Here is a 56,129-nt window from a genome sequence, read left to right as displayed (position 1 = left end):
GCTCGATCAGCCGCTGCCGAGGCCGGACGGACGGGCGGCCCGCCCCCGCCCCGTTCGGCGACAACGGCTCCAGTACCGTCCACTGTTCATCCGTGAGTGCTCCCCGTGGCATGCGTCACGATCACCACTGCTTGGGCATCCACCTTCGCTAAGCGCCCTGGGAGGGCCGCCGACATGCCGACGCATCAGCTTCTTGCCCGGGCCCGCGGGCTGTGGGAGGAACTCGCCGGGGTCCCGGTCACGTTCGCGCCGGAAGGCGGGGTACGGGTGGTGGTCTCCCCGGAATCGGGGCTGTGCCCCGCCGGGTGGACCGGGGTGGTGCTCCTCGGCGGCTCGGTCCTCGTGACCGTGCCGAGCGCGAGGACCGCCGAGCTGGTGCGCGACGCCCTGCGCGGGTGGACGCCGGAGACCGCCGCGACCGGTGCGATCCGTGACGTGCTGCCCGTGGCGGGAGTGCTCGGACCCGCGGCGCTGGCCTACCTCTCCGGGGACCGCTTCCGTCCGGCGGCGGCCGCACCGACGGGTGACCACCTGCCGGGCGGCCACCCGGCGTTGCGCGCCCTGGAGCTGGCGGCGGGTGACGACGACGCCGCGGAGGCCGCCCTGGACGAGATCACCTCGCCCGCGTTCGTGGTCCGCGAACGCGGTGAGGTCGTGGCGGCCGCCGGATACCGGATCTGGCCCCACCGGACCGCCCACCTCAGCGTGCTGACGGCGCCCGCCGCACGGGGGCGCGGACTCGCCCGCGCGGCGGCCTCGGCGGCCGTCGGCCACGCCCTCGCCGCCGGTCTGCTGCCCCAGTGGCGCGCACGGCCGCCGGCCTCCCGACGCGTGGCCGCCGCTCTGGGCTTCGAGGACATGGGCGCCCAGCTCTCCGTCGAACTCGCCCCGGGCGAACCTGGGACGACGTAGGGGGGTGTCTTGACGATCAGGCCGACAGGACACCTCCCAGGGGCACGGCCGGTGGGATTCCGCGTGCGGCCGCGCCCCGCCCGGCGGGGTCAGTGCGGGGTGACCCCGCCGTCGTAGACGTTGTCCGGGGTGATGATCCGGGTGATCGCGCGGGCGAGCAGCGTGGACGGCTCCTGGCCGGCCACGTGGCGGGCGTCGGTGTTGATCATGAGGACGAGGGTGGCCTTCTTGGACGGCAGGTAGACGGTGACGGTCTCGTACCCGGGGATCGAGCCGTTGTGGCCGATCCAGCCGCCGGTCTCGAGGATCCCGAGCCCGTAGCTCGTGCCGGGAAAGCCGGTCGGGAGCGTCTTGAGCCGCTGGGCCTGGGCCTCGGGGCTGAGCAGCTCGCCGGTGGCGACGATCTTGGCCCAGCGGTGCAGGTCCTCCAGGTCGGAGATCATCGCGCCGGCGGCCCAGGCCCAACTGGGGTTCCAGTCCGTGGCGTCGGCGATGCCGCCGCTCAGGGTCTGGTCCGTGTAGCCGCGCGGGTGCGGGGAGGGGAACTCGGCACCCGTCGGGAGGAGGGTGTGCCGCAGGCGCGCGGGGCGCAGCACCCGGCGGTGGATGAAGTCGGCGAGCCGGTGACCGCTGACCTTCTCGACCACGAGTCCGAGGAGGATGAGGTTGGAGTTGGAGTACTCGAACTTCTCGCCCGGCTTGAAGGTGTTCTTGTGCTTCATGCCGAACGCGAGCACCTCCTCCGGCGTGTAGGAACGCTCCGGGTCGCTCAGCAGGCCGTGGATGAAGTCCGGGTCGGAGGTGTACGGGAAGAGGCCGCTGCGCATCTCGGCGAGGTGGCGCAGGGTGATCCGGTGGCCGTTGCGCACGCCCTTGACGTACTGGGAGATCGGGTCGTCGAGTCGGATCCGGCCGTCGTCGAGGAGTTCGAGGAGCGCGGTGACCGTGAACGTCTTGGTCTCGCTGCCGATCCGCACGTACGTGTCGGCCCTCATCGGCTCGCCGGTCTCGGTGTCGGCGACACCGGTGGCCCGCACATAGCTGCCCTTCCCCGGCATCCACACGCCGACGACGACGCCGGGAATCTGCGCCTGCTCGCGGACCTCCGCGATCGCCTTGTCCAGACGGGCGTTCAGCTCGGGGCCGAGGCCGCCCGAAGGACAGTCGTCCGCGCCATGGCGGTCGGCGGCCACCACGTGGCCGTCCGCCGCGTGGACGGCCGGGGCGGGAACCACCGCCATCGGGGCCAGCACGGACGCCACGAGCAGCGTCGCGGCGAACAGGCGTCGGGTGGGGGTACGTCGCATGGGGAGCGCCTTTTCCGGGTGGGGGAGGGGAGGGCCACATCACCACTCCGCCCCTGGCTCGGACCGGTCCGGAGGACCCTCGTCACGGCGAGTCCACTCGTTCGGCGCCGCACGGTCCGCCGCGGCGAGCCGACGGACCGGCACACCGGCGGCGACACCTCCCGCCGCACGGGCCCCGGCACAGCTCCCGGTCCGTGCCGCGGCCGACTTGGCCGTACGTGTCCGTGCCGCGGTCGATCTGGCCGTACGTGTCCGTGTCGCGGCCGTCTTGGCCGTACGCGTCGGTGTCGCGGTCGACTTGGCCGTACGCGTGCGTGCCGCGGTCTACCTAGCCGTACGCGTCCGTGACGCAGTCGACCGCACACCGCCCGTGCTCGTACCGCCGGCGCAGCGCCGCCGCCGCGTGCCGCCGCTCCACCCCGTCGTACCCGTAGCGGTCGCGCGTCACCCGGACCACGGCCTCGACGGTGACGATCGCCGGTTCGCCCTCGCCGGCGCACCGGCGGGCCGTCGCGATCACCTGGTCGGCCGCGCGCTGGAGGTCACGCGCGTACTCGCGCTGGGCGACGGACTGCGCCCGTGAGGCGGCGAACGGCCGTACGGCCCGGCCCTTCCAGACGACCCCGGCCGTGACGAGCCCCGCGCCGACGAGGGCGACGAGCACCCCCACGACGGCATCGGCGTCCCACCCCATCGCTGGCGCCCTCCCCTGTGTTTCCGCCGGTCCGAAGGAGTCTAGGCGGCCGAAGGTCGCTCGCGCGGACGTGCCCAGGAGGGTGTCCAGATGTCGCCGCAGGGCCGGAAGGGGGTCGGCAGGGCGTCGGGTTCGGTGGTGGCGAGGTGTTCGCGGAGGGCGAGGAGCGCGGGATGCGGATTGTCGACGGCCCACAGGAGGGAGTGCGGATAGACGGGGGTCGGGCCGTGCACGGGGACCCGGCGCAGGCCATGGCCCTCCGGCCAGACGAGGCGGGTCTGCGCGCCGACGAAGGTGGCGAGTTCGGGGGAGTCCGCGACGGTGTCGAGGAGCGGTTCGGTGCCGAAGTCGGGGCCGGTCACCTCGATGGTGAGCCCGAACGCGTCGGCGAGGTCGGCGTAGTACGCGGCCCACTCGGTGCCGCTGACGATGCCGGGCACCCAGATCCGGTGTCCGACGAGCCGTGCCGGTGTCACGTCGCGGGCGCCGGCGAGCGTGTGCGCGGGTCCGGTCAGGAGCTGGATCGGCTCGTCGAGGACCGGGACGGCCTCGATGCCCTCGGGGAGCCGGCTGCCGGGTCTGGTGACGGCACGGAAGGACGCGTCGATCGTGCCGGCCCGGAGCGCGGCGACCGCCGTGTCGGCGTCGAAGAGCGTCACCACGTCGAGTTCCACGTCCGGGTGCGCCCGGTGGAAGCCCTGCAGCAGGGCCGCCGGGGCGAGCCTGCGCCCGAGCACGTCCACACGCAGGGCGCGGTGGCCGGGACGCACCGACGCGACCGCACGTGCCTCGGCCTGGAGCAGGGCGCGCGCGTGGGGCAGGAACGCCTGTCCGTCGATCGACAGCGAGGCCCCCCGCGCGGTACGGGTCAGCAGGCGCGCCCCGAGCTCCTTCTCCAGCGCGGCGACGCGTTTGGAGACGGCCTGCTGGGTGATCCCCAGCTCGTCGGCGGCCTGCCGGAACCGGCCCGAGTCCACGACGGCGAGGAACGTGCGCACGGCTTCGAGATCCACGACCTCACCCTAGGGCCTGCCCTAGGTCCTGTCGGGGCAGGAGCTCGGTGACAACCACTGGTTGTGTCCTGGTCGCCTCATGGTTGTTTGATCTCGCTCTTCCCGGCTCGCTTTGATGTCGGTGGTCGACACGGGGTTGTCGGGCCGGTCGACGAGAGGGGTACGGGCATGGCGGGCGGAACGTCGCTGGGGCGGGACTTCGGGTGGCTCTGGGCGGCGTACGCGGCGGGGAGCCTGGGCACCTGGGTCGCGTTCAACGCCTTCCCGCTCCTCGCGATCACCGTGCTGCACAAGGGGGCCGCCGAGGTCGCGGCGCTCGCCGCCGTGGGGGCCGCGGTGGGGGCGGCGGTGGCGGTGCCGCTCGGGCCGTGGGTGGAGTTCCGGCGCAAGCGGTCCGTGATGGTCACGATGGATCTCGTGCGGTGCGCGGCGCTGCTGAGCGTCGCCGGGGCGTTCGCGCTCGGCCGGCTGGGATTCACGCAGCTGCTGGTCGTCTCCGTCGTCGTCGCCGGGGCCGACATCACCTTCGGGGCCGCCTCCGGGGCCTGCCTGAAGGCACTCGTGCACCCGGAGGACCTGCTCCGCGCCAACGCCCGGCTCGAATCCACGACCTGGACCGCCACCGTCCTCGGTCCGCCGCTCGGCGGCGCCCTGTTCGCCCTGCTCGGCCCGGTGGCGACGGTGGTGGCCGACGCGGTGAGCTATCTGCTCTCGGCGGCCGGCATCCGTGCCATCGGGGGCGCGGAACCCGCTCCTCCTCGCGCGGGGGAGGAGCGGAGGCGCGTGCGTGCCGGTGACCTCGCCGCAGGGTGGCGCCACATCCTCGGCCACCCGCTGCTGCGTCCGCTCTTCCTCAACGCGGTGCTGGTCAACGGGCTGATCATGGCGACCGCGCCGCTGCTCGCCGTGCTCATGCTGGGGCCGCTGGGGTTCACCCCCTGGCAGTACGGTCTCGCCTTCGCCGTGCCCTGCCTCGGCGGTCTCGTGGGCTCGCGGCTGGCGCGTCCGCTGGCCGAGCGGTACGGCCGGCACCGGGTGCTGCGGGGCGCGGGCGTGCTGCGGGTGTGCTGGCCCGTCGGCCTCGCCTTCGTTCATCCGGGCGTCAGCGGGCTGCTGCTCGTGATGGGCGTGGAGTTCGCGCTGATCGCCTGTGCGGGGGTGTTCAACCCGCTGCTCGCCGCCCACCGCCTCGGCCTGACCGCCACCGACCGCGTCGCCCGCACCCTGACCGCCTGGTCGGTCACAGGCAAGGCGTCCGTGGCGGCTCTCACCGCACTGTGGGGCCTGCTCGGCGGTGTCATCGGGCCGCGGCCGGCGATCGCTCTCGCGGGCGTCCTGCTCCTGGCGACCCCGTTGCTGCTTCCGAGCGCGGAGCGCCTCCTCGCGGCGGAGGGTGACGGACAGGGATTGACACGTGTAAGCAAGCGGTGACACGCTCCTTTCCCGGCCCCCGGACCCTCCCGGCCCCGTGGCGCCCCGCGCAGAAGGAGCAGCACCCCATGAGCACCACCGTCACCACCGCCCGAGGACCCGTCCGCGGTGAGCGCCGTGCCGACGGCAGCCTCCGCTTCCTGGGCATCCCGTACGCCCAGCCGCCCGTGGGCGACCTGCGGTTCGCCGCGCCCGTACCGCCGGAGCCGTGGTCGGAGCCGCTGGACGCCACCGCGTACGGGCCGACGGCGCAGCGCCGCCCCTTCGCCGAGGTGACCACCATCCCCGAGCCCTCGATCCCGGGCGTCGGCGTCCTCAACCTCAACGTCTTCACCCCCGACACCGCCCCCGGGGCGGGCCTGCCCGTCCTCGTCTGGATCCACGGCGGCGGCTACGTCGCCGGCTCCGCCGCCAGCCCCTGGTACGACGGGGCCGCCTTCAACCGCGACGGCGTCGTCCTCGTCTCGATCGGCTACCGGCTCGGCATCGAGGGCTTCCTCCACCTGGAGGGCGCCCCCGACAACCGGGGCGTACGGGACTGGATCGCCGCCCTGGAGTGGGTCCGGGACAACATCGCGGCCTTCGGCGGCGACCCCGCCAAGGTCACCGTCGCGGGCCAGTCGGCGGGCGGGGGCGCCGTCCAGACGCTGCTGGCGGTGCCGTCGGCCAAGGGCCTGTTCCGGGGTGCGCTCTCCGTCTCCGGCGCGGTCCTGCGCCCCGACGGTCCCGAGGTGGCCCGCGCCGCGGCCCGGCTCTTCACCGCCCGCACCGGGGTGCCGGCCACCGCCGCGGCCCTGCGGGACCTGCCCGACGACGCACTCCTCGACTTCCAGGACCGCCTGGCGGAACCGGGACCGGACCGCGAGGGCCTGCCGCCGATGCTGGCCCTCGCCCCCTTCGCGGACGGCGAACTGATCCCCGTGGCCGTACGCGACGCCCTGACCGACGGCGACGCGGGCGCCGACGTCCCCCTCGTGCTCGGCTTCACCGAGCACGAGTTCACCATGTTCCCCGCGCCCGGTCCCGAGGGGCCGCCGCTGCCCGTCATGCTCGGCGGCCTCGGCCTCGACCCCGCCCGTACCGCCGCCTTCTCCGAGGCGTACGCGGAGGGCGGCGAGGCCCTCCTCTTCGGCCAGGCGCTGACCGACGCGACCTTCCGTGCCCCGAACCTCGCCGTCGCGGACGCCCGCGCCGCCCGTGGACGCCCCACCTGGCTCTACGAGTTCACCTGGCGCTCGCCGGTCGCGGGCATGGCCTTCCACTGCCTGGACCTCCCGTTCGCCTTCGACCTCCTGGACGCCGAAGGAGTACGGGCCGTCGCCGGCGACGCCCCGCCGCGCGCGCTCGCCGACGCCCTGCACCGCGCCTGGGTCGCCTTCGTCACCGACCAGGACCCCGGCGCCGACTGGCCGCGCTACACCGCCGACGAGCGCGCCACGATGATCTGGGACGCCGAGCCCCGGATCGCCGCGGACCCGGTGCGCCGCGTCCGCGAACTCTGGCTCGACTGACGGGGACAGCGCGGGTCCGACGGCGCGGGTCCGACAGCGCGGGTCCGACGGCGCGGGCGCGGGTCCGCGCGCAGGGGGAGGCGCGGGTCGGGGCACGCGGGCGGCGCAGGCCGGGTGACGGTCAGGCGCAGGCCGGGTGACGGCGCAGGCGCGGGACGGGTGACGGTCAGGCGCGGGTCCGGACGCAGGGGGACGCGCGGCTCCGGCGACGGTGGCGGCGCGGGTCCGGCCGCGGTCCGCCGCCCCGGGGCCGTGTCACACGTTCTTCATGCGCTGTGCATGGTCCGCCGGGGAGGGGGCCGCGATGATCGATCGTGCCCCCGGGACCGACCGGACCGTACGAAACGGCAGGCTCGGGGCGTCGCATGACGCACCGTCGACCGCGCCCGCCGCCCCGCCCCGAGGAGCCCCGCCATGTCCAGCCGCCGCAGCTTCCTCGCCGGGTCGGCCGCCACGATCGGCCTCGGCGCCCTGCCGGTCGCCGGCGCCGTCGGGGCGGCGGCCGCACCGGCCGGTGCGGCGGTCCCGCAGGACGCGACCCGGCCGCCCAACCTGGTCGTGGTGCTGGCCGACGACCTCGGGTACGGCGAGCTCGGCGCGTACGGGCAGAAGCTCATCACCACCCCGCGCATCGACCGGCTCGCCGCCGACGGCCTGCGGTTCACGGACGCGTACGCGACGGCCGCGGTCTGCGCCCCCTCCCGCTGCTCGCTCCTCACGGGTCTGCACACCGGCCACGCGACGGTGCGCGCCAACCCCTCCGGCGCGCAGGGCTCCCTCACCGCCGCCGACACCACCTTCGCCCAGCTGCTCAGGGCCCGCGGCTACCGCACCGGCGTGATCGGCAAATGGGGCTTCGGGCCGGAGAGCGCCGACCAGGACAGCCACCCCAACGCGCGCGGCTTCGAGGAGTTCCACGGGTACATCGACCACGGCCATGCCCACCAGTACTACCCGGCCTACCTCTGGCACAACGGCGTCAAGGAGCCCATCCCGGCGAACGAGGGCGGAGCCAAGGGCGTGTACGCGCCGGACCTGCTGCGGCAGCGGGCCCTCGACTTCCTCGACCGCCACGCCGCCGAACCGTTCCTCCTGCTGCTCACCCCGACCGTGCCGCACGCCCCCAGCGACATCCCCGACACCGGCGCCTACGCGTCGCGGACCTGGAGCGCCGCCAACAAGGGACACGCGGCACAGGTGAGTCTCTTCGACGCGCTCGTCGGCGACGTCGTCGACAGGCTCCGCGCCCTCGGCCTGGAGGACGACACCGTCGTCCTCGTCACCAGCGACAACGGCCCCCACGAGGAGGGCGGGGTCAACCCCGACCTGTTCGACGCCAACGGCCCGCTGCGCGGCTACAAGCGGAACCTGTACGAGGGCGGCGTCCGCGTCCCCCTCATCGCCTGGGGCCCCGGCCGCGTGCTGCCCGGCACGAGCGACCGGCCGACCCCGCTGACCGACCTCCTTCCCACCCTCGCCGAACTCGGCGGCGCCCCCGCGCCGTCCGACGTGGACGGTCTCTCGGCCGCGCCCCTCCTCACCGGCGGCGCGGCCACCGCCCACCACGACCACCTGTACTGGTACCGCGACGAGCGGGGCGTCACGAGCCGCGCCGACGCCCAGGACCGGCAACGCGCCACCTGGCTCGCCGAGGCGCTCCGCAAGGACCGCTGGAAGGCGGTCCGCTTCGCCCCCGTCCGCGACCACGCCCTCCCCGACGACCAGTGGCAGGTCGAGCTGTACGACCTGGCCACCGACCTCGGCGAGACCTCCGACCTGGCGGCCCGCCACCCCGCCCGCGTCACCGAACTGGTCGCGCTCATGCGGTCCTCCTGGCAGGAGCAGTACCCGCGCACCTCGTTCGGAGCGCACCTGACCGTCCCGCCGCTCGCCGTGCCCGACGAGCCGTTCGCGGTCACCACCGAGCTCGCCAACGGCTCCGCCCGGGCCTGGAGCTCCGCCGCCGTCACCCTCCGGGTCCCGGCAGGCTGGACCGTACGGGCCACCACCGCCACCACCGCGGCGCAACTCGCCCCCGGCGCCCGGCTCACCGCCGCCTGGCAGGTCACGGCGCCCCCCGGCACCACCGCGGCCACCCCGTGGACGCTCACCGCCGAGGGCACCGCCCTCGCCCCGGGCGGCCCCGTCCGGTACACCGCCGACGGCACCGTCACCACCCCGCCCCCGGCACCCACCCGGGACAGCTACCTCTCCGACCTGCCCTGGATCCGCGCCGTCAACGGCTGGGGTCCCGTCGAACGCGACACCTCCAACGGCAAGAACGCCGCCGGCGACGGCACCCCGATCGCCTTCGGCGGCACCACCTACGCCAAGGGCCTCGGCGTCCACGCGTACAGCGACGTCGCCTTCCACCTGGGCGGCGCGGGGAACCGGTTCACCGCCGTCGTCGGCATCGACGACTTCTCGGCCCGCCAGAGCTCCGCCGGGGCCACCCGCGCCACCGTCTACGGAGACGACCGGATCCTCCTCGCCACCCCCACCCTGACCGCCGCCACCGGCCCCGTCCCCGTGGACGTCGACGTCCGCGGCGTCCGCGTCCTGCGCCTGGAGGTCACGGACGCCAACGCCAGGACCTCCTTCGACCACACCTCCTGGGCCCTGGCCCGCGTCACGGTCCGGTAGCCGGGCCCGTCCGCCACGCGCAGGGCATCGGCGCCGTCCCGATTCCGCCATCGGGGCACTCGCCGCCTCGCGATGCGGTGAGGTGGGGGCGAGACGCATCCTCTCCCAGAGAACGGAACGCCCGATGCCGAACGACCTCACCGGCCTCGCCACCCCCCTGATCGCCGACGCCTGCGTACGGCTCGGCGAACCCCTGCGCGCCGCGCCCGCCGGGATCATGCCCGTCGTCGCGGGCCGGCGCGTCGCCGGACGGGTGCTGCCCGTCCGGCACTACGGAAGCGTCGACGTCTTCCTGGAGGCGTTCACCCACGCCGAACCGGGGGACGTCCTCGTCATCGACAACGGCGGACGCGACGACGAGGCGTGCATCGGCGACCTCGCCGTCCTGGAGGCCGAGGCGGCCGGTGTGTCCGGGGTCGTCGTCTGGGGCCTGCACCGGGACACCCCGGACCTGGTCGAGATCGGCCTGCCGGTCTTCTCGTACGGACGCCACGCGCCCGGACCCGTCCGCCTCGACCCCCGGGAACCGGACGCGCTCCGCACCGCCCGGTGCGGAGCCCACGAGGTGAGCACCGACGACCTCGTCTTCGGCGACGACGACGGGGTCCTGTTCGTGGCGGCCGCCCGCGCGGACGCCGTCCTGGAGACCGCCCGGAGCATCTTCCGCACCGAACGGGAACAGGCCCGCCGCATCAGGGCGGGGGAGACCCTCGCGAGCAGACCCGGTTCGACGCCTACCTGAAGAGCCGGGCCGAGGACCCCTCGTACACCTTCCGGCGGCATCTGCGCCGGATCGGCGGCGCGATCGAGGAGTGACACCGACCGCGCGCCGACGGCCTCCGAGGGCTCAGCCCTCGAAGCCGACCGAGCCGTCCGGCAGGATCGCCTCCACCCGCGCGCCGTGCTCGACGGTGCGGCTCACCGTGCAGAACTTCTCGTGCGTGAGGCGCACCCCGCGGGCGAACACCTCGGCCGCGCGCGGGTTGCTGTCCGGCAGCTCGAACTCGTAGCTGACCCTGATGCGCCCCACCCGGCCGTCGTCCTCGGGCCCCGACACCGACTCCACCACGATCCGCAGGTCGTCGTGGTCCACGGCCCGGGCCGTCCGGTCCACGACCAGCCCCCCGCAGCCGCCCATCGCCGCGAGCAGCAACTCGACCGGGGTGAACGAGGGCTGGGCGTCCGCGTCGTCCGCGGCGGCCATCCGCACCTCGGCGCCGCGGTCGTTGCGGGCGGTCCACTGGCGGTACCCGGTGCGGACGGTCTCGATCCGGTAGTCGGCCATGACGGCGGTGCTCCTCGTGCTCGTACGGTACGGTCGCCCGCCACGCGACCCCGGCGCCCCCGCCCCACCGAGCGGACGCCCCGGACGCACACGGCGGCCCCGTCAGTATCCGTGCCGCGGGCCGGCCACCGCACCGGCACGGGCCCGAACGACGGTGCCCCACGCCTCCGCCACCGTGCCCCAGACCGTGCGGAGTCCGGGCTCCGCACGCCGTACGGAGGCCACGGCGGCCTCCGGGGAGCCGCCCGCCCGGCGGACCTCGCCGCCGTCGACGGCCGCCCACTCGGCCACGGTCTCCGCGTCGACCTCGGGGTGGAACTGCAGGCCCCAGCCCACGCTCCCCACGCGGAACGCCTGGAACGGGCAGTCGTCGCCGGTCAGCAGCGGTACGGCGCCGGGCGGCAGCCGGTCGATCTCGTCCCAGTGCCACTGCGCGGCGAGCGCACCGTCCGGCACACCGCCCAGCACCCGATCCGCCGACACGGCGGGCAGCCGGCGCAGCGGTACGGCGCCCACCTCGGGCCCCCGGGTCCGCCGCGCCACCGAACCGCCGAGCGCGTGGGCGAGTATCTGGCCGCCGAGGCATATCCCGAGCAGCGGCACCTCGTCCGTCACGGCCTCGCGGACGAGCTCACGGACCCGGGGAAGCCACGGCGCGGCCCGGTCGTCCTCGCAGTTGGCCGCCCCGCCGAGGACCAGCACCCCGGCATGGCCGCGCAGCGAGTCCGGCAGCGCCTCGCCGCGCCAGGCCCGCACCACGTCGAGCCGGTGCCCGGTCGCCGCCAGGCGCTCGCCGACGAGACCGGGACCGGCCTCCCGCTCGTGCTCGACCACGAGGACGGCGGTGGCCCCGGCCGCCGCCTCCGCGGCCTCCGGCGCACCGGTGGCGCGGCGTGCCTCCGCCGCCCGGCCCGTCACGGGCGCCTCAAGCGCCCCTGGAGTGAAAGCCGTTGCGCTCGTCGTGGTCGTGCGGGTCGTCTCGGTCGTCATGGATGTTCCCCTCCGCGGTCGTCCCCCGGACTGTCCTCGTCTTTCCGCCCCGAGGATCTCCGAAGAAGCGCCGCAGCGGGACCCCCCGTCGTGCCCGTTGCCCCGCGGCGTCTGAGTAGCCCGCCGCGCGCGCCTGAGTACGTCGGCCGATACGCGGGCCGCCGCCCGCTGCTGGACTGGGGTCATGACTTCCGACGCCCGGCGCCCCCGCCCCCTCCAGCACGTCACCGCCACCGGTACGGCCCTCGCGGTGGCCCTCGGGCCGCTGGTGCTCGGCGCGTTGCTGGCCCGGTCGGTGGGCGGTGACCCGATGGCCTCCGTCAACGCCCTGATCGCGGGCGGCGGCCAGCGTGCCCGGATCTCCCGCGCGCAGCTCCGCTCCGGCACGCGGATCGGTTCGCGGCGCGGTTCCGGGCCGCGGCGCGCGGCCGGCCCTCTGCGCGGCCCCGGGACGCGGGCCGTGACCGGGTGGCCGTATCCCCGCCGTCCGGGTTCAGTCGCGCGGCTTGCGCGCCAGGAGGAAGCCCTGCGGCGTCTTCTCCTGGGGGTCCGGCTGCCGCACCAGGCGCGCCGACTCGACCAGGCCGGCGGCGGCCAGGTGCCGCGCGACCTGGTCGGGTGACCAGCGGTAGACGTCGAGGGCGACCTCGTGTCCGTAGGCGCTTGTGAGGCGCACGCGCTCGTCGCCGACCTTGAAGGCGATCAGGAGCAGCCCGCCGGGCGCCAGGACGCGGTGGAACTCGGCGAAGGACGCGGTGAGGTCCTCCTGCGGCATGTGCACGGTGGAGTACCAGGAGAGGACGCCGCCGAGGGAGGCGTCGGGCAGGTCGAGCGCCGTCATCGACCCCACCGCGAAGCGGAGACCCGGGTACGTGTCCCGGGCGACGGCGATCATGCCGGGCGACAGGTCCACCCCGAAGACGTCCGCGCCGAGGTCCCGCAGGTGGGCGGTGACCCGGCCGGTTCCGCACCCGAGATCGCCCACCGCACGGGGGCCGCCGGAGGCGTCCACCTCCGCCACGAACCCGGCCAGCATCGCCCGGTCGAGGGGCATGCCCGCCAACTGGTCGCCCAGCAGCCGCTCGTAGTCGGCCGCGACGGTGTCGTACGAACGGCGGGTGGCGGTGAGGTGCGCGGCGTCGGTCATCCCGGAACCCTACGACGGCCCCCACGACATCTCCACGCCTTCCGTCCCCGCCGAACGGTCCCGTGACATCCCCCGCATGAGCGATGATCATCCCCTCTGAGCGGGCCCGGCGGCAGAGGTCCGGGACATGTCGAAAGGGCACACCGAATGGCGCGGCGGCACCCCGGGCGGGACGACCACACGAGCGGCACCGGGGACGGGTCCCCGCACGGCACCGGAGACGGCACCCCAGGCCCGGCCGAGGCCGCACCGCCCGCCGGCGGCACCGGCATCGCCCGGCGCCGGTTCCTCGGCTACGTGCTCGCCGCGCCCACCCTCACCGTGGCCGCCCAGCTCGGCGCCGAGGCCCTCGTGCCCCGGCAGGCGGAAGCCGCCGTCCCGGCGCTCGTGCCGTCGCTGCCCGGCCCGGCCGAACTCCTCGACCTGAACGAGCTGCTGACCCTCGCGGCGCTGCCCACCGGCAACCTCATCACGATCCGGATCGACGCCGACGGCACGGCCCACTTCGCCCTGCCCCGCGCCGAGGTCGGCCAGGGCGTCACCACCTCCAGCGCCATGATCGTCGCCGAGGAGCTCGACCTCCCCCTCGACAGGGTGAAGGTCACCCTCGCCGACGCCCGGCCCGAACTCCTCTTCAACCAGCTGACCGGCGGCTCCAACACCACGTACTCCACCTACACCCCGATCCGCGTCGCCGCCGCCGTCGCCCGGGGCCGCCTCCTGCACGCCGCCTCCCTCGTCCTCGGCCAGGCCGTCACCACCCTCACCACGAAGGCGGGCGCCGTCGTCTCCCCGGCCGGCGCGGTGCTCGGCTACGGCGAACTCGCCGCCAAGGCCGCCGCCCTCACCGACACCGCGGTCGAGGTGACCCTCAAGGACCCGGCCCGGTTCCGGGTCGTCGGCACCGGGCAACGACGGGTGGACGCCCTCGAAGCCGTCACCGGCCGCAAGAAGTTCGCGATGGACCTCCAGGTCCCGGACGCCCTGCCGACCATGGTGTGCCGCCCGCCCACCATCAACGGCACGGTCCGCTCCGTGGCCAACCTCGCCGCGGTCCGGGCCATGCCCGGCGTCACCGACGTCGCCACCGTCTCCACCGGCGTCGCCGTCCGCGCCCGCACCTTCGGCCAGTGCGTCGACGCCGTACGGGCGCTGGTCGTCACCTGGGGCCCCGGCACCGCCGAGGGCGCCTCCGACGCCACCGTCCTGGAGAAGCTGCGCCGCGCCGAACTTCCCCTGGTGGTCCCGGCCCTGCCGCTCCTGACCAAGGCCGTCGACGCCCGCTTCACCTTCCACTTCGCGAGCAACGCCGCCCTGGAGACCAACTGCGCCATCGCGGACGTGCGGCAGGACTCCGCGGAGATCTGGGCCTCGCTCAAGGCCCCGATCGTCGCCCAGGAGCAGATCGCCCTCAAGCTCGGCCTGCCGCCCTCCGCGGTCCGCGTCCACGTCACCGAGGGCGGCGGCTCCTTCGGCCGGAAGCTCTTCGCCGACGCCGCCCACGAGGCCGTCGAGATCTCCCGGGCCATGGGCAAGCCCGTCAAGCTGATGTGGCACCGCACCGACGACTTCCGCCAGGGCCGTACGCACCCGATGTCCACGTCACGGGTGCGCGCCACGTACGCGCTCGGCGAGGTACTCACCTACGAGCAGCGCCACACCTCCGTCGCCACCGACTTCGGGCACGGCATCGGCGAGGTGCTCACGGCGGAGGCGGCCCGGCTCCCGGTCGCCGACGCCACCTTCTCCGAGACGATGTTCCAGCTCACCCAGATCAGCCCCTACCACCTCGGCGTCACCACCCAGCTCCTCGCCGAGACCGACAAGGGCTTCAACACCGGGTCGATGCGGAACATCTACTCGCCCAACGTCCGCTGCGCCCAGGAACTCGTCATGGACGAACTGGCCCGGCGGATGGGCCAGGACGGGTACGCGCTGCGGCGCCGGCTGACGAAGGACGCCCGGGCCCGGGCCGTCCTCGACAAGGTCGCCGAGGTGGGGGAGTGGGGCCGGACCATGCGGGCCGGAACGGCCCAGGGCATCGCCGTCCACACCGAGTACCACTCCGCCGTCGCGATCCTCGCCGAGATCGACTGCCGGCCCGAGACCGTCGGACGGCAGGTCCCCAACGCCTGCACGGGACCGCGGGTGACCAAGGTGGTCTGCGCCGTCGACGTCGGTCTCGCGGTCAACCCGCGCGGTCTGGAGGCCCAGATGATGGGCGGCATCGCCGACGGCATCGCGATCACCCTGACCTCCGGCCTCCACCTGCGCGACGGGCACTTCCTCGAAGGCAGCTGGGACCAGTACTTCTACACCCGGCAGTGGAACACCCCGCCCGAGCTGGAGATCATCGTGATGCCCCCGACCGGCGACAAGCCGGGCGGCGCGGGCGAACTGGCCGTCGCCGGCGCCATGGCCGCCGTCGCCTGCGCGTACGGCCGGGCGACCGGCACGATGCCGACGGTCTTCCCCGTCAACCACGCCGAGCCGCTCGGCTTCACCCCCCTGCCGACCGTCCCGCCCGTCCCGGCCTCGCCGACCGACGGCCGCGACCGCGCCATCTGAGAGCTGGAGTCCCCGTGCCGCAGCACACCTTCATCCTGAACGGCAAGGCCGTCACCGCCGATGTCGAGGGCGACGTCCGGCTCCTGTGGGTCCTCCGGGACGTCCTCGGCGTCACCGGACCCAAGTACGGCTGCGGGGTCGGCGTCTGCCGGGCCTGTACGAGCCACCTCAACGGCAAGGCGTTCACGCCCTGTGCCGTACCCGTCGAGGACCTCGCCCCGACCGACGAGGTCACCACCATCGAGGGCCTCCCGGACACCGTGGGGAGCGAGCTGCACCCCATGCAGGACGCCTGGCTCGATCTCGACGTCGCCCAGTGCGGCTACTGCCAGCCGGGCCAGATCATGACCGCGGTGGCGACCGTCCGCCGGGCGCGGGAGGCCGGCCGGGAGGTCACCGAGGCCGATCTGGACGCCATCCGGAACATCTGCCGGTGCGGCACCTACCACCGCATCCGCCAGGCCGTCCTGGAGGGCGCCCGCCGGATGCCGTGACCCCGAGATGTCCGCCCTAGGACGAACCGGCCGTCCGCTTCTCCCGCACCGCGTCCAGGTACTCCGCCACCGCGTCACGGTTCCGGGTCAGGCAGCGGATCCGGTCGGTCATCCGGTCGCGTTCGTCCTCCAGTGCCGCCAGCATCTCCGGGGTCGCGTCGGGGAAGTGGATGATCCTCGGCTTGTTCAGGCACGGCAGGATCTGCTTGATGATCCGGGTCGGCAGACCGGCGTCGAGCAGACCCCGGATCTGCATCACCCGGTCCACGTTCGAAGCGTCGTAGACGCGGTAGCCGTTCGGCAGCCGGTCCGCGACGATGAGACCCTGCTCCTCGTAGTAGCGCAGAAGCCTGCGCGGTGTTCCGGTGCGCTCGGACAGCTCGCCGATCCGCATGGGAAGCCCCCTCCCGGGAATCGCTTGACCTTCACATCGATGTGAGGGTTCGAGCATACGGACATGAGCCACGACACGACCGCGGCGTCCGCTCCGGCCACCCGCGCACCCGCACACGACGAACACCACCCGCCCTCCGGCCGGTTGCCGCTCCCCGCCCTGCTCGCCCTCGCCACCGCCGTCTTCGTCACCAGCCTCACCGAGACCCTCCCGGCCGGCGTCCTGCCCGCCATGAGCGCCGGGCTCGGCGTCGGCGAGGCCGCGACGGGCCAGACGGTCACCGTCTACGCCCTCGGCACGGCCCTCACCGCCATCCCGCTGGCCGCCCGCACGGCCGCATGGCGCCGCAAGCGCCTGCTGCTCACCTCGGTCGCCGGCTTCGCCGCCGCCAACACCGTCACCGCCGCCTCCTCCTCGTACGCCCTGACCCTCGGTGCCCGGTTCCTCGCCGGAGTCGCCGCGGGCGTCGCCTGGGCCCTGCTCGCCGGCTACGCCCGCCGCCTCGCCCCCGCGCACCTCCAGGGCCGGGCCGTCGCCGTCGCGATGACCGGCATCCCGCTCGCGCTCTCCCTCGGCGTGCCGGCCGGCACCTTCCTCGGCGAGGCCGTCGGCTGGCGGACCGCCTTCACCGCGATGACCGTCATCGCCGCCGGACTCCTCGGCTGGATCGTCCTCGCCGTCCCCGACCTGCCCGGCGAACCGCGCGGCGCCCGCGCCCCGGCCGTCCGTACGCTCAGGGTCCCCGGCGTCCTGCCGGTCCTCGCCGTCACCTTCGCCCTCGTCCTGGCCCACACCGTGCTCTACACCTACGTCGCCGCCTACCTCGGCCACATCGGACTCGGCGGCTCCACCGGACTCGTCCTGCTCGTCTTCGGCGCCGCCTCGCTCGCCGGGATCTGGGTGACAGGCCGTCACATCGACCGCAGGCTCCGGCCCCTCACCCTCGCCGGAACGCTCCTCGTCGCCGCCGCGGCCGCCGCCCTCGCCGTACCGGCCGGGAGCACCGCCCTGGTCCTCCTCGCCGCCGCCCTGTGGGGGCTCGGCTGGGGCGGAGCGCCCACCCTGCTGCAGACGGCCGTCGCCGACGCGGGCGGAGACGCCGCCGACACCGCCCAGACGATGCTGGTCAGCCTCTGGAACGCCGCCATGGCGGCCGGCGGCCTCGCGGGCGGTCTCCTCCTGGACCTCCTCGGGGCGGGCGCCCTGCCCTGGAGCGTCCTCCTCCTGCTCGTCCCGGTGGTGGCCGTCGTGGCGGGCGCCCGCGCCCACGGCTTCCCCGTCCGCCGCCGTGCCGCCTGAGCGCGGCCCGGCGGAACGGAGACAGGCCCCCACCGTCCGACGGTGGGGGCCTGTGCTGCGCGGGGAACCGGTCAGACGGCCGGCGGGACGCGGGGCGGGCGGCCCGTGCCGCGCGTCAGCACGTAACCGCCGATGCCGGCGAGCGCGGCGAGGATGCCGCCCGCGGCCGTCCACAGCCAGCGGTCCGACCACCAGCCGGAGGACCAGCCGTCCTCCGGGGCCGCCGCGTCGACCGCGGTGCGCCGGCCGGCGTCCTCGTCCGCCTTCGCCCGGTCGGCGGTGGTCGCCCCCGGCACCAGCGGCGCGCCCAGCGATCCGTCGGTGGCGTAGGCGCCGCCCTTGTCGAGGGTGTCGACCCCGACCCGGGCCGTGAACGGCTGGCCGAGGTCCTCGTCGGGCAGCCCGGTGACGGTGAGCCGGACGTAGTAGCTGCCGGGCAGCGGGTCGTTCGCCCAGGCGTCGGCCGAGGCCCTGACCGGGCGCAGCACACAGGCCAGCTCCGCGGTCGCGGCGTCCTTCGCCGCCGTACGGGACTGCGTCCCGTACATGCACGGCTGCCGCCGCCGCAGCCCGTCGTACACGTCGATCCGCCAGGTGGCGGCTCCGTGGCGCAGGGCGGCGTCCGGCAGCGTCACCGTCGCCCGGACGGTCGGCCGCTGCCCGGTGTCGGCGGGGAACACCCAGTACAGGTAGTCACCCGTGGCGGCCTGCGCGGTGGCCTGCTGCCCCGGGAGGAACCGGGCGGCGGTGCGGAAGGTGGTCCCGGCCTCCGTCGGCCCGGCGTCCGGAACCGCGCTCGCGCTCGGGTCCGCCGTGGCGGAGGGGGAGTCGGCCAGGGCGGCCGGACCCGCGAGACCGAGCAGAGCGGCGCCCGCGAGCGCGGCCGTGGCGAGCATGCGTACGGTACGCATCAGTGGGTCCTCCAGACAGCGACGCGCCAGCGGGACAGCCAGCCCCAGACCAGACCGGCCAGGAAGCCGACGAGCACCAGCGCGCCGAGCAGCCACCAGCCGCGGCCGAGACCGAACGAGGCCACGTCCGACGCGGTCGAGGGGCCGTCGACGACGTCCACCGTCAGTTCGATGGGCATGCCCGGCGTCGTCTTCACCGACGGGGGCGCGGAGAAGGAGTTGCTGACCTGCAGACAGACGGTCTCTGCCGCCGGCTTGGCGTCCCCGGGGCCGTCGTCGAGGTCCGGCTTCGGATAGCGCAGGCCCGTCGAGACGACGTCCGTCCGCCCGTCGCCCGCCTCGGAGCCGCGGACGATCTCCCGGCCGTGGAGCGTGACGGCGCGCAGCAGCACGCCGTAGTCGTTGTTGACGGCCCGGTCGGCGGACACGCTGACGGAGGCGCGCAGTTCCTGGCCGGGCAGCAGGTCCACCCGGTACCAGCGGTGCTCGCCGAAGGACTCGCGGTCCGTGTACAGCCCGGGCTGGAGCTGCGGCGCGTCGGGGCAGCGCAGCGCGCCCCGGGTGGCCACCGGCGTGACGACCGGGTCGGCCGCGCGGTCGACGAGCTGGCGGACCCGGCGGGAGAGGTCCTCGGTGCGGTGGATGGAGGTGTACGTGCCTCCGGTCGCCTCCGCGATGCAGGTGAGCTGCTGCCGCGTCTTGGCGTCCGGCACCAGGCCCAGGGTGTCGATGACGAGGTGGATGCCCTTCGCCGCGATCTCGCGGGCCACCTGGCACGGGTCCAGCGGGGCGCAGGTGTCCTCGCCGTCCGTGATGAGCACGATCCGCTTGGTCGCCCCGTCGTCGCCGAGGTCGTCGGCGGCGCCCAGCAGCGCCGGGCCGATCGGGGTCCAGCCCGTCGGGGCCAGGGTGGCCACCGCGGTCTTGGCCTCGGTCCGGTCGAGCGGCCCGACCGGGTACAGCTGGCGGGTGTCCTTGCAGCCCCGCTTGCGGTCCTGTCCGGGGTAGTCGGCGCCGAGGGTGCGGATGCCGAGCCGGACCTCCTCGGGCACCGCGTCCAGGACCTCGTTGAACGCCTGCTTGGCCGCCGCCATCCGGGACTTGCCGTCGATGTCCTTGGCCCGCATGGAGCCGCTGACGTCGAGGACCAGTTCGACCTTGGGGGATTCCTTCGCCGGCTCGTCGGCGGCCGCGCCCGTCGGCAGGAGCGCGACGCTCAGGGCGGCGAGCAGCGCGCAGGCCCCGGTCGCCAGCCGTTTTCTCGTGATCATCGCCGGATCGTATTGATGATTCTCCGACAAACCCAAATCACGTCTGGCTGTTGAGGAATCCTATGAGGCAGGCGCCCCACCAACCGGCCTGGCTGACGGTCGCCGCCAGGCCCGAGAGGACCAGCAGGCGGCGGGGCACGGAGGTGGAGCGGTGGGCCTCCAGGAGCTGGCCGAGCCGGTGCGCCCAGAGCCCGTTGACGGTGACGGCGACGACGAGGCCCAGCTTGACCAGGGTGAGCGGGGAGTGGAGGTCGGGGCGGAGGAAGAGCCCGGAGACCACGAGCCCGCCGAGACCGACCCAGATGGGGGTCTGGAGCGCGACGGCCGTGTCGAGGACGCCGCCGAGCGGACGCTTCCCCGTCAGCCACAGCACGGCGAACCAGTCGACGGCCAGTACCGAGCCCAGCCCGACGACGAGGAAGGCGACGTGCAGGAAGCGTGCCACCGTCAGCAGAGAGGCGTCCGCGTGGACGTGACCGGCGGTCCAGCAGGCGGCCGCGATGGCGGTGGTGGCGGCGAGCCCGAGGGCGGTGAGGAGCCAGGGAGGGGTGAGCTCCTGCGCGGATCTGGGCATGCGGTGATCTTCCGGACGTAACGACGGCAAAGTTAGGTAAGGCGAAGCTAAGTGTTGCCTGTGTGCACGTCAAGTGGATGTGTTGTACATCCCAGATGATGGAGCGGGGCGCCCGGCCGTCACCGGTGCTCGGGGTTCGGGGGTCGCGGGTGAACGGCTGGGACTCGGTGGCGGCCCGGTCCGGCGGTGACTTCCGCCACGGATCGGGCGCGTGTTCGAAGGGGTGCTTGATAATGATCACGGCGCGGTGGGGGTGAAGCACGGCGGTGCGACAACCCGGCAGGGCTGGAGCGCTGCTGAATCGAAGTACGGGGGATCGTATGGAACTGCTGGTTGCGTCAGGTGCTGTCGCGGCGCGTGAGGACAGGTTCGACTGGTTTTGCGAAACGGTGTCCACCGAAGTGATGCCCATCATGCTCAGTACCCGGCATGCGGCCGACTTCCGGGCGGGCATCACCTACCTGGATCTCGGCGTGGTGCGGCTGTCTGCTGTGGCTTCCTCGCCGGTGCTCTCGCGCCGTACCTCGGCTCACGTCCGGCGTGGCGATCCCGAGCACTTGCAGCTGGCGCTCATCACGCAAGGTGGCTTGCGCATCTCCCAGCGACGCAATGAATCGGTCGTCGCGGGAGGACTTGTGCTGACCGACACCTCACGGCCGAGCGAGGGGGAGTGCACCGGCGAGCAGATCGAGTCGGTGGTCCTGCAGATTCCCCGTCAGGCCCTGGCGCTGCGATCGGATCGTCTGGACCGCCTCCTCGCGCAGAGCCTGGCCGCAGACGAGGGGTCCGGGGCGATCCTCGCCGACTTCCTGAAGACGCTGCTCTCGTACGGCCCGCGCTGTCGTCCGGAGGAGCTGAACGGGATGGGTTCCGTCGCTCTCGAACTGGCCACCGCGTTCCTTGCGGGGCAGCTCGGTGACCCTGGCGAGGCGCCTGCCGAGGCCCGTGCGCAGGAGACACTGCAGCGGATCCACCGCTTCATCGAGAACAATCTCGGCGACCCCGGACTGACTCCCCAGATGATCGCTGACCGGCACAACATGTCCCTGCGGCATCTGTACAACCTCTACGCCGACCAGCCTCTGACCATCGCGGCCCACATCCGCCGAAGCCGGCTGGAGCGCGCCCGTGCCGACCTCGCATGCGGAGAACTGGGCAGCCAGCCCGTTCAAGTGATCGCGGCTCGCTGGGGTTTCCCCAGCCCCACCGGTTTCAGCCGGGCATTCCGCGAGGTCTACGGGATCACCCCTACCGAACACCGCACGTTCTCCCTGGGGGAGTAGCGGCACGCAGGGGACGGAAACCCTGCACGCCACGCACACCACCACGGACTGCGCGGGCCTACATTCTCCGCTGGAGACAGCGTCACAGTGTGAACGGAGCCACGGGACGACAATCCGGCGAGGCGCGTCGATTTCTCCGCGCGCCCTCGACAGTGGCAGCGGCCTGTGACAGCCGAGTCTCCATGCCTCTCGCTTTCCGCGAGGAGGTATCCGAGATCCATCTCATGGGGGAAAAATGAGCGTGCGCAAGAAGGTTGCCACCACCGTCGGGGCCGCTGCCCTGGCCTTCGCCGCGGTGCTGGGTTCCGCGGGTCAGTCGTTCGCCGGATCGAACGGCCAGCAGATCCACTTCCACGACACCAGCACCGTCGTCTACTCCATCCGCATCGAGGGCTACAACCAGAACGGCGAGTCGGTGTCGGGCTGCTTCCTCACGCCGAGCCGGGACACCTGGATCAGCGGCTGGTGGTGGAGGGGGGAGGCCAGGGTCACGTTCTACCGGAACAACTCCTGCTCGTTCGCCACGTATTACGGTGACACGATCGCGTCGGTGCCCATGGAGCAGAGCGGAGACTGGACGAGCGTCTACTCCTGACCGCCCCGTTGCGCGGCCGCGCCGGCCGTATGGACCCGGCCCAGGCGGGCGGCCTGGCTGTCGGTTTCGCCGGGACGGCGTGCGGCACACCGTACCGACGCAGGGGGTCGCGGACGGGTCCGTTGCTTACGGGCCTTGTCCGCGGCGACCCTGTCGGACTTCCGGCGGCTCTGCCCGGCCCGAGATCCCCTGTGAATGCGGGTACGCACCGGGTGGGGAATCTCGTCGATCGATCTGCCGGTGGTGACGCCCCGTCTGTCACCCACCCGTTGAATCGGTCAGCCAGAAACGTTGCGCGGCGGCTTGAGGCTGCTGAACGTGGCCCCGGCGACCAGGACCGCGACGCCGGCCAGGAGGGCGGCCGTGCTGGCTGCCGGGTGCAGGACGACAGCCCACGGCTGCGCGATGCCGCCGCCGCTCTTCCATCCTCCGACGGCGAGGACCAGCGGCACGGCGGTGAGGACCGGGGCTGCGATCCGCGCGCCGGTGAGCGGGTTGAGGATGAGTGCCAGGCCGAGGTAGAAGGCGGTGTTCCGGCCGATCGACAGGGCCACCGGCTCGGCGCCCGCGAAGTGTCCGAGGACGGCCATGCCCAGGGCGAGGGTCGCGCAGCCGACGGCGAGGGAGGTGTCGAAGCGGTGGACCGCCCGCACGGCGACCGATTCGGTGGCGCCCCGGGCACGGCCGGTGAAGGCGAGCCATGTCACGGCGGGGACGACGGTGATCAGCGCCGCGAGAAGGAAGTGCCCGGCCCCGCCCACCATCGCGGGGACAGGGATGAGGCTCTGTCCGAATGCCATGCCTGCGCCGGCCGTCACGGCGGTGACGGCGGCGAGGGTGGGCACGTCACGGGATGCGGCCCACCAGTTCACCGGCCTGCTCCTTCAGGGTTCAGGGTCGGCTTCTGGTCGCAGCCGGTGAGGGCGGCCCGGTTCGTGTCGTACCAGGCACGCTGACGATCGGAGGGCAGCGTGAGGACCATCCCGGCGAGTCTGGCGTCGTCGGGGGAGACCCGGCCCGGGACCGGTGTCGGAGGGGCATGGGTGGCGATGCCGGTCAGCCATGCGGTGAGCGGTCCCCGTGCGGGGAACGCCGGGTACCTGTGACTGATTCGGGCGCACGTGGGGATGGGGGGCAGCAGGGTGTTGGCGAGGTTGACGGTGATGTCCTGCTCGCGTACCTGACCCCTGCCTCCGAAGCCGGCCTGTCCGGGCCTGAGGACACGGTTCTGGGTGAGGGAGGACGGCACGGGAAGGCCGGCGTCCTTCAGGCGTCCGCTGTAGGTGCGGGTGGCCGCGGCGATCCGGGCGCGTCCCGGAGTCTCGGGCCACAGGCACACTTCCGGGACGCCGGCGCTGTCGCAGACCAAAGCGTCGGGGTTCCGGTCGAGGACCGGGTCGTAGTCCATGTGCACGACCAGGAAGCCCGAGGCCACGGACGCGGCGACCAGGACGGTCACAGGCTTCCAGAGGCTGGACCGGGCGATCGCGAGGAGGCACGCGGTGATGATCCCGCCGGCGAACAGGAGTGGGGCCCACACGGCCATGGGGTCGATGACCGAGCCGACCGAGCAGCAGCTGTCGTAGGCGCCGGCCACGAGGTGGCGGGGCCACGGGGTGTCCCAGGATCCGGGGAACGCGGTCAGGCAGAACCCGGCGACCATCGCCAACGGTGCAGCCGCGAGCTGCGGAAGACGCCCGCCCAGGAGGTACCCGGCCAGCGTGGCGGCCGCCATCAGCAGCGCGTACACCACGAACATGCCCAGGTGGGAGAACGACGGAAGCGTTCCCGCGGCCGAGACCGCGACACCGACCGCGATGAGCATCCCGACAACGCCCATGGCCCACACCGGGACCAGAAGCGGCAGCGCGATGGCGAGGCGGCCGCGGGAGGGAGCCTGCCCGAAGACGTTGCCCCGGCGGAGGCGTGCGCTCTCCCACGCGCCGCTTGCCGCGCACGCGGCCGCGGCGAACGGGATCGTGTAGGAGGCGTTGCCGAGGACGGACGGCCCGTAACCGGGGACGGTGCCCATGGTGATCGGCTCCGACAGGAGCAGCAGGACGTAGCCGGCGAGGAGGACGAGCATGAGTCCGGCGGAGGACGACCGCAGGAGGGTGGTTGTACGCATCGGTCAGATCTCCCGTCCGACGAGTGTCGCGTAGGCGGCTTCGGCCTGCTCGCGCCCGCCGGTGGCGGTCGGTGCGAGGGCGTGGAAGTCGGCGGGGCTGCCCTGGAAGGAGATCTCGCCGTGGGCGAGGACGGCCACCTGCGTGTACAGGTCGGCGAGGTCTTCGGTCTGGTGCGTGGAGACGATCACCTGCACGCTGCCGGCGAGGTCGTCGACGAGCTTTCGGAACACCAGGCGCTGCGTGGGGTCGAGGCCGGCGGTCGGCTCGTCCATCAAGATCAGTTCACTGCGGTGGGTCAGTGCCCCCGCGATTCCCATGCGGCGGAGCTGCCCGCCGGACACCTGGTTGCTCTTTCGCTCGGCGAGGCGGGTGAGGTCGACGCGGCGCAGCGCGTCCTCGGACGCTCTCCACGCCGCGTCTTTCGGCATGCCTTTGAGCCAACCCGCGTAGGCGACCTGCTCGCGCACGGTCAGCCCGGGCATGGGATCGATCCGTTGCGGGATCCACGCGACGCGTTCGCGGTAGGCGGCCTGATGGCGGCCCTTCGCCGTGGCTCCGTCGAAGGTGACCGACCCGGAGGTGGGGGTCAGGTGCGAGGCGGCGATGCCCATCAGCGTGGACTTGCCGGCTCCGTTCGGTCCGAGGAGGACCGTCGCCTGCTCGTCGATCCGGAGACTGAACTCGTGGAAAACGGGTGTCTTGCTCCGGTATCGGAACGAAACATGATCAAAAACCAGATTCATGGAGGGATGCGCAATCCGCCACCCCACTTCCGGCGGGATGGCTTTGGTCATGGGACAGTGGACGGGAGAGGGTCCCGGTGCTGAATCCACCGGGACCCTCGTACTGCTAGTTCGACGACCGCACTACCAGGCGACCTTCACGTAGTCGACGGAGATGAACGTGCCGCTGGACACGTCCGTCAGCGCGAAGTAGTAGGTGCCCGCGTCGTCCGGGTCGCCGTAGTCCACCCACCCGCAGTAGTTCGTCCGGGTTCCCTTGGAGCGGTCCGGGGCGCCGGAGACGTCCTTCCACAGGCGCAGCCCGGCGAAGTTGAACCCGTCACCGCCGTCCGCTTCGCAGCCCTGGAAGTAGATGCCGGTGTAGTCCCAGGTGTCGTTGTTGTCCCACCAGCGACGCGACTCGTTACCGGCCCGCCAGGAGTTGATGTACGACTCGAACTGACCCTCGGCCGCGTGAGCCGGAACCACCGACACCGTACCCAGCAGCGCGGCGCCTGCCATCGCGCCGGCCCATGCCTTCAAACCGATCTTCACTTGATCCCTCTTCCGTGTGTGGTGCCGCCCCCACCGGGCGGCACTCTCGTGGGTCGGAAGCCGACCCCTGATCCGGCCTGCGGCTACCAGGCGACCTTGACGTAGTCGATGTCGATGTAGTCGCCGTTACCGACGTCCGCCAGCGCGAAGTAGTAGTTGCCCGGGTCGTCCGGGTCGCCGTAGTCGACCCACCCGCAGTAGTTGTCACGGGTGCCCTTGCTGCGGTCCGGAGCGCCGGATATGTCCTTCCACAGGCGCAGCGACGCGTAGTTGTAGCCCCGGTAGTCGTCGTCCGACCGGCAGCCCTGGAAGTAGATGCCGGTGTAGTCCCAGGTGTCGTTGTTGTCCCACCAGCGGCGGGACTCCGTCGGAGCCGTCCACCACGAGATGTGGGACTCGAACTGGCCTTCCGCGGTGACGCCCGCGTTCGCCGGCGTGATGCCGCCGATCCCGAGGAGCGCGACACCTGCCATCAGGCCGGCCACTTTCTTGCGCCGGGTGCTCATCAGATTCTCCTTTTCCTGCTCGTTCGCCCCGAGTGAGGGCATGCCGGAGAGAGGAGACGTTGTGCGCTGCCTCCCCCTGAGGCGCCCCGAACGCTAACTGCCGAGCACCCCATTTTGTAAAGGGGGATTTTTCTCTGGCTCAAATGAAACCCTCCCTTTCTCGCCCCGCTCGAGACAGGTCGTTTCCACAGCCCACCGCCCGGTTCACTGCTCGCCAACTCGCCGCAGTGTTGGCCGAGAACCGTCGCTTAGAGGGGAAGAATCCGCAATCAGGAGCGCCTGCGCCGAATGGATGCGTGACGGACGCAGAGCGGGTTTGACCAGCGGATGGGTGAGCACCTGGACAGCCGGTACAGCGCGCAGGGGGGGGAGCCGTACGGAGAGGCGGGTCGAACCTGCACGGAATATGGAGTGGCCGTGCATTGATCGCACATTGCGGCCACCTCCCGAAAGTGTCTAATCGAGTGCTGGCCCGTCATCAGCGGTGCGCCACGCCCAGGACCGCATTCCTGAAAATCAGGTCTGCTTCCGGTCCGTACAATCGGCGCCTTGGCGACGCGATTGACATCTCACCCATGCGCCCGATGTGGGCGAAAAGCAAGTTCGATCGTCCATATGAGGAGAGACTTCGTGCGCCTGAACGCCATCAAGACCGTCCGCCGCGTGCTGAGTGCCGCCGGCGGTGCCCTGCTCATCTCGATGGCCCTGCCCGCCTCACCCGCTTCCGCCGCCGACCTGTCCGAGTGGTACTGGCTGGCCAACTGGAACAGCGCCAAGTGCCTGGAGGTGGGCGGCTGGTCCACCGCCAACGGAGCCGGCGTCGACCAGTGGGCCTGCCACGACGGAAACAACCAGAAGTGGCTCGGGGTCCCCCACGGCGAGGGAAGGCTGATCTACAACGCCCACAGCGGCAAGTGCCTTGAGGTCAAGGGCTGGTCCACCGCCAACGGAGCCCAGATCGTTCAGTGGGACTGCCACGGTGGCGCCAACCAGCAGTGGAAGACCGACGTTCTGGGCGAAGGCGTCCTGCGCCTGATCAACGTGAACAGTGGCAAGTGCCTGGAGATCGGTGGCTGGCGCACCGACGACGGCGCCCCGGCCACCCAGTGGGACTGCCACGGCGGTGACAACCAGGTCTGGGCCTAGTCCACCACTCCCGAACGAGAGGCGTCCTGGGCCAGCGACGATGACGAGGCCCACACCATGGTGCGCCTCATGCTCGAGGAGGTCGCCACCAGGTCCATGCGGGCACGCGGGTGCATGGACGGGGGTGTGCCGATGGGTGCGTACGGGGCAATCCGAGGTGCAGTCGGTGCCGAGGCCACCGACGCTTGGGGCAACGACGCCTGACGAGCCGAGGAGGGATCGTGACACCGCTGGCCCGGATTCCGTTGGCGGGCGGGGGCAGCATCCTCGTCGAAGGGTCGGGGCTGCCGACCGGCCCCGTGCAGGCTGGTCGCTTCGGTGATGCCGTGCACGACCTGCCGGGAAGTCTGCAGGCGGCACTGGAGCCGGTCACCGAGGCGGCGCGCGCCACGCTCGAACAGTTGCGCAAGGCCCGGCCCGACCAGATCACCGTCGAGTTCGGCCTCGACCTGGCGGTCGAGGCCGGGGCCGTGATCACCAAGAGCCAGGCGATGTGTCACCTGAAGGTGACCATGTCGTGGATGCGGGCGGTTCCGGACGAGAGTGGGGGCCGATCGGTGAACGGGGCCGGGCAGTGAAGGGCGCCGGGCAGTCGGACCTGCCCCGTGCCGTGACGCAGATCATCGACCCGGACGGCCGGGTGGCCGGGGCCGGATTCTTGGTGGCCGAGGACGTCCTGGTCACCTGCGCACACGTCGTCCGAGCGGCGGGAAGCGGCCCGGGTGGCAGCGTGCGGCTGGCGTTCCCCCACGTGGAAGGCGCCCCCCAGGCCGAGGGGCGGGTCCTCGAAGGGGCGTGGCGTGCCCCGGAGGCCGAGGACGTGGCGTTCGTACGGCTGAGCGGTACCGTTCCGCGCGTGGCTGCGCTGCCACTGGGCTCCGCGGCCGGGTGCCGGGGCCACGCGGTGCGCTCGTTCGGGTTCCCCGCCCAGGCCCCGCCGGACGGACACTTCGGCTTCGGCGTGGCCGGCGAGCTGCTGCCGGCGACCGAGAGCCGGGGCGCGCATCTGCAGTTGACCGCCGCCAACGACCTCACCACCGGCTTCAGCGGTGGGCCGGTGCTGGACGAGGTGACCGGCCTGGTCATCGGCATGCTGACGGAGATCACGGCCCCCGACGAACACGAACGGGGGCAGGGCATCGCGTACGTCACTCCCACGCAGGTCCTCAGGGAGGTCCTGCCGACGCTGGCCGAGCAGGATTTGTGCCCGTACCAGGGGCTGGAGTCGTTCACCGCCGAACGGGCCCGGTGGTTCGAGGGCCGCAGAGAAGCGGTGCGGCAGGTGGTGGCCAACCTGGCCGGCGGGCGTCGGCTCACCCTGCTGCTCGGGCCTTCCGGCTCGGGCAAGTCCTCCCTGGTGCAGGCCGGTGTGCTGCGGGCGCTGGCGGCGGGCGCTCTACCGGGCAGTGACCGGTGGCTGCCCGTGATCGTCCGGCCGCGTCAGGACCTGATGGCCGAGATGGAACGAGCGGGACTGCCCGGCGTCGCCACGGACGGCATCGCCGCGGCGGTGGGCAGCAGACTGGCCGCCGAGCCCGATCGGGATCGCGTCCTGCTGGTCGTCGACCAGTTCGAGGAACTCCTCACCGGACCTGCGGCAGGGGGACAGGAAGGCCGTACGCTGGTCGCCGCTGTCGCGGACCGGATCGCACAGGCGGCCGGCTCACCGGCCCCGCTGTCCGTCGTGCTGATCATGCGTGACGACTTCTACCCCCAACTGGCCGCCGTGGCCCCCCGGCTGCTCGAAGCCTCGATGCCGGGACTGCTCAACGTACAGGGCACCCTGAGCGAGGAGGACCTGCACGACATCATCGTCCCTCCTGCCCAGGACGTGGGACTGCACTTCCAGCCGGGCCTGCCCGAGCAGATGATCGCCGACGTCCTGGCCGAGAGCCCCGAGGAGGCGGCCGCGAGCCGCCGGGCACCAGCCACCGTGCTGCCCATGCTGGAGCTCGCGCTCAGTCAGCTGTGGCTCCGGCGCGAGGACGGCTACCTCACCCACGAGGCGTACCGGCGCATCGGAGCGGTCACCGGAAGCCTCGCCACGTGGTGCGACACCGCCCTCAACCAGCTGCCGCCAGAACAACGGCCCGTTGCGCAGGGCATCCTGACCGCTCTGGTCCACCCGGCCGACCCGGCCCGCCGCGTTCCCGCCGTTCGTGCGCAGGTTCCGCTCGACGAACTCCGAGAGCTGGTGGCGGGTGGCGGCGGAGCGGACGGGGGCGGGGGCGGTCGCGCAGAGGGCGGCCCTCGCGGTGGCGACCACGTCGTGGACCAGGTCATCGCCGGCCTCGCGCACCATCGCATCATCACAACCCATCGCCTGGACGCCCCGACCGGGCAGGCGGTGGCCGAACTCGTCCATGACTCCCTCATCCGCGACTGGGGCACCCTTCGGGAGTGGGTCGGTCAGGACCACCGTTTCCAGGAGTGGCTCGACCGGACACGGGAACGCCGTGCCCGCTGGGCCGCGCAGCGCGACCCGGGGGACCTCCTTGCCGGGACGGCGCTGGCCGAGGGCCTGGAATGGTCGCGGCAACGCCATCTGCCGGGCCACATCACAGCTTTCCTCACTGCCAGCAAGCAGCGTCAGCAAGCCGTGATCCGGCGCAGCAGGCGCCTCAACGGCATCCTCGCCGGACTGCTCGTCCTCGCGCTCGTCGCCGCGGGCGGCGCCCTGTGGCAGTGGCGGACAGCGGTCGGGCGACAGCAGGCGGCCCTGTCCCGGCAGCTCGCCACCCGGTCCGACACGCTGAGCGACACGAACCCCGAGCTCTCCGCCCTGCTGGCCATCCAGGCATATCGCACCAGCCCGACGCCCGAGTCCCTCGCCAGCGTGCGATCCTCCGCCACCCTCCCGCTGCACCGCCGCTGGTCCGGCCACACCAACCTGGTCAATTCCCTGGCGTTCAGTCCGGACGGCCACACCCTCGCCAGCGGCGGCAGCGACAAGACCGTACGGCTCTGGGACGTGGCCACCGGCAGGACCCGCGCTGTTCTCAAGGGCCACACCGAAACGGTGACGGCCGTGGCGGCCAGTCCCGACGGCAGTACCTTCGCCACCGGCAGTCTGGACGGCACCGTACGGCTGTGGGACGCCGGGACCGGCAGGCTGCGCACCATCCTGCCCAGGCAGTCCGACGACGTCTGGGCGGTGGCGTTCAGCCCCGACGGCAGCACCCTCGCCGTCTGTGACGGCGACAAGAAGGCGAGGCTGTGGGAGCTGGGCACCGGCAAGGTCCGCGCCACCCTCGAGGGACACATCGACCAGGTGGTGTCGATCGCCTTCAGCCGGGACGGCCGCACCGCAGTCACCGGCAGCTGGGACCGGACCGCGCGCATCTGGGACGCCACTACCGGGCAGTACCGCAGAAAGCTGGAGGGGCAGTCCGCGGCGTTGCAGTCGGTGGCACTCAGCCGGGACGGCCGTACGCTCGCCACCGGCAGCTGGGACGGCACGGCATGGCTGTGGGACGCCGAGACGGGCAAGCCGCGCCTTTCGCTGAGCGGGCACTCCGATGTGGTGTATTCGGTGGCGTTCAGCCCCGATGGCCGCACCCTCGCCACCGGCAGCGTCGACCACACGGCGCGGCTGTGGGACGTGGACACCGGTGCGACCCGCGACAAGTTGGCAGGGCACACCAACATGGTCTACGCGGTCGCCTTCAGTCCGGACGGCCGGACCCTCGCCACCGGAAGCCGCGACGAGACCGTACGACTGTGGGACGTCGCCCGTGCGATCCGGACGACCCTGGTGGGGCACGTCAACCAGGTGACCGCCGTGGCGTTCCGTCCCGACGGCCGCATCCTCGCCACGGCCGGCGCCGACTTCACCGTGCGTTTGTGGAACATGCCCGCCGGCACGATGCGCACCGTCTTGAAGGGCCACACCCAGGGGGTGAACGCTGTCGCGTTCAGCCCGGACGGCCAGACCCTCGCCACCGGCGGCGCCGACAAGACGGTACGACTGTGGGACGTGGCCACCGGGAAGGAGCGCTCACAGCTGCTCGGCCATCAAGGCGGGGTGAACTCCGTGGCGTTCAGCTCGGACCGCCGTACTCTCGCCACGGGCAGCAGCGACAAGACAGCGCGGTTGTGGGACCTGGCCACCGGCAAGGAGCGTGCCGCCCTGCGCGGCCACGACGAGCAGGTGTACGGCGTGGCGTTCAGTCCCGACGGCCGTACGCTCGCCACCGCGGGCGGGGACTTCACGGCGCGGTTGTGGGACGTGGACACCGGCAGGGAGCGCACCGTCCTGCGCGGACACACCGACCAGGTCGAGTCGGTGGCGTTCAGCCCTGACGGCCGAACCCTCGCCACCGGAAGTCTCGACTACACCGCCCGGGTGTGGGACGCGAACACCGGCAAGACCCGCAAGACCCTGCTCGGGCACTACGACGGGGTGGTCTCCGCTGTCTTCAGCCCTGACGGCCGGACTCTCGCCACCGGCGGCATCGACTCGTCCGCGATGCTGTGGGACGTGGCCGCCGGGAAGTCCCGCACCACCTTGTGGGGGCACTTCAACGCGCTGACCTCCGTGGCCTTCAGCCCCGACGGCCGCACCCTCGCCACCGGCAGCGCGGACCGGACGGCCCGGCTGTGGGACGTCCACCTCGTCCCGGCCGGTGAAGCCATCGAGAAGATCTGCCGCACGGTCGGCCGCGACCTCACCCCCGCGGAGCGCACGGCGTACCTGCCGGGGCGGTCCACCGGCCCCGTGTGCGACTGAGCGCCGCACCACGGTCCCGGGGTGGCGGTACGGGACGCGACGGTCACCGCCCGGGCGGGGAGCTCGGCTGCGACGGTACGGCCGATGTCGTGGGCGTCGCGCGGACCGACGGCCGTCCGGGCACACTCTCAGGACGACCCGCGGGCGATCCGCAGCTCCGTCAGGAGCGCCTCGCCCGGGCCGAGGTCCGTCCAGGTGCCGTGGCAGGTCAGGACGGCGAGCGCGCAGGTCGGGAACTTGGTCCGTACACGCTCCAGGGCCGTCCCGACCGAACCGCCCGCGAGCAGCGTGATCAGGTCTTCCAAGCCCGGGCTGTGCCCGACGATCAGCAGGGTGCCGACCTCGTCGGGCACGTCGTGGAGGACGTCGAGGAGGTCCTGTTCGTCCGCCCCGTACAGCCGCGGATCATGACGGGTCGCGACAGGGCGCTCCAGTTCCGCGGCGGCCAGCTCCCACGTCTCGCGGGCCCGCCGGGCCGGGGAGCACAGCACCAGATCGGGCAGCCCGCCGGTCTCCGCCAGGAAGCGCCCGGCCGCCGGGGCGTCGCGCAGGCCGCGCGGGCCGAGAGGGCGGTCCCGGTCGGGTACGCCCTCGGGCCAGGCGCTCTTGGCGTGTCTCAGGACGAACAGCCGGTGCGGCCCGGTGTCGCCGGACCCGGTGGACGCGGGAGTCCCGGCGGGATCGGGGGTCTCGGTGGACGGTGGCACGTTCCTGAGCGTAGGGGGTGGGGCCGCTGTCGGCCATGGACGCTACGGATACGTCCGTACGTCGTCGTTGTAGTCGCGAGCCCGGTTCCGTACGAGATCGGGCAGTGCGTCCGCCGCCAGGTCGGCGAGGGTCGTGCTCTCCAGGACCTGGCGCAGGCTTGTTCGCACGGCACGCCACACGTCCGGCATGGAAGCCGCCGCGCCCTGGTACTCCAGGCCCGTCAGTTTCAGGTCGCGCACACTGACGAGCGGTCCGTCCATCGCTCTGATGACGTCGGCGAGGGTGATCTCCGCGGGCGGCCGGGTGAGGCTGTATCCACCATCGGGGCCGCGCACGCTCCGTACCAGGCGTCCCTGTCGCAACTCGCTGAGCACGACGAAGAGGAAGCGGACGGGGATGTCCTGGCGCCCGGCGATGTCCTCGGCCTTGAGGGGCCGGTCCGGGGAGCAGGCCAACTCCGCCATGGCCCGGATGGCGTAGTCCGTTCGTGCTGAGATCCTCACGCACTCAATGTCTCACGAGTGACGGGAACCTGACCTGCGGCGGCGTGTTCCGTACTCGTCAACGGCGATCCGGCGCGGCGTTGTTGTCCTGAAGCGGCATTGTCAGTTCACTTTGTTCATCGACATAGTGAACATTGGCCCTGCAGTGCCCGCCCCTGGTTCGGAGGTCTCCGTGGTGCCCGTCGTTTCCCCGTCTTCCGCCGCGTCCTCCCCTCCGCGTCCGACCGTGGCCGTCGTCGGCGCGGGCGCGGCAGGCGCCCTCGTCGCCGTCCAACTGTGCGAAGCGGCGGCCCGGCGCCGTACCCCGCTCGATCTGGTCCTCGTCGACCCCTCGCCGGAGGCCGGTCGGGGCATCGCGTACGCCACCGCGGTCCCCGAGCACCGGCTCAACGTGCCCGTGGGCGGCATGAGCTGTTATCCGGACGACCCGGGCCACTTCCGGCGCTGGCTCTGCCGGCACGGCGAACCCACCGTCACCGCGGCGGACTTCGCCCCCCGGTACCGCTACGGCTCGTATCTCGCCGACACGCTCGGGCGCGCCATCATCAGGGCGCACGGCACGGTCTCCGTGCGGCGGCTGCGCACCAGGGCGACGGGGTGCACCGACGCGGCCGGTGGGCGGCTGGAGCTCCGGCTCGCCGACGGCGGCACGGTGACGGCGGACAGCGTGGTCCTTGCCACCGGGCCCGCGGCGGGCCGGGCGGCTTGGGCCCCGGCCGAGCTCGTCGCCTCCGAGCGGTTCATCGCCCGTCCCTGGGCGCCGGGGGCACTCGACGCCGTGGGCGGGTCGGACGACGTCCTCCTCGTCGGCACGGGTCTCACCGCCGTCGATCTCGCGCTCGTCCTTGACCGTCCCGGCCGTACGGTGCACGCCGTGTCCCGGAGTGGGCTGCTCCCCCAGCCCCACGCGGTCGCCCCGCTGCCCCCCGTGGCGCCGCCGCCGGGCCTTGTCGGTCTTCCGTTCCACCGCCTCCGCAGGGAGCTGACGCGGCACTTCGCCGCCACGCGCCGCGTCCACGGCGACTGGCGGCCCGCACTCGACGGGCTGCGGCCCGAGATCGTACGGCTCTGGGAGGGGCTCACCGACGAGGAGCGGGCGGAGTTCCTCGGCCGCGACGCCACCCCGTGGAACGTGCACCGGCACCGGATGGCGCCGTCCACCGCCGAGACGGTCGACCGGGCGCGCGCCGCCCGCAGGCTCCGCGTCCACTCGGGCCGGGTCGCCACGGTGGCGCCCGGAGGGGACGGTGGCCTCGTCGTCTCCCTCGCCGACGGCGGTGTCCTGCGCGTGGCCTGGGTGGTGGACTGTACGGGGCCCGGGCTGCGGGCCGACGCCGGCGGTGACCCGTTGTGGAGCGGGCTGCTGGCCGACGGCCTCGCCGTACCCGGGCCGCTGGGCATCGGTGTGTCCACCGACGGGGGCCGGCTGGTCGCCGCCACGGGCCATCGCGAGAGGCCGCTCTTCACGCTGGGCGCGCCTCGCCGCGGCGAGTTGTGGGAGACGACCGCGATCCCCGAGATCCGGAGCCAGGCCAAGGAGGTCGCCGAGGCCGTTCTCGCTCCGCTCGCCGGCACCGCCCGGTCGGTTCGCCGTCGGCCCACCGACCAGTTCGGACTGCCGCTGTCCACCCATGCGGCAGCCGCCGCGTCGTTCCGCTGTGGGCTCGGCCGAGTGATCACCGTACGGGCGAAGGCAGCCGAGGCGTTCGCGCGGGCCACCGAACTGGACCCCGGGTTCGCCCTCGGGCATGCCGCGCTCGCCCTGCTCGGTCACGAGTGCGGAGCGGACGTCGACGTCGAGCGGGAGCTCGCGGACGCCCAGCGCAGTGTGCGGGAACGCGGGGACGAGCGGGAGCGGTCGTTCGTCGACGTCGCCACGCGACGCGTCATGGCGCACGAGGCCCGGAAAGGCGGTGCGGGCACTGGTCTCGGAACCGGCAACGGTGACGCAGCGCTCTTGGAGCACCTCGGCCGTTTCCCCGCCGACGCGTTCGCGCTCGGCATCGCGGTCCCCACGATCGCCTTCTCCGGCGTCACGGACCTCGACGGCACCCTCGCCCTGGACTTGGTGGAGCGGACCGCCTCGGCCTACGAAGGGCACTGGTTCCACACCTCTCTGCTCTCCTTCGTCCGGCAGGAGCAGGGGCGGATCGAGGAGGCCGGAGAGCTCGCCCGGGCGGCACTGGGCGCGGAGCCCGCCTCCGGCCACGCCGTGCACGCCCTCACCCATGTCCACTACGAGTCCGGTGAGCACCGCGTCGGCCGGGACTGGCTCGACGGCTGGATCGGCGGCCAGGGGCGAAGGGCCGTGCACCGGGCGCACTTCTCCTGGCACGTGGCGCTCCACGAACTGGCCCTCGACGACACCGCGGCCGTGCGCCGCCGGTGGTTCGCCCAGCTCGCCCCGGGCCAGGTGAACGGGGTACGGGCGCTCGTCGACTCCGGATCGCTGCTGTGGCGGGCCCGCATGTCCCGGAACTGGACCGGCCGCGTCCCCGTCGACGGCGTGCTCGACGCGGTCGCCCGCGATCTGCTCGAACGCCCCGCGACCGCGTTCACGGCCCTGCACAGCGCCGTCGCGCTCACCGCCGCGGGCGACCTCCCCGCGCTCCGCCGCCTGCGCACCCACGCGGCCGGCGCGGACCCGGTGCAGAGGGAGGTCATCGTCCCGCTGTGCGGGGCGCTGGAGGCGGTTCTGGAGGAGGAGTGGGCCACGGCGGTACGGGACCTTTCGGGACTGCTGCCCTCGCTGCACCGCGTGGGGGGCAGCGCTGCACAGCGCGAGGTCGTCGAGGAGACCCTGCTGTACGCGCTGGTGGAGGCGGGTCACAGCGACACCGCCCGCCACCTCCTCGAACAGCGCCTCGATCGCCGGGCGTCGCCGCTCGACAGCCGGAGGCTGGCCGGGCTCCGCGGCTGACGGAGGGCGGCACGGGCCGACCACCTTGATCCGGGAGGTCGGGTGGGGTCGACGCAGCCGTTGTTCGCGGATGCCGGGATCGACCTTCGCCTGTTCTCCGCGCCGGCCACCGGGGTATGGGCGGGTGCGCGGATCTTCAGCGCCGTGCGCTCCCTGATGGTGCACGGGACGGAAGCTGTTCGGCGCGGCCTCTAGGCAGGACGTCAGGCTGAGGCCGCTGTCGTCGCGGGCACTGCCGCGCCACGGACCTGGTTGATCCGGGGCTGGCTTCCACCGGACCTCCGACCGTTTCGGCCCGCACTCAACGGTGCTCGGGGTTCTCGAAGTCGAACCGGCAGCCGGCGTCCCACTCGGAGCGCTGGTTTCCGTGGGCGGGGATGCCACCGGCGTCCTTGAGCATCCTCGCCAGGTGGAGCTGGTTCCAGGTCATGAAGGTCGCGTTGCGGTTCGTGAAGTCGTTGTCCGGCCCGCCGGAGCCGGGGTCGAGGTACGACGGGCCCGGGCCGGCCTCGCCGACCCAGCCCGCGTCCGCCTGCGGCGGAATGACGTATCCGAGGTGCTGGAGGCTGTAGAGGACGTTCATCGCGCAGTGCTTGGCGCCGTCCTCGTTGCCGGTGATCAGACAGCCTCCCACGCGACCGTAGTAGGCGTACTGGCCGCGCTCGTTGAGGATCGACGAGCAGGCGTACAGACGCTCGATCACCTTCTTCATGACCGAGGAGTTGTCTCCCAGCCACACAGGCCCCGCTAGGGTCAGGATGTCGGCGGCCATCACCTGCGAGTAGATCACGGGCCACTCGTCCGTCTCCCACCCGTGCTCCGTCATGTCCGGCCAGACACCGGTCGCGATGTCGATGTCCACCGCCCTGAGCACCTCGACCTGCACGCCCTGGCGCTCCATGATCCCGGTGCTGATGTCGATCAGCCCCTGAGTGTGGCTGCGCTCCGGCGATCGCTTGAGGGTGCAGTTGATCACCAGGGCGCGGAGATCACGGTAGGACGTGCCGGTGTCGGTCATCGATGCGTCCCCTTGCGGACGAGTGGGTGGTCGGGCGGCGCAACACCCGGCTGCCGACGTCGAGAGGGCCCAGGCTTGGTCCGGCCGAAAATCCCGTCTACTGTCTCGCCTCGTCGAGCGGAATGATCGAACGCCGCGCCAACGGTCACGGAGTCGGCCACCCGATCACCCGCATGGCCCCGCACGGATGACATGTATCGCCGAATCGGATCGGCCCGCGCAGCACGAGGATGTCGGCGGCCCCCGTCGGGAACCACCCCGGCCTGCGGGTCCGCCAGGCCCCCGGACCACTCGTGGCGGCCGAGCGCGTGACTCAGGTCCCTGGATCCCCAGGGCCGCCGTCGGGCAGTGGACGGGCCGATACGCCGGGCGCGTGTTCCTGGTGGCCGCCGGAGGCGATGATCCGGACCTCGTCACGATCGCTGATCTCCGCGCGGATGATGCCGGACGCGTCGGTGTAGACGGGATGCCCCCCGGACCCCGTGGACCCGGTGCGCTGCACCACCACGACGTCCAGGGCCGCGCCCGTGGCATCGGAGAACACCAGCTCGTACCTGAGTGTGTCCATCTGCCCGATATTACGCCGGTCAGCGGGGCACGGCGTCGGCCAGCACGGCCAGCGCGGCACCGAGGGCCGCCGCACCCGGGCCCGCCGGGCCGCCCGGCTCGCTCATGTAGAGATCACGGCGGATCTCGACCATCAGCGCGGTCACCCGTGGATCGCGGCGGTAGTGGCGCAGCGGCACGTACGTCCCGGCGAACGGCGTGTCCGTCGCGACGCCGCCGAACCCGCCGAACGCCTCCCGCGCCGCTTCCAGGAGGGCCGGCGGCGTGTGGAACGGGTCCGTGCCGAGGCAGACCGGCGGGCGCGGGCCGTCACCGTGCAGCTCGTACGGCAGCGGCTCCGTCGGGTACGAGTGGACGTCGACGATCACCGCCCGGCCCGTCGCCGCCAGCCGCCCGGCCACCGCCTCGGTCATGGCCTCGGCGTACGGCGTGAAGTACCGGTCGAGCAGCGGCGCCGGGTCGAAACCGGCGGGCCGCAGCCCGGCGCGATGGGTGGTGCTCGTGTACACCGCGCCCATCCCGACGGCGAGCATCTCCTCGCGCTCGTCGGGGAACCGCTCGGGATCGACGACCAGCCGGGACAGCCGGTTGACGAACCGCCAGGGGGTCGTGGCCGCCGCCGAGGCGGCCCCGGCGGCGATCTCCGCCGTGTGGGAGTCGGTGATGTGGGCCAGTTCGGCCGCGAGTTCCCCGTCGTCGAGCAGGATGCCCTCGCGCACGTCCGGGGGCACCACGGACGAGGAGTGCGGCACGTGCAGGAGCACGGGGGAGTCCGGGGCGCCGGCGAGGAGTTCGAAGGAGTCGGAGATCATCGGCCCAGCCTCGCACGGACCGGCCCCCGCCGGGTGCGATCCGCCGCCACCCCGCCGACATCGCGTCCACCGGCCGACTCCACGTCCACGTGCCGACATCATGTGCCCTCGCCGACACCGCGTCCACGCGTCGACACCGCGTCCACCGGCCGATGCCACGTCCCCTCGCCGACGCCACCTCCACCGGGCGACACGCCGTCCCCTCGCCGAACCCACCTCCATCCGCCGCCCCGGGCCGTCGCGACCCCGCCCCGTGACCGGTCGCCACCCCCACCGGGTCCGCCGTGAAGCCGCTGGTTAGAGTGGTGCGAGGCAGCGCCGCCGCACCAGGAGCAGGCGCACAGCAGGGCCGACTGTCGACCACAGGGTCCCGTACGACGCCCCGACCCTGTCTCGTCCCGGCCCACGGCCGCCTGCCCCGGAAACGCCGCATCACATGAGTACCGACGCCGCCCTGCGCCCCGACACCGCCGGCTCCACCGACTCCGGGACCCCCGGGAGTCCCCGCCGGCCGAGGATGTCCGGCCGGGCTCCGGCCCGCCCGGCTCCGGTGGCGGCCTTCCACAGTGTCAGCGCGGCGACGGCCGCCCTCCTCGGTCTCGTCGCGATCGGCGCCCTGATCCACGAACCCGTGCTGATACCGCCGCTGGCCGCCAGCGCGGCCCTGGTGCACTGCGCTCCCGCCCTGCCCCTCGCCCAGCCCCGCAGCGTGATCGTCGGCCATCTCCTCGGCGCCGCCGCCGGGTACGCGGTCGCGGCGGCCGCCGGCGGGAGCGCGTGGGCGGCCGCCGTCGCCGCCGGTGTGACGCTCGCCCTGACGACACTCGCCAGGACCCCGCACTCCCCGGCCTGCGCGACCTCCGTCGTCATCGTGCTCCAGGCGCCCGCGCCGGCCCGCTTCGTCCCGCTGCTCTTCGGGGCCACGGTCCTGCTCGTCCTGACCGCGTACTGCGCCTCCCGCATCCGCCGCCGGGCCCCGAGGTACCCCGCCTACTGGTGGTGAACAGCGCCCCGCGCCCCGCGTGAGCGGCCGTACGCCCTCCCCGCCGCGAGTGAGCGGGCGCCCGCGGCCGGTGCGCCCCGGGGCACCGCACGCCCGGGCGCCGTTCCCGTAGGTGATCGGGTCACGTTCCGGTGGGTTCCGGACGGAAAACCCGGGGATGCCCCGAACCGTCCCCGAGCGGGGCTCCCAGGGGCGTATTCCCTTTCTTGGCCGGTGCCCGAACGTGCATCGGCGCAGTGAGGGGAGAGAACCGCATGCCGTCCTCCTTGCCGTATCTCCGGCAGGACTTCGCCGCGTCCGTCGTCGTCTTCCTCGTGGCCCTGCCGCTCTGCATCGGAGTGGCCGTCGCCTCCGGCGTCCCCGCCGAACTCGGCCTCATCACCGGCATCGTCGGCGGGGTCGTCACCGGCCTGATGCGGGGCAGCAGCCTCCAGGTCTCCGGACCGGCCGCCGGGCTCACCGTGCTCGTCTTCGAGGCGGTCCGGGCGTTCGGGCTGCCCGCGCTGGGCGTCGCCGTGCTCCTCGCGGGCCTGCTCCAGGTCGTGGTCGGCCTGCTGAAATGGGGCCGCTGGTTCCGGGCCATCTCCGTCTCCGTCGTCGAGGGCATGCTCGCGGGGATCGGCCTGGTCATCGTGGCCGGTCAGCTCTACGCCGCCGCCGGCATCAGCGCCCCCGCATCGGGCCCGGCCCGGCTCGCCGGACTGCCCGCCGCCCTCGGGCGGGCGCTGACCGGCGCCGCCACCCTGGTGCCGCTCGCCGTCGCGGCCGGCACGGTCCTCGTGATCGTGGGATGGCGGCACGCCCCCCGGCGGGTGCGGGCGGTTCCCGGCGCGCTCGTCGCGGTCCTGCTCGCGGCCCTCGCCACCGCCCTGTTCGACCTGCCGGTGACGACCGTCCGGGTGAGCGGCGTGCTGGACGCGGTCCGGATGCCCGGACCGGACGCCTTCGCCGCCCTCACCGACATCGCCCTGCTCGGCACCGTCCTCGCCTTCGCGCTGATCGCCTCCGCCGAGTCGCTGTTCGGCGCGGCCGCGGTGGACCGGCTGCACGACGGACCCCGCACCGACTACGACAAGGAGCTGGTCGCCCAGGGGTTCGGCAACACGGTCTGCGGCCTGCTCGGCGCGCTGCCCATGACCGCCGTGATCGTCCGCAGCTCGGCCAACGTGCGGGCGGGGGCCAGGACGAAGGCGTCCCGGGTGCTCCACGGGGTGTGGCTGCTGCTCTTCGCCGCCCTCCTCCCCGCCACCCTGGCGTACGTGCCGCTCGCCGCGCTCGCGGGCATCCTGATCCACGCCGGCTGGAAGCTGATCCCCTTCCGGGCCGTGGCCGCCCTCTGGCGCGGCCACCGGGGCGAGGCGCTCGTGCTCGTCGTGACGGCTTTCGCCATCGTCGCCGTCAGCATGCTCGAAGGGGTCCTGATCGGCCTCGCCGTCTCCGTCGCCAAGGCCGCCTGGGACGTCTCGCACCTCCGCGTGGAGCGCACCGACGACGAACCCGGCCCGGTCCGGGTGAGCCTGACGGGGAACGCCAACTTCCTGCGGCTGCCGAAGATCCTCGACGCGCTCGAATCCCTGCCCGGCGACCGGGCGGTCGAACTGGACCTGTCCCGGCTCCACCACCTGGACCACGCCTGCCGTTCGGCCCTCGACACATGGGCCGAGCGGCACCGGACGGCCGGCCACGGCTCCGTCCTCCTGCACGGCCCGCCCGGGCACCTCCCCGGCCGGCCGGCCGACGGCGAACCCGCCCCGGCGGCCACCTGATCCGACGCTCCGGCGGCGACCTGATGCGACGCCCCGGCGGCCACCCGATCCGGGCGGCGCATCACCTCCTCGGCGGGGCGCCGCGGCTCCGGTCCGCGCTCACCGGTCGAACGACACCGCCGCGTGGATGGTCTTGCCCGCCGGATGGGCGTCCACGGTCACCTCGCGGCACAACCGCAGCACGATCGGCCAGCCGTACCCGCCGGGGCGCAGGTCGTCACGGAGCTCGTAGAGCGGGGACCGGCCGCTGGCGTCGGCCACCGAGACGGTGACGCGGTCGCCCCCGACGGTGATCCCGAAGCCGGTGACGCCGCCTCCGTGGCGGAGCGCGTTCGTGACCAGTTCCGAGGTGACGAGGAGCAGGTCGTCGACCTGGGCGGGCCGCAGGGGGCCGAGGGCCGCGAGGGTGTGGCGGACCAGTTGCCGCGCGTGGGCCGGCGTGCGGACCGGCGGCAGTCCGCCGCTCCCGGCGTCGCGGGGGACCGCCTCCGCCGACGTACGGGACCGGGGGTCGCTCCGGGTGTTCATCGCGAGTCCCTTTCTTCCTGATGCGTCCAAGGGTGACGGGATGCGCATGCCCGGTCGTCCCGGAGTGATGCCTTCCACCGGTGGGGAAGGGGACGTGTACTCCGCCGGGTCGGGGGTACGAGGGCCCCGACCGCCGAACGGACCGCGATCAGGAGGAGGTTGTCCCCGTGCGGACCGAGATGGCCGAGGCGACGACGACGTACGTGACGAACGGTACGCGTGAGGACCTGCCCGTTCTCGAGACCCCAAAGGACGTCGCGCCCCGGGACGCGCGCGCCCTGACCAGGGTGTTCCTGCGCGAGCTGGCGGCACGGGAGGAGGGGACGGAGGGTCACCAGTACGCCAGGAACACGCTGATCGAGATGAACATGACGCTCGTGCGGTACGTGGCCGGCAGGTTCCGGGCGCGGGCCGACGAGATGGAGGACATCGTCCAGGTCGGCATGATCGGCCTGATCAAGGCGATCGACCGCTTCGACCTGTCGCGCGAGGTGGAGTTCACCACCTTCGCCGTGCCGTACATCCAGGGCGAGATCAAGCGGTTCTTCCGCGACACCACCTGGGCGGTGCACGTCCCGCGCCGGCTCCAGGAGGCGCGGGTGGAGCTCGCGAAGGCGACCGACGAACTGAGCTCGCGGCTCGGGCGGACGCCCCGGGTCGCGGAGCTGGCTCCCCACATGGAGCTCTCCGAGGACGAGGTGGTCGAGGCCCAGCTGGCCGCGAACGGCTACAACTCGACGTCCCTGGACGCCGCCGTCGGCGGCCGCGAAGGCGAGGACGACGACGCGGCGCTCGCCGACCTCATCGGCGAGGAGGACCCGGCCCTCGAACTCTTCGAGGACTTCCACACCCTCGCGCCGCTCGTGGTGGCCCTGGAGGAGCGCGACCGGCTGCTGCTGCACCTGCGCTTCGTCGAGGAACTGACCCAGGCACAGATCGGCGAACGCCTCGGCGTCTCGCAGATGCACGTCTCACGGCTCCTGGCCCGCAGCCTGAACCGGCTGCGGGAGGGCATGGTGGAGACGGCGAACGACCGCTGAACGGGGTGCGCCCCGGGGAGCCGGGGCGCACCCCGCTCAGCGGACGGCGCCGAGGAACGCGCGGGTGCGTTCGTGGGCGGGGGAGTCCAGCAGCTCGGCCGCCGGGCCCGACTCGACGATCCGGCCGCGGTCGAACATCAGGATCCGGTCCGAGACGTCCCGCGCGAAGCCCATCTCGTGGGTCACGCAGAGCAGCGTGATGTCCGTGTCCCGGGCGACGTCCCGCAGCACGTCGAGGACCTCGGCCACCAGCTCCGGATCGAGCGCGGACGTCACCTCGTCGAGGAGCAGGATCCCGGGCCGCATGGCCAGCGCGCGGGCGATGGCGACACGCTGCTGCTGGCCGCCGGAGAGCCGGGTGGGGCGCGCGTCGACCTTGGCGCCGAGCCCGACCAGGTCCAGCAGGTCGCGGGCCGTGCGGTCCGCCGCCTCCCGGCTCTCGCCGAGGACGTGCACGGGCGCCTCGACGACGTTCTCCAGCACGCTCATGTGGGGGAAGAGGTTGAACTGCTGGAAGACCATGCCGATCCGGCGGCGCCGCTCCGCGAGACGGCGTTCGCTCGCGGGCACCAGCGACCCCGGCGTCCTGCCCGGCATGTGGGAGAACGGCTCGCCGTCCAGGTGGATGACCCCGTCGGTCACCCGCTCCAGCGTCATGAGCAGCCGGAGGATGGTGGTCTTGCCGGAGCCGCTCGGCCCGATCAGCGTCACCCGTTCCCCGCGCGCGACCTCCAGGTCGAGCGCGTCGAGCACGGTCTGGTCCCCGTAGCGCTTGGTGACCCGGTCGAACCGGACCGCCGGCGGACCACCCGCCCGCGCCTCCTTCGGAGGCGGCTTCACCATCGGATCCTCAGTGGGCAAGGTGTGCCTCCAGTCGTCGTACCAGCAGGGACGTCGGCCAGCTCGCGAGCAGGAACACTGCGCCGGCCAGGGTGAAACTCTCCAGGTAGGCGAAGTGCGTACTGCCGAACGTGTTCGCCTCGTGGACCATCTCGTGCACGGTGATCACCGACAGCAGGGGAGTCTCCTTGAACAGCGAGACCGCGTAGTTCCCGAGCGGCGGCAGCACGTTGCGGACGGCCTGCGGCAGCACCACCGCCCGCCACACCCGGAAGCGCGGCAGCGACAGCGCCGTGCACGCCTCCCACTGCCCCCGCGGGACGGCGTCGATGCCCGTGCGGTAGACCTCCGAGAGGTAGGTGGCGTAGTGGACGCCGAGGACCAGCACGCCGAGCGCGAGCGCGTCGAGCGCGGGGATCAGCACCCAGGCCGCGAACAGCTGCACCAGCAGCGGGGTCGAGCGGACGAACCCGGCCGCCCCGCGCACCGGCACGGCCACCCACCGGGGGCCGGCCCGCTGGACCACGGCCAGGGCGAGTCCGAGGATCGCCGCGACGGCGAAGCCCAGCACGGTCGCCAGCAGCGTGACACCGAACCCCGCGAGGACCGCGGGCAGCGCGGCTCCGGCCGCCTCTCCGTCCCACATCACGCACCGCCTTCCTGCCCGAGCCGGGCCTTCGCCGCCCGCTCCAGGGCGTTCATCAAGAGCCCCAGCACGGCGGCCATGCCGCAGTAGAGCCCCAGGAGCAGCAGGTACGAGGCGGCCGTCGAGCCCGTCGCGGAGCGCACCTGGTCGACCTGGAAGGTGATGTCGGGGACCGTGACCAGGGAGAGCAGCGGTGTCGCCTTCAGGAGCTGGACGAGCAGGTTCTTGAACGGCGCGACCATCAGGGCGTGCGCCTGCGGCAGGACGACCCGCCGCAGCCGCAGACCCGGCCCCATGGACAGCGCGATCGCCGCCTCGGTCTGGGCGCGGGGCACGGCCGCCACCGCGCCCCGCACCACCTCGGCGCCGTACGCCCCGTAGTTGAGACCGAGCGCGAGCACACCGCAGGCCAGCGGTTCGAGCCGGAAGCCGAGCATCGGCAGCGCGAAGAACAGCCAGAACAGCTGCACGTACAGCGAGGTGCCCCGGAAGAACTCCACGACGAGCCGCGCCCCGCCGCGAACCGGCAGCCGCGGCGACCGGGACAGCAGCCCGAGGACGTAGGCGAGGAGCAGGGCGAGGGCGGCGCCGAGGACCGTGGCCTCCGCCGTGACGAGCAGCCCGTCGGCGAGCCGGGGCAGCGCGCCGCGGAGCTCGGGCAGGAAGTCAGCCATGTCGGCCGCCCCTCACCCGGCGCACAGGTCGGCGGTCCGCAGGGTGCGGGGCGGCACCTCGCGGTCGGTGAAGCCGTAGCGGCCGACGAGTTCCACGAACCGGTCGGGCGCGCCGGTGATCCGGAGCAGCTCGCGGTTGAACGCGTCCCGCAGCCCGGTCGCCCCCGACCGGAACACGGCGCCGCCGGCGCCGAGCTGCCGCACGCCGCCGACCACGGGGACGAACGGCTCGGTCACCTCCACGGCGGCGTCCCGGTTCGTCCGCGCCAGCCAGCGCAGGGAGATGGCGGTCAGCGCGAAGGCGTCGATCCGGCCGGCGAGCAGGGCGTCGAGGCCGTCCTGCTGCCGGGCCAGCGTCTTCACCGCATCGTCCGGGACGCCCGCCGCCTTCGCGTACGACGCCTCGACCGCGGCGGTCAGCACCCCGACGGTGGCGCCCGTCGCCGCGCAGGACGCCAGGTCGCCGACCCCCTTCGGGTTGCCCGCGCGGACCATGAGGGCGGTGGGGGAGACGAACTCCGGCTCGGAGAACAGCACCTTGGCGCACCGCTCCGGCGTGATCGACATGCCCGCGCTCACCACGTCGAACCGGCCGGCGAGCAGTCCGGGGATCAGTGCGCCGAACTCCGTGAGCGTCGACCGCAGTTCGCGCACGCCCAGCGCCGTGAAGATCTCGCGGTGGAGGGTCGGTGCCTCACCGGCGAGCTCGCCGCCGTCCTGGAAGCCGTACGGCGCTTCGCCGGCGAACCCGACGCGCACGAAGCCCTGCCGCCGCAGCTCGGCGAGCAGACCGCCGTCGTCCCGGGGTGCGCCCGTGCCGGGCTGGGTGCGGGTGCACGCGGCCAGCGGCCCGGCCGTCACGGCGAGGCCGGCGAGGAGTGACGCGCGGGTGAGGAACCGGCGGCGGCCGGGGTCCGCGCCACCGGTCACGGCCGGTCCCCGGGGCGGGCGGCGATGAACGAGGGGCGCCTGACGGGGGCGGCGAACGGCAGCTCCGGCGGGTTCTCGACGCTGTTGAAGACGAGGAACACGTTGCTCCGCGGGTACGGCGTGATGTTGTCGCCCGAGCCGTGCAGGGCGTTGCAGTCGAACCAGGTGGCGGATCCGGCCGGGCCCGTGAAGTGGCGGATCCCGCAGGCGTCGGCGAACGTCGTCAGCGCTGCGTCGGACGGTGTCCCGGCGTCCTGCATCCGCAGCGACTCGCGGTAGTTGTCCGCCGGTGTCGCGCCGGCGCAGCCCAGGAAGGTGCGGTGCGAGCCCGGCATGATCATGAGGCTGCCGTTGGTCGTGTGGTTGGGCGTGAGGGCGAGGGACACCGAGACGGTCCGCATCTGCGGCAGGCCGTCCTCGGCGTGCCAGGTCTCGAAGTCCGAGTGCCAGTAGAAGCCACTGGCGCCGAAGCCGGGCTTGACGTTGATCCGTGACTGGTGGACGTAGACGTCGGAGCCGAGGATCTGGCGGGCGCGGCCCACCACCCGCGGATCGGCCGCGAGCCGGGCGAAGACCTCGCTGATCCGGTGCACCTCGAAGACGGAGCGGATCTCCTGGGAGCGGGGCTCGACGATCGCCCGCTCGTCCGTCCGCAGGGCGGGGTCGGCGACGAGCCGGTCCAGCTCGGTCCGGAGTTCGTCGACCTCGGCGGGGGTGACGAGTTCGTCGACCGTGACGAACCCGTCGCGGTCGTACTCCTCCAGTTCGCGGGCCCAGAACGGGCCGGGGGTGCCGGGCTCGGACCACACGGCGGGGTCCTTGCGCCCGATGAGCACCTCCTCGGCGCCACGGGTGGGGTAGAGGTCGACGGGACGGGTGGGAGCGGAGGTCATGGGGCGGGGTGCCTTCCTTTCGCGTACGGGCTCGTCGGGGGTTCGGGCCGGGCCGGGTGCGTGGTCCCGGGGACGGCCCGGTCCCGGGGTCTCAGCCCTGGCCGGGTTCGGTGAGGAGGGGGTAGACGCCGTTCTCGTCGTGGTCCTCACGGCCGGTGACGGGCGGGTTGAAGACGCACAGGCAGCGGAAGTCCCGCTTGACCTTGAGGCTGTGGCGCTCGTGACGGTCGAGCAGGTACGTCGTTCCGGGCACGATCGTGTACGTCCGGCCCGTCTCGTGGTCGGTGAGTTCGGCCTCGCCGGCGGTGCAGACGACGGCCTCGACGTGGTGTGCGTACCACATGGAGGTCTCGGTGCCGGCGTACAGCACGGTCTCGTGGAGGGAGAAGCCGACCCGCTCGCGGGCCAGCACGACGCGCTTGCTCTCCCAGGTCCCGGACGCGGCCCGGACGTGCCGCTCGGTGTTCTCCAGCTCGTCGAAGGTACGGACGATCATCGGTGGTGGGCCTTTCCTTGGCGGGGTGATCAGGCGGCGAGGCGGTCGGCGGTGTGGCGTACCGCGCGGGCCAGGACGCGCAGGCCCTCGTCGAGCTCGTCGTCCGTCGCGGTCAGCGGCGGCAGCAGTTTGACCACCTCGCCGCGCGGCCCGGAGGTCTCCAGGAGCAGCCCGAGTTCGAAGGCCCGCCGGCAGACCGCCGCGGCGCGCTCGCCGTCGGCGAACTCCAGGCCCCAGACCAGGCCGCGCCCTCGGACCGCCAGCCCCGCGCGCCCGTCGGGGCCGCAGAGGTCCAGGAGGGCGTCCTCCACCCGGCCGGCCCGGCCGAGGGTGCGCTCGCGCAGGGCGCCGTCGCGCCAGTACGCGTCCAGGGCGGCCGTGGCGGTGACGAAGGCGGGGTTGTTGCCGCGGAAGGTGCCGTTGTGCTCACCCGGTTCCCACACGTCGAGCTCCGGCCGGAAGAGGCAGAGGGCGAGGGGCAGGCCGTAGCCGCTGATGGACTTGGAGAGGGTGACGATGTCGGGCGTGATGCCCGCGTCCTCGAAGGAGAAGAAGTCGCCGGTGCGCCCGCAGCCCATCTGGACGTCGTCCACGACGAGGAGCATGTCGTGCCGGCGGCAGAGCTCGGACAGTGCCCGCAGCCATTCGGCGCGGGCGACGTTGACGCCGCCCTCGCCCTGCACCGTCTCGACGATCACGGCCGCGGGATGGTCGAGGCCGGAGCCGGGGTCGCCGAGCAGGCGCTCGAACCAGAGGAAGTCCGGCACCCGGCCGCCGAGGTAGTGGTCGAAGGGCATCGGGGTGGCGTGGTTGAGGGGCACACCCGCTCCGGCGCGCTTGGCGGCGTTGCCCGTGACGGCGAGCGAGCCGAGCGACATCCCGTGGAAGGCGTTGGTGAACGAGACCACCGTCTCCCGCCCGGTGACCTTCCGGGCGAGCTTCAGGGCGGCCTCCACCGCGTTGGTGCCGGTGGGCCCGGGGAACATCACCTTGTAGGGCAGGGCGCGGGGCTCCAGGACCACCGAGCGGAAGGTCTCCAGGAAGTCCCGTTTGGCCGTCGTCGACATGTCGAGGCCGTGGGTGACACCGTCGGCGGCGAGGTAGTCGAGCAGGGCGCGCTTGAGCACCGGAGCGTTGTGGCCGTAGTTCAGCGAGCCCGCGCCGGCGAAGAAGTCGAGGTACGACCGCCCCTGCTCGTCGTACAGCCTGCTGCCGGTGGCGCGCTCGAAGACGACCGGCCAGGCGTGGCAGTAGCTGCGGACCTCCGATTCGACGGTCTCGAAGACGGAGGGGGCGATGTCGGTGAGGGTCACGGAGTGTCTTCTCCAGGTGTGGTTCGGGCGTGGTGGCGGAACGGCTCAGGAAGCGGGGGAGCCGAGCGGGCCGATGCGGTACAGCACCTCGGACTCGTGGCCCGCGGTGGGGAACGCGGCCGACGGGAAGAGGACCTCCTGGGTGAGGTCCGCCCCGTGCCGGCGCGCGTAGGACCGGAAGAGCCGGTCGGACGCCAGGTTCCCCGGCGTGACGGTCGCCTCGATCCGGCCGAGTCCGTGCTCGGCGGCCACGCGGTCGGAGAGGGCGTCGAGCAGGGTCCCGGCTACCCCGGTTCCGCGGTGCGAACCCTGCACGGCGACCTGCCAGACGAAGAGCGTTCCCGGCGCGTCGGGGCGCAGGTAGCCGGTGGCGAAGCCGACCGGTCGTCCGGAGGCGTCACGGGCGACGGCGGTCGTGTCGGCGAAGTCGCGGCACCACAGCAGATAGCTGTACGGCGAGTTGAGGTCGAGTTCCCCCGAGCCGCGTGCGATGCGCCAGAGCTCGGCACCGTCCGTGGTGCGGGCCGGGCCGACGGAGACGCCGTCGACCGGGGAGGTCAGAGGTGCAGTGGTCATGGGCGCCGAAACTACCGAGCGACTGCCGGAACTTCCTGGTCCGGAGGGGTTGTTCGAGTTGTTCGGGCGTGATAGATGCGGCGATGGTCCCCGAGCGGGAAATCGGCTTCCGGGTGCCGGGCGAACTGGCACGGAAGAGGGCGAAATCCCCGTTTATCACGGGTGGGTAACGTCTGGGGCACGGCCGGGTCGGTTTCTCAAGAGCGTGAGAAAATCCGGCACTTCGCGTTTGAAGGTGCCGGAAGCGGTCAGGCGTACGGGTCGGCTGGGTCGGCCCCCCGAGGGGGCTCCGGTCGGTGCCGTGCGCGCTGGTCGGACCGCGCGGTCTACCAGATCGCCTCGATCCACTCCGGGTGGTCGATGAACGGGTTCCGGTTGCCCTGGTAGGTGTTGAAGATGATGTCGTTGCGGCGCTCTTCGAAGGCGCTCGGCGGGTCCTGCTCGTTCCACTGCTTCAGGACCGAGAGGCGGCCGTGGAGGGGGACGCTGCCGTTGGTCGTCGAGTCGTTGGGCTCCAGGTCCGCCCAGGCGTCGTCGCCCTCGTAGCGGACGGCCATGTAGAGGATCATGCGGGCCACGTCGCCCTTGTCGGCGTCGCGCGGCTCGAAGGAGTTGCTGTCCGTGTAGCTGCCGGGCGCGCCGCTGACCGCGCTGCCGCCGTTGTCGAAGTCCTTGTTGCCGCGGATGCTGTTGACCTGGACGTCCGCCGCACGCAGGTGGTGCAGGTCGGTGCCGGGGCCGGCCGAGGTGCCGAAGTTGCCGTGGGACTGGGCCCAGGTGTGCTCGCGGTTCCAGTTGCCCACGGCGCCGCCGTTGAGGGACTTGCTGCGGGAGGTGCCGCTGTAGAGCAGGATCACGTTGGCGGTGTTGTTCGGGTCCTGGTCGGTGTTCTTCAGGGCGTTCCACACCGCGTCGTACGAGATCTTGGTCTGGCTGCTGATGATCGTGTGCAGCGAGGACTTCAGGCTCGTGCCGGTCTTGCCGACCGCGTTCTTGTAGTACGTGCTGTCGTACGCCGTGGTCGTGGCGCTCGCGGGGGTCGCGGTGACCGTCGGAAGGGTGAGGGTGACGAGGACGGCGGATATGGCCGCGGCCCACGCCTTTCCTCGGCTGATCCGTACAGCGGACATGGGGGTGCCCTTTCCCGGAGGGTGACACGCGTAGAAGCGCGGCTGCGGCTCGACGGTGCCGCGATCTACGCGTGTTGATGGGTGGTTGCCGGGAGCGTGGCACAGCGGAGGGGGTGGTCGTGTAACCGGGAGGAGGCTTTTCCGTGACGTTCTCGCATACGACGGAACCGCTGACGGTTCCTCAACTCGATGTCGTAGGGAATGTCTTGAGAGTGCTAAGCACCCCGAACATCCACGGGCATCCCCTTCGGCTCCTTGATCCGCTTCATGATGATCTGCGAGTTGACCTCGGTGACCCCGGCCAGCGTCGTCAGCCGCTCGATCCAGAGCCGCTCGTACGCCGCGAGGTCGGCCACCGCGATCCGCAGCAGGCAGCCGGGGCTCCCGAACAGCCGGTACGCCTCGATGACGTCCGGCACGTCCTGGAGGGCCTCCTCGAATGCCTCCACGGTCTCCCGGTCCCGCCGGACCTCCACCGACACCAGCACCTCGAAGCCCCGCCCCACCGCCTCCGGGTCGATGATCGCCCGGTAGCCCTGGATCACCCCGTCCTGCTCCAGCTGGCGCACCCGGCGCAGACAGGGGGAGGCGCTGAGCCCGACCCGCTGGGCCAGCTCCTGGTTGCTCAGCCGCCCGTCGTTCTGGAGCTCGCGCAAGATGTGGAGATCGATTCGGTCCATGACGCAATTATCCACCACGATGAAACGTTGATGCGGTCAATTTCGCAATCGTCTTGCGCATCTCCTGTCCTATCGTTGCGGGGCAGGGCGAAATCGGTACGGAGTAAGGACGGCAGCCATGAAGCGGACGAACGACGGCGGGACGCGCCGGATCGTCGTCATCAGCACCGGCGGCACGATCGCCAGCCGCTGGCAGGGCACCGGCTACGCCGCCGACGCCTCGGGCGACGACGTCCTGGCCACCGCGCCCCTGCCCGAAGGCGTCACCGTCGAGGTCGTCGACCTCTTCAACGTCAACAGCTCGCGGATGACCGCCGCCCACCAGCTCGCCCTGCTCCGGACCGTCCAGGAGACGTTCGCCGACCCCGGCGTCGACGGCATCGTGGTCACCCACGGCACCGACACCCTGGAGGAGACGGCCTTCCTCCTGGACCTCCACCACGCCGACGCCCGCCCGGTGGTCCTCACCGGCGCCCAGCGCCCCTTCGGCACCGGCGACGGCGACGGCCCGGGCAACCTCTACGACGCGCTCCAGGTCGCCGCCACCGTCCGCGAGCTGGGCGTCCTCGTCGTCTTCGACGGCCGCGTCCACGCCGCCCGCGGCACGGTCAAGACCCAGACCCTCGCCGCCGACGCCTTCTCCGACCCCTCCGCCGAGCGCCTCGGCCGCGTCGGCTTCTCCCGCGTCGACATCGAGCGCCAGCCGGAGCGCCCCGCGCCGCTGCCGCTCCCCGCCGCCGCGCGGACCGCGACCCCCGGAGCCACCGGCCCCGAGGCCACCCCGCTGCCCCGGGTCGACATCGTGACCCACCACTCCGACGGCGACCCGTTCCTCTTCAACGCGGCCGTGGCCGCCGGTGCCCGCGGCATCGTCCTGGAGGCGACCGGTGCGGGCAATGCCACGCCCGAGATCGCCGCCGCGGTCGCGGACGCGGTCGCCCAGGGTGTCCTCGTCGCCGTCAGCACCCGCGTCCCGGCCGGACCGCTCGCCGAGATCTACACGGGCGGCGGCGCGGTCGACCTCGTCGCCTCCGGCGCACTGCTCACCGGCACGCTCCGGGCCGCCCAGGCCCGCATCACCGTCCTCGCCACGCTCCTCGCCGACGGCGGCACCGGCGACCCCGCCCGCAGCACCGCCCTGCTGCGCCGGCTCCTGGACGGCCCGGTCCGCGCGGAGCCCGCCCTCGCCACCGGCGGCTCCCGGTCGGCCTCGGCCGTCGCCGCCCGCGCCTGACGCGGCGCACCCCAGAACCCCGGCTCGCGGGCGGCGCCCCCTCGCCCGCCCGCGAGCCGGAGTCCAGCCCCCGCGGTCACCTCAGGGGCCGTAGGGGCGGCCGCCCCGCCCCTGGGGCCGTCGCCCTGCACCCCCGGGCCGTCGCCCGGCCCCACCGCCGGAGCCGCCTCCGCAGTCGTACACACCCCGCCCGGCTGAGCCCCTCGCCCCCGGGATGGCCCGCGCCCGCCCGGTACGACGCTCCCGTCCCGTGCGACGCCCCCGCGCCCCGTGCGACGCCCCCGTGGCCCCGTACGCCGGCCTCGCGCCGTCCGCGCCCACGAGCGCCCGCGCCGCGCCGCGCCGTGCCGTGCCCTCGACGGCGCGCACCCCCTCCCCGTACCTCTCCTCCCGCACCCACCTCCCCGCAGCACACAAGGACGGCATCCATGGTTCCCGCACCGGCCCCGCACGACGCACCCACCCGCCGCGAGCACGACCTGCTCGGCGACCGGGACGTCCCCGCCGACGCCTACTGGGGCGTCCACACCCTGCGTGCCACCGAGAACTTCGCCATCACCGGCACCCCGATCTCCGTCTACCCCCTGCTGATCGACGCGCTGGCCGCCGTCAAGGAGGCCGCCGCCCGCGCCAACGAGGAGCTGGGCCTGCTCCCCGCCGACAAGGCCGACGCCATCGCCGGGGCCTGCCGGGAGATCCGCGGCGGAAACCTCCACGACCAGTTCGTCGTGGACGTCGTGCAGGGGGGCGCGGGCACCTCCACCAACATGAACGCCAACGAGGTCGTCGCCAACCGGGCCCTGGAGCTCCTCGGCCACACCAAGGGCGACTACGCCCGCCTCCACCCCAACGAGGACGTCAACCTCGGCCAGTCCACCAACGACGTCTACCCGACCGCGATCCGCATCGCCGCGATCGGCGCGGCCCGCGAGCTCCTGAAGGCCATGGCCGTCCTCCAGGACGCCTTCGCCGCCAAGGCCCTGGAATTCCGCGACGTGGTCAAGATGGGCCGCACCCAGCTCCAGGACGCGGTGCCGATGACACTGGGCCAGGAGTTCTCCACGTACGCCGTGATGCTGGAGGAGGACCGCGGCCGGCTCGCCGAGGCGATCGAGCTCATCCACGAGATCAACCTCGGCGCCACCGCCATCGGCACCGGCCTCAACGCCGCCCCCGGCTACGCCGAGACGGCCCGCCGCCACCTCGCCGGGCTGACCGGCCTGCCGCTCGTGACCTCCGCCAACCTGATCGAGGCGACCCAGGACTGCGGCGCCTTCGTCCAGCTCTCCGGCGTCCTCAAGCGGATCGCGGTCAAGCTCTCCAAGACCTGCAACGACCTGCGGCTGCTCTCCTCCGGGCCGCGGGCCGGCCTCAACGAGATCAACCTGCCGCCGGTCCAGGCCGGTTCCAGCATCATGCCCGGCAAGGTCAACCCCGTGATCCCCGAGGTCGTCAACCAGGTCGCCTTCGAGGTGATCGGCAACGACATCACCATCACCATGGCCGCCGAGGGGGGACAGCTCCAGCTCAACGCCTTCGAGCCGGTCATCTTCCACGCCCTGTCCAAGAGCATCCTCTCGCTCCGCGCCGCCTGCCTGACCCTCGCGGAGCGCTGCGTCACCGGCATCACGGCCAACACCGAGGCCCTCCGCGCGGCCGTGGAGAACTCCATCGGCCTCGCCACCGCCCTCAACCCGCATCTCGGCTACACCGCCGCCACCGCCATCGCCCAGGAGGCGCTCGCCACCGGCCGCGGCGTCGTCGAACTCACCCTGGAGAAGGGCCTGCTGCCCGCCCACCGCCTCGCCGAGCTGCTCACCCCGGAGCGCCTCACCGGCGCCCCCGGCCCGTCGCTCGCCTGACCATTTCGCCCCGCGCTCCTCGCGGGTGACGGGCCCCGCGCCCGTCACCCGCCAGGAGCCGCCGCATGCCGCGTACATAGCAGAGGCGATCAAGAGGGCGTGTCCGGCCGGAAGTTACCCGGCAGTTTCTCGTGACTTCCTCGGCGGCCAGTCGTAGAACGTGTTCCCATTCACTCGCGAGTGAGGAAGATCACATGAGTGAACACCCCCGGTCCGTCCAGGGAGATCACCGCTTCAGCCGCCGCGGATTTCTCGCGGGAACAGGTTCTGTTCTCGGCGCCGCCGCCCTGGCCGGCACGATCACGACACCCGCCCGCGCCGAGGTCCCCGGCCTGAACTGCACCCCCATCGCCGACGGCTCCCAGGTGCGCGCCCTCGTCATCGGCACCGGCTACGGCGGCTCCGTCACCGCCCTGCGGCTCGCCCGGGCGGGCGTGGACGTCCACATGATCGAGATGGGCCTGGCCTGGGACAGCCCGGGCCCCGACGGCAAGATCTTCGCCAACACGACCACTCCGGACTACCGCTCCTTCTGGCTGCGCACCCGGACCAAGCAGCCGCTGAACCAGTTCCTCGGCTTCCCGCTCGACAAGGACGTGCCCCTCCACACCGGCATCCTCGACGCCGAGGACTTCGCCGGCATCACCGTCTATCAGGGGCGCGGCGTCGGCGGAGGCTCCCTCGTCAACGGCGGCATGGCCGTCACCCCGCTCCGGGAGCGCTTCCCGGCGATCCTCCCGACCGTGGACCCGGCCGAGATGTACGCCACCTACTACCCGCGCGCCAACGCGGGCCTGGGCGTCACCTCGGTGGACGTCAACTGGTGGGAGAACGCGGACTGCTACCAGTACGCCCGCGTCGGCCGCAAGCACGCCCAGCGCTCCGGCTTCCCCTTCGTCTTCGTGCCCAACGTCTACGACTGGGACTACATGAAGCAGGAGGCCGCCGGGTCCGTCCAGAAGTCCGCCCTGGCGGGCGAGGTCATCTACGGCAACAACGTCGGCAAGAAGAGCCTCCAGAAGACCTACCTCGCGCAGGCCGCCGCCACCGGCCGGGTCAACGTCTCCCCGCTCCACCGGGTGACCTCCGTCAGCCCGGCCGCAGCCGGCGGCTACACCGTCGTCATCGACCAGATCGACACCACCGGCGCCACCCTCGTCACCAAGACCGTCCGCGCCGACCGGGTCTTCTTCGCCGCCGGCAGTGTCGGCACCAGCAAGCTCCTCACCCGCCTCAAGGCGACCGGCGCCCTGCCGTCGCTCAACGAGCACATCGGCAAGGGCTGGGGCGACAACGGCAACGTCATGTGCGGCCGCGCCAACCACATGTGGGACCCCACCGGGAAGCTGCAGTCCTCCATGCCCACCGCGGGCATCGACAACTGGGACGCCGGCGGCGCCTTCGCCGAGGTCGCCCCGCTGCCCACCGGCATCGAGACCTACGCCTCCTTCTACCTCTCCATCACCCGTACCCCGCGCCGGGCGGAGTTCTCCTGGAACCCGTCCACCGGCAAGGTCGACCTGAGCTGGGACCGGGCCTGGAAGCAGACGTCCATCGACATGGCCAAGTCCATCTTCGACAAGATCAACAGCAAGGAGGGGACGATCTACCGGACCGACCTCTTCGGCGCCTACAAGATCTGGGGCGACCACCTCACCTACCACCCGCTCGGCGGTGCCGTCCTCGACCGGGCCACGGACAACCACGGGCGTCTGCACGGCTACCAGGGGCTCTACGTCATGGACGGCTCCCTCATCCCCGGGAACACCAGCGTCAACCCCTTCGTCACCATCACCGCCCTCGCCGAGCGCAACATCGAGCACATCATCGCCGAGGACTTCTGAGACCGCGGGCACGCGAAGGGCCGGCCGGTTCTCGAAC

Annotated in this window: 50 protein-coding genes and 1 pseudogene; 20 read left to right on the top strand and 31 right to left on the bottom strand. The window is 72.9% G+C overall.

Going from position 1 to position 56,129, the window contains the following annotated elements:
* Nucleotides 1–174: 174 nt before the first annotated feature.
* On the top strand, nt 175–912 hold the full coding sequence (locus ACFVZH_RS17560) for a GNAT family N-acetyltransferase (RefSeq protein ID WP_384898178.1): 738 nt from the start codon (nt 175–177) through the stop codon (nt 910–912).
* A gap of 89 nt (nt 913–1,001) precedes the next feature.
* Here the strand turns inward: ACFVZH_RS17560 and ACFVZH_RS17555 are convergent, their stop codons facing one another.
* From ACFVZH_RS17555 to ACFVZH_RS17545, 3 genes are all read right to left on the bottom strand, one after another.
* Nucleotides 1,002–2,219, bottom strand: a complete 1,218-nt coding sequence (locus tag ACFVZH_RS17555; RefSeq protein ID WP_384898176.1) for a serine hydrolase domain-containing protein — start codon at nt 2,217–2,219, stop codon at nt 1,002–1,004.
* A 328-nt stretch (nt 2,220–2,547) separates the two neighbouring features.
* On the bottom strand, nt 2,548–2,913 hold the full coding sequence (locus ACFVZH_RS17550; RefSeq protein WP_384898174.1) for a hypothetical protein: 366 nt from the start codon (nt 2,911–2,913) through the stop codon (nt 2,548–2,550).
* Between the two features lie 41 nt (nt 2,914–2,954).
* Nucleotides 2,955–3,926 carry a LysR family transcriptional regulator gene (locus ACFVZH_RS17545; RefSeq protein WP_384898172.1) on the bottom strand — a complete coding sequence of 324 codons (972 nt, stop codon included), beginning with the start codon at nt 3,924–3,926 and terminating at the stop codon, nt 2,955–2,957.
* A 168-nt stretch (nt 3,927–4,094) separates the two neighbouring features.
* Here ACFVZH_RS17545 and ACFVZH_RS17540 point away from each other — a divergent pair, with 168 nt between their 5' ends.
* From ACFVZH_RS17540 to ACFVZH_RS17525, 4 genes and pseudogenes are all read left to right on the top strand, one after another.
* Nucleotides 4,095–5,357 (top strand): MFS transporter, encoded by a 1,263-nt coding sequence (locus ACFVZH_RS17540; RefSeq protein ID WP_384898170.1) that lies wholly within the window; start codon nt 4,095–4,097, stop codon nt 5,355–5,357.
* Between the two features lie 68 nt (nt 5,358–5,425).
* Nucleotides 5,426–6,868 (top strand): carboxylesterase/lipase family protein, encoded by a 1,443-nt coding sequence (locus tag ACFVZH_RS17535; RefSeq protein WP_384898168.1) that lies wholly within the window; start codon nt 5,426–5,428, stop codon nt 6,866–6,868.
* 414 nt (nt 6,869–7,282) lie between these two features.
* Entirely contained in the window at nt 7,283–9,511 is a 2,229-nt protein-coding gene (locus ACFVZH_RS17530) for a sulfatase-like hydrolase/transferase (RefSeq protein ID WP_384898166.1), read from the top strand.
* Nucleotides 9,512–9,635: 124 nt separating this feature from the next.
* A pseudogene (locus ACFVZH_RS17525) lies at nt 9,636–10,327 on the top strand (RraA family protein).
* Between the two features lie 31 nt (nt 10,328–10,358).
* Here the strand turns inward: ACFVZH_RS17525 and ACFVZH_RS17520 are convergent.
* From ACFVZH_RS17520 to ACFVZH_RS17510, 3 genes are all read right to left on the bottom strand, one after another.
* The gene (locus ACFVZH_RS17520) at nt 10,359–10,796 is read right to left on the bottom strand and encodes an OsmC family protein (protein WP_384898164.1); all 438 of its coding nucleotides are present in this window, start codon (nt 10,794–10,796) and stop codon (nt 10,359–10,361) included.
* Nucleotides 10,797–10,898: 102 nt separating this feature from the next.
* Complete coding sequence (locus ACFVZH_RS17515) at nt 10,899–11,786, bottom strand: type 1 glutamine amidotransferase (RefSeq protein ID WP_384898162.1); 888 nt, start codon at nt 11,784–11,786, stop codon at nt 10,899–10,901.
* Nucleotides 11,787–12,279: 493 nt separating this feature from the next.
* Nucleotides 12,280–12,933 (bottom strand): class I SAM-dependent DNA methyltransferase, encoded by a 654-nt coding sequence (locus tag ACFVZH_RS17510; protein ID WP_384898160.1) that lies wholly within the window; start codon nt 12,931–12,933, stop codon nt 12,280–12,282.
* Nucleotides 12,934–13,080: 147 nt separating this feature from the next.
* Here ACFVZH_RS17510 and ACFVZH_RS17505 point away from each other — a divergent pair, with 147 nt between their 5' ends.
* Both ACFVZH_RS17505 and ACFVZH_RS17500 read left to right on the top strand, forming a co-directional pair.
* Nucleotides 13,081–15,501: a molybdopterin cofactor-binding domain-containing protein gene (locus ACFVZH_RS17505; RefSeq protein ID WP_384898158.1), complete on the top strand. Its 2,421-nt coding sequence runs from the start codon at nt 13,081–13,083 to the stop codon at nt 15,499–15,501.
* A gap of 14 nt (nt 15,502–15,515) precedes the next feature.
* Entirely contained in the window at nt 15,516–15,995 is a 480-nt protein-coding gene (locus tag ACFVZH_RS17500; RefSeq protein WP_384898156.1) for a (2Fe-2S)-binding protein, read from the top strand.
* A gap of 16 nt (nt 15,996–16,011) precedes the next feature.
* On the opposite strand, the gene ACFVZH_RS17495 is transcribed toward ACFVZH_RS17500, so the two are convergent.
* Nucleotides 16,012–16,389 (bottom strand): MerR family transcriptional regulator, encoded by a 378-nt coding sequence (locus tag ACFVZH_RS17495; RefSeq protein WP_384898154.1) that lies wholly within the window; start codon nt 16,387–16,389, stop codon nt 16,012–16,014.
* A 63-nt stretch (nt 16,390–16,452) separates the two neighbouring features.
* Here ACFVZH_RS17495 and ACFVZH_RS17490 point away from each other — a divergent pair, with 63 nt between their 5' ends.
* Nucleotides 16,453–17,688: an MFS transporter gene (locus ACFVZH_RS17490; RefSeq protein ID WP_384898153.1), complete on the top strand. Its 1,236-nt coding sequence runs from the start codon at nt 16,453–16,455 to the stop codon at nt 17,686–17,688.
* Between the two features lie 71 nt (nt 17,689–17,759).
* Here the strand turns inward: ACFVZH_RS17490 and ACFVZH_RS17485 are convergent, their stop codons facing one another.
* The 3 genes from ACFVZH_RS17485 to ACFVZH_RS17475 are packed head-to-tail and all read right to left on the bottom strand — an operon-like array spanning nt 17,760 to nt 20,444.
* Nucleotides 17,760–18,599, bottom strand: coding sequence for a hypothetical protein (locus ACFVZH_RS17485; protein WP_384898151.1), 840 nt, complete (start codon nt 18,597–18,599; stop codon nt 17,760–17,762).
* Nucleotides 18,599–19,870: a VWA domain-containing protein gene (locus tag ACFVZH_RS17480; RefSeq protein WP_384898149.1), complete on the bottom strand. Its 1,272-nt coding sequence runs from the start codon at nt 19,868–19,870 to the stop codon at nt 18,599–18,601. Before ACFVZH_RS17480 ends, ACFVZH_RS17485 begins: the two co-directional genes overlap by 1 nt.
* Nucleotides 19,871–19,907: 37 nt before the next feature.
* Nucleotides 19,908–20,444, bottom strand: coding sequence for a hypothetical protein (locus ACFVZH_RS17475; RefSeq protein WP_384898147.1), 537 nt, complete (start codon nt 20,442–20,444; stop codon nt 19,908–19,910).
* 320 nt (nt 20,445–20,764) lie between these two features.
* On the opposite strand from ACFVZH_RS17475, the gene ACFVZH_RS17470 reads away from it, so the two are divergent.
* Nucleotides 20,765–21,727, top strand: a complete 963-nt coding sequence (locus ACFVZH_RS17470; RefSeq protein WP_384898145.1) for a helix-turn-helix domain-containing protein — start codon at nt 20,765–20,767, stop codon at nt 21,725–21,727.
* A gap of 235 nt (nt 21,728–21,962) precedes the next feature.
* Nucleotides 21,963–22,322 (top strand): hypothetical protein, encoded by a 360-nt coding sequence (locus ACFVZH_RS17465; RefSeq protein WP_384898143.1) that lies wholly within the window; start codon nt 21,963–21,965, stop codon nt 22,320–22,322.
* Between the two features lie 278 nt (nt 22,323–22,600).
* Here ACFVZH_RS17465 and ACFVZH_RS17460 read toward each other — a convergent pair whose 3' ends face one another.
* The 5 genes from ACFVZH_RS17460 to ACFVZH_RS17440 form a co-directional block, all read right to left on the bottom strand.
* Complete coding sequence (locus ACFVZH_RS17460) at nt 22,601–23,194, bottom strand: hypothetical protein (protein ID WP_384898141.1); 594 nt, start codon at nt 23,192–23,194, stop codon at nt 22,601–22,603.
* Complete coding sequence (locus tag ACFVZH_RS17455) at nt 23,191–24,450, bottom strand: hypothetical protein (RefSeq protein ID WP_384898139.1); 1,260 nt, start codon at nt 24,448–24,450, stop codon at nt 23,191–23,193. Before ACFVZH_RS17455 ends, ACFVZH_RS17460 begins: the two co-directional genes overlap by 4 nt.
* Before the next feature lie 3 nt (nt 24,451–24,453).
* Entirely contained in the window at nt 24,454–25,245 is a 792-nt protein-coding gene (locus ACFVZH_RS17450; RefSeq protein WP_384898138.1) for an ATP-binding cassette domain-containing protein, read from the bottom strand.
* 72 nt (nt 25,246–25,317) lie between these two features.
* Nucleotides 25,318–25,728, bottom strand: coding sequence for a hypothetical protein (locus ACFVZH_RS17445; RefSeq protein ID WP_384898136.1), 411 nt, complete (start codon nt 25,726–25,728; stop codon nt 25,318–25,320).
* 83 nt (nt 25,729–25,811) lie between these two features.
* Nucleotides 25,812–26,234, bottom strand: coding sequence for a hypothetical protein (locus ACFVZH_RS17440; RefSeq protein ID WP_384898135.1), 423 nt, complete (start codon nt 26,232–26,234; stop codon nt 25,812–25,814).
* Between the two features lie 630 nt (nt 26,235–26,864).
* On the opposite strand from ACFVZH_RS17440, the gene ACFVZH_RS17435 reads away from it, so the two are divergent.
* From ACFVZH_RS17435 to ACFVZH_RS17425, 3 genes are all read left to right on the top strand, one after another.
* The gene (locus ACFVZH_RS17435) at nt 26,865–27,380 is read left to right on the top strand and encodes an RICIN domain-containing protein (RefSeq protein ID WP_384898133.1); all 516 of its coding nucleotides are present in this window, start codon (nt 26,865–26,867) and stop codon (nt 27,378–27,380) included.
* Between the two features lie 221 nt (nt 27,381–27,601).
* A complete protein-coding gene (locus ACFVZH_RS17430) occupies nt 27,602–27,958 on the top strand; it encodes a CU044_2847 family protein (RefSeq protein WP_384898131.1) in 357 nt (118 codons plus the stop codon).
* Between the two features lie 32 nt (nt 27,959–27,990).
* Nucleotides 27,991–32,109 (top strand): trypsin-like peptidase domain-containing protein, encoded by a 4,119-nt coding sequence (locus ACFVZH_RS17425; protein WP_384898129.1) that lies wholly within the window; start codon nt 27,991–27,993, stop codon nt 32,107–32,109.
* Between the two features lie 128 nt (nt 32,110–32,237).
* On the opposite strand, the gene ACFVZH_RS17420 is transcribed toward ACFVZH_RS17425, so the two are convergent.
* Together ACFVZH_RS17420 and ACFVZH_RS17415 are read right to left on the bottom strand one after the other, a co-directional pair.
* On the bottom strand, nt 32,238–32,816 hold the full coding sequence (locus ACFVZH_RS17420; protein ID WP_384898127.1) for a SixA phosphatase family protein: 579 nt from the start codon (nt 32,814–32,816) through the stop codon (nt 32,238–32,240).
* 42 nt (nt 32,817–32,858) lie between these two features.
* Nucleotides 32,859–33,320, bottom strand: a complete 462-nt coding sequence (locus ACFVZH_RS17415) for an RrF2 family transcriptional regulator (protein WP_384898125.1) — start codon at nt 33,318–33,320, stop codon at nt 32,859–32,861.
* Nucleotides 33,321–33,546: 226 nt separating this feature from the next.
* Here ACFVZH_RS17415 and ACFVZH_RS17410 point away from each other — a divergent pair, with 226 nt between their 5' ends.
* Nucleotides 33,547–36,240: an FAD/NAD(P)-binding protein gene (locus tag ACFVZH_RS17410; RefSeq protein WP_384898123.1), complete on the top strand. Its 2,694-nt coding sequence runs from the start codon at nt 33,547–33,549 to the stop codon at nt 36,238–36,240.
* 301 nt (nt 36,241–36,541) lie between these two features.
* On the opposite strand, the gene ACFVZH_RS17405 is transcribed toward ACFVZH_RS17410, so the two are convergent.
* The 3 genes from ACFVZH_RS17405 to ACFVZH_RS17395 form a co-directional block, all read right to left on the bottom strand.
* Nucleotides 36,542–37,258 (bottom strand): flavodoxin family protein, encoded by a 717-nt coding sequence (locus ACFVZH_RS17405; RefSeq protein ID WP_384898121.1) that lies wholly within the window; start codon nt 37,256–37,258, stop codon nt 36,542–36,544.
* Nucleotides 37,259–37,571: 313 nt separating this feature from the next.
* Complete coding sequence (locus ACFVZH_RS17400; protein WP_384898119.1) at nt 37,572–37,826, bottom strand: DUF6296 family protein; 255 nt, start codon at nt 37,824–37,826, stop codon at nt 37,572–37,574.
* Between the two features lie 19 nt (nt 37,827–37,845).
* Complete coding sequence (locus ACFVZH_RS17395) at nt 37,846–38,637, bottom strand: N-formylglutamate amidohydrolase (RefSeq protein WP_384898117.1); 792 nt, start codon at nt 38,635–38,637, stop codon at nt 37,846–37,848.
* A gap of 436 nt (nt 38,638–39,073) precedes the next feature.
* On the opposite strand from ACFVZH_RS17395, the gene ACFVZH_RS17390 reads away from it, so the two are divergent.
* A complete protein-coding gene (locus ACFVZH_RS17390) occupies nt 39,074–39,640 on the top strand; it encodes an HPP family protein (protein WP_384898115.1) in 567 nt (188 codons plus the stop codon).
* 254 nt (nt 39,641–39,894) lie between these two features.
* Complete coding sequence (locus ACFVZH_RS17385) at nt 39,895–41,406, top strand: SulP family inorganic anion transporter (RefSeq protein ID WP_384898113.1); 1,512 nt, start codon at nt 39,895–39,897, stop codon at nt 41,404–41,406.
* A 99-nt stretch (nt 41,407–41,505) separates the two neighbouring features.
* On the opposite strand, the gene ACFVZH_RS17380 is transcribed toward ACFVZH_RS17385, so the two are convergent.
* Nucleotides 41,506–41,934 (bottom strand): ATP-binding protein, encoded by a 429-nt coding sequence (locus ACFVZH_RS17380; protein ID WP_384898109.1) that lies wholly within the window; start codon nt 41,932–41,934, stop codon nt 41,506–41,508.
* Between the two features lie 179 nt (nt 41,935–42,113).
* Between ACFVZH_RS17380 and ACFVZH_RS17375 the strand changes: the two genes are divergently transcribed.
* On the top strand, nt 42,114–42,974 hold the full coding sequence (locus ACFVZH_RS17375) for an RNA polymerase sigma factor SigF (protein ID WP_384898349.1): 861 nt from the start codon (nt 42,114–42,116) through the stop codon (nt 42,972–42,974).
* A 36-nt stretch (nt 42,975–43,010) separates the two neighbouring features.
* On the opposite strand, the gene ehuA is transcribed toward ACFVZH_RS17375, so the two are convergent.
* From ehuA to ACFVZH_RS17325, 10 genes are all read right to left on the bottom strand, one after another.
* On the bottom strand, nt 43,011–43,817 hold the full coding sequence (gene ehuA / locus ACFVZH_RS17370; protein WP_384898348.1) for an ectoine/hydroxyectoine ABC transporter ATP-binding protein EhuA: 807 nt from the start codon (nt 43,815–43,817) through the stop codon (nt 43,011–43,013).
* Between the two features lie 7 nt (nt 43,818–43,824).
* The gene (gene ehuD, locus ACFVZH_RS17365; protein WP_384898347.1) at nt 43,825–44,460 is read right to left on the bottom strand and encodes an ectoine/hydroxyectoine ABC transporter permease subunit EhuD; all 636 of its coding nucleotides are present in this window, start codon (nt 44,458–44,460) and stop codon (nt 43,825–43,827) included.
* Nucleotides 44,460–45,134 carry an ectoine/hydroxyectoine ABC transporter permease subunit EhuC gene (gene ehuC / locus ACFVZH_RS17360; protein ID WP_384898108.1) on the bottom strand — a complete coding sequence of 225 codons (675 nt, stop codon included), beginning with the start codon at nt 45,132–45,134 and terminating at the stop codon, nt 44,460–44,462. The genes ehuD and ehuC overlap by 1 nt, the downstream gene beginning before the upstream one ends.
* A gap of 12 nt (nt 45,135–45,146) precedes the next feature.
* Nucleotides 45,147–46,064 (bottom strand): ectoine/hydroxyectoine ABC transporter substrate-binding protein EhuB, encoded by a 918-nt coding sequence (gene ehuB, locus ACFVZH_RS17355; protein ID WP_384898106.1) that lies wholly within the window; start codon nt 46,062–46,064, stop codon nt 45,147–45,149.
* Nucleotides 46,061–46,957 carry an ectoine hydroxylase gene (gene thpD / locus ACFVZH_RS17350; RefSeq protein WP_384898105.1) on the bottom strand — a complete coding sequence of 299 codons (897 nt, stop codon included), beginning with the start codon at nt 46,955–46,957 and terminating at the stop codon, nt 46,061–46,063. The genes ehuB and thpD overlap by 4 nt, the downstream gene beginning before the upstream one ends.
* 91 nt (nt 46,958–47,048) lie before the next feature.
* Nucleotides 47,049–47,453, bottom strand: coding sequence for an ectoine synthase (locus ACFVZH_RS17345; protein WP_384898103.1), 405 nt, complete (start codon nt 47,451–47,453; stop codon nt 47,049–47,051).
* A 29-nt stretch (nt 47,454–47,482) separates the two neighbouring features.
* Complete coding sequence (gene ectB / locus ACFVZH_RS17340; RefSeq protein WP_384898101.1) at nt 47,483–48,766, bottom strand: diaminobutyrate--2-oxoglutarate transaminase; 1,284 nt, start codon at nt 48,764–48,766, stop codon at nt 47,483–47,485.
* A gap of 45 nt (nt 48,767–48,811) precedes the next feature.
* Nucleotides 48,812–49,342, bottom strand: a complete 531-nt coding sequence (ectA, locus tag ACFVZH_RS17335; protein ID WP_384898099.1) for a diaminobutyrate acetyltransferase — start codon at nt 49,340–49,342, stop codon at nt 48,812–48,814.
* A gap of 326 nt (nt 49,343–49,668) precedes the next feature.
* On the bottom strand, nt 49,669–50,472 hold the full coding sequence (locus ACFVZH_RS17330; RefSeq protein WP_384898097.1) for an endonuclease I family protein: 804 nt from the start codon (nt 50,470–50,472) through the stop codon (nt 49,669–49,671).
* Nucleotides 50,473–50,687: 215 nt separating this feature from the next.
* Nucleotides 50,688–51,152, bottom strand: a complete 465-nt coding sequence (locus ACFVZH_RS17325) for an Lrp/AsnC family transcriptional regulator (protein WP_384898095.1) — start codon at nt 51,150–51,152, stop codon at nt 50,688–50,690.
* 118 nt (nt 51,153–51,270) lie between these two features.
* Between ACFVZH_RS17325 and ACFVZH_RS17320 the strand changes: the two genes are divergently transcribed.
* The 3 genes from ACFVZH_RS17320 (at nt 51,271) to ACFVZH_RS17310 (ending at nt 56,092) form a co-directional block, all read left to right on the top strand.
* Nucleotides 51,271–52,386, top strand: coding sequence for an asparaginase (locus tag ACFVZH_RS17320; RefSeq protein ID WP_384898093.1), 1,116 nt, complete (start codon nt 51,271–51,273; stop codon nt 52,384–52,386).
* A gap of 428 nt (nt 52,387–52,814) precedes the next feature.
* On the top strand, nt 52,815–54,248 hold the full coding sequence (locus tag ACFVZH_RS17315; RefSeq protein WP_384898091.1) for an aspartate ammonia-lyase: 1,434 nt from the start codon (nt 52,815–52,817) through the stop codon (nt 54,246–54,248).
* Between the two features lie 194 nt (nt 54,249–54,442).
* Nucleotides 54,443–56,092 (top strand): GMC oxidoreductase, encoded by a 1,650-nt coding sequence (locus ACFVZH_RS17310; protein WP_384898089.1) that lies wholly within the window; start codon nt 54,443–54,445, stop codon nt 56,090–56,092.
* Nucleotides 56,093–56,129: the final 37 nt, after the last annotated feature.

Source organism: Streptomyces sp. NPDC059534 (genome assembly GCF_042743475.1).
Taxonomy (GTDB): Bacteria; Actinomycetota; Actinomycetes; order Streptomycetales; family Streptomycetaceae; genus Streptomyces.
Note: the sequence above shows the minus strand (reverse complement) of the source record. Positions and strands in the feature narration are given on the sequence as shown.

Excerpts from the sequence above, each read along its gene's own strand:
- ACFVZH_RS17560 (WP_384898178.1), top strand. The coding sequence starts at position 175 with ATGCCGACGCATCAGCTTCTTGCCCGGGCCCGCGGGCTGTGGGAGGAA.
- ACFVZH_RS17555 (WP_384898176.1), bottom strand. The coding sequence starts at position 2,219 with ATGCGACGTACCCCCACCCGACGCCTGTTCGCCGCGACGCTGCTCGTG.
- ACFVZH_RS17550 (WP_384898174.1), bottom strand. The coding sequence starts at position 2,913 with ATGGGGTGGGACGCCGATGCCGTCGTGGGGGTGCTCGTCGCCCTCGTC.
- ACFVZH_RS17540 (WP_384898170.1), top strand. The coding sequence starts at position 4,095 with ATGGCGGGCGGAACGTCGCTGGGGCGGGACTTCGGGTGGCTCTGGGCG.
- ACFVZH_RS17535 (WP_384898168.1), top strand. The coding sequence starts at position 5,426 with ATGAGCACCACCGTCACCACCGCCCGAGGACCCGTCCGCGGTGAGCGC.
- ACFVZH_RS17530 (WP_384898166.1), top strand. The coding sequence starts at position 7,283 with ATGTCCAGCCGCCGCAGCTTCCTCGCCGGGTCGGCCGCCACGATCGGC.
- ACFVZH_RS17520 (WP_384898164.1), bottom strand. The coding sequence starts at position 10,796 with ATGGCCGACTACCGGATCGAGACCGTCCGCACCGGGTACCGCCAGTGG.
- ACFVZH_RS17515 (WP_384898162.1), bottom strand. The coding sequence starts at position 11,786 with ATGACGACCGAGACGACCCGCACGACCACGACGAGCGCAACGGCTTTC.
- ACFVZH_RS17510 (WP_384898160.1), bottom strand. The coding sequence starts at position 12,933 with ATGACCGACGCCGCGCACCTCACCGCCACCCGCCGTTCGTACGACACC.
- ACFVZH_RS17505 (WP_384898158.1), top strand. The coding sequence starts at position 13,081 with ATGGCGCGGCGGCACCCCGGGCGGGACGACCACACGAGCGGCACCGGG.
- ACFVZH_RS17495 (WP_384898154.1), bottom strand. The coding sequence starts at position 16,389 with ATGCGGATCGGCGAGCTGTCCGAGCGCACCGGAACACCGCGCAGGCTT.
- ACFVZH_RS17490 (WP_384898153.1), top strand. The coding sequence starts at position 16,453 with ATGAGCCACGACACGACCGCGGCGTCCGCTCCGGCCACCCGCGCACCC.
- ACFVZH_RS17485 (WP_384898151.1), bottom strand. The coding sequence starts at position 18,599 with ATGCGTACCGTACGCATGCTCGCCACGGCCGCGCTCGCGGGCGCCGCT.
- ACFVZH_RS17480 (WP_384898149.1), bottom strand. The coding sequence starts at position 19,870 with ATGATCACGAGAAAACGGCTGGCGACCGGGGCCTGCGCGCTGCTCGCC.
- ACFVZH_RS17475 (WP_384898147.1), bottom strand. The coding sequence starts at position 20,444 with ATGCCCAGATCCGCGCAGGAGCTCACCCCTCCCTGGCTCCTCACCGCC.
- ACFVZH_RS17470 (WP_384898145.1), top strand. The coding sequence starts at position 20,765 with ATGGAACTGCTGGTTGCGTCAGGTGCTGTCGCGGCGCGTGAGGACAGG.
- ACFVZH_RS17465 (WP_384898143.1), top strand. The coding sequence starts at position 21,963 with ATGAGCGTGCGCAAGAAGGTTGCCACCACCGTCGGGGCCGCTGCCCTG.
- ACFVZH_RS17455 (WP_384898139.1), bottom strand. The coding sequence starts at position 24,450 with ATGCGTACAACCACCCTCCTGCGGTCGTCCTCCGCCGGACTCATGCTC.
- ACFVZH_RS17450 (WP_384898138.1), bottom strand. The coding sequence starts at position 25,245 with ATGACCAAAGCCATCCCGCCGGAAGTGGGGTGGCGGATTGCGCATCCC.
- ACFVZH_RS17440 (WP_384898135.1), bottom strand. The coding sequence starts at position 26,234 with ATGAGCACCCGGCGCAAGAAAGTGGCCGGCCTGATGGCAGGTGTCGCG.
- ACFVZH_RS17405 (WP_384898121.1), bottom strand. The coding sequence starts at position 37,258 with ATGACCGACACCGGCACGTCCTACCGTGATCTCCGCGCCCTGGTGATC.
- ACFVZH_RS17400 (WP_384898119.1), bottom strand. The coding sequence starts at position 37,826 with ATGGACACACTCAGGTACGAGCTGGTGTTCTCCGATGCCACGGGCGCG.
- ACFVZH_RS17395 (WP_384898117.1), bottom strand. The coding sequence starts at position 38,637 with ATGATCTCCGACTCCTTCGAACTCCTCGCCGGCGCCCCGGACTCCCCC.
- ACFVZH_RS17390 (WP_384898115.1), top strand. The coding sequence starts at position 39,074 with ATGAGTACCGACGCCGCCCTGCGCCCCGACACCGCCGGCTCCACCGAC.
- ACFVZH_RS17385 (WP_384898113.1), top strand. The coding sequence starts at position 39,895 with ATGCCGTCCTCCTTGCCGTATCTCCGGCAGGACTTCGCCGCGTCCGTC.
- ACFVZH_RS17380 (WP_384898109.1), bottom strand. The coding sequence starts at position 41,934 with ATGAACACCCGGAGCGACCCCCGGTCCCGTACGTCGGCGGAGGCGGTC.
- ACFVZH_RS17375 (WP_384898349.1), top strand. The coding sequence starts at position 42,114 with ATGGCCGAGGCGACGACGACGTACGTGACGAACGGTACGCGTGAGGAC.
- ehuA (WP_384898348.1), bottom strand. The coding sequence starts at position 43,817 with ATGGTGAAGCCGCCTCCGAAGGAGGCGCGGGCGGGTGGTCCGCCGGCG.
- ehuD (WP_384898347.1), bottom strand. The coding sequence starts at position 44,460 with ATGTGGGACGGAGAGGCGGCCGGAGCCGCGCTGCCCGCGGTCCTCGCG.
- ehuC (WP_384898108.1), bottom strand. The coding sequence starts at position 45,134 with ATGGCTGACTTCCTGCCCGAGCTCCGCGGCGCGCTGCCCCGGCTCGCC.
- thpD (WP_384898105.1), bottom strand. The coding sequence starts at position 46,957 with ATGACCTCCGCTCCCACCCGTCCCGTCGACCTCTACCCCACCCGTGGC.
- ACFVZH_RS17345 (WP_384898103.1), bottom strand. The coding sequence starts at position 47,453 with ATGATCGTCCGTACCTTCGACGAGCTGGAGAACACCGAGCGGCACGTC.
- ectA (WP_384898099.1), bottom strand. The coding sequence starts at position 49,342 with ATGACCACTGCACCTCTGACCTCCCCGGTCGACGGCGTCTCCGTCGGC.
- ACFVZH_RS17330 (WP_384898097.1), bottom strand. The coding sequence starts at position 50,472 with ATGTCCGCTGTACGGATCAGCCGAGGAAAGGCGTGGGCCGCGGCCATA.
- ACFVZH_RS17325 (WP_384898095.1), bottom strand. The coding sequence starts at position 51,152 with ATGGACCGAATCGATCTCCACATCTTGCGCGAGCTCCAGAACGACGGG.
- ACFVZH_RS17320 (WP_384898093.1), top strand. The coding sequence starts at position 51,271 with ATGAAGCGGACGAACGACGGCGGGACGCGCCGGATCGTCGTCATCAGC.
- ACFVZH_RS17315 (WP_384898091.1), top strand. The coding sequence starts at position 52,815 with ATGGTTCCCGCACCGGCCCCGCACGACGCACCCACCCGCCGCGAGCAC.
- ACFVZH_RS17310 (WP_384898089.1), top strand. The coding sequence starts at position 54,443 with ATGAGTGAACACCCCCGGTCCGTCCAGGGAGATCACCGCTTCAGCCGC.